A 57,671-nucleotide genomic window follows, 5' to 3' on the forward strand; every position below is an offset into this window, starting at 1 on the left:
TAGGCTGCGGATGCGTTGGCTGCGCTTACGCGCCCCGGTCACATAGTGGGCTATGCTCCCGGGGACTTGTGCGCTTGCCGCCTTCCTGCAACCCAAATTATTTTGCAGAATCTGCTTCATTCTTTAGGCTGCGGATGCGTTGGCTGCGCTTACGCGCCCCGGTCACATAGTGGGCTATGCTCCCGGGGACTTGTGCGCTTGTTGCCTTCCTGCAACCCAAATTATTTTGCAGAATCTGCTTCATACTTCAGGGCGGGTCACAGGTAATAAAAAAGGCGACATGTTGTCGCCTTTTTGGTGTCTGACGGGGGTCAGTCATCGGCCTCTTTTTTCAGCGACAATAGCAGACCATCGCGGCGCATGGTCGCCGCCTCTTCCGGCATTTTCAGACGATCCAGGGTGTCGGCAAGCCAGGCGTAGTCGAAGGCGTCCGGACGCTGTTTCAGGGCTGCACGGAAGGCCAGGCTGGCCTCTTTCCACTCGCCGTGCTTCATCAGCATCTGCCCCAGGGTGCTCCACAGCAGCGGGCGATTGCCGTGGGTTTTTATCTGCTGGCGCAGCACTTTTTCCACTTCTTCCGGCGTTGCGGTTTTCAGGCGCGGCATTAACATCACCAGGCGCTCGTCATACTGGCGCTTAAGGCCGTCCAGGATAATTTTCTGTGCGGCTTCATGGTCGTCGCACTCAATCAGGTGTTCGGCCATCGCGACCTGCAGCGTTGGCTGATGGCGGGTTTTACGGTTCTGGTTCTGCCACCAGCGCTTCAGGCCATCGCTGCCTTGTTCCGCCATGGCCTGATCCATCAGTCCGATCCAGGCTCGCTCTTCCAGTGCGGCACGGTGTGCATCATCGCCCACGCCCGCTTTTTCCATCGGGTAGAGGATGTCCAGCAGTGAACTCCAGGCGCCGGTACGAATGTAGGCCTGCTCCGCCAGACGTAATACTTCCGGGTGGCGGGGGGTGATTTCCAGCAGCTTATCGATACCGTGCCGGGCTGCGTGGTCCTCATTGCGCGCCAGTTGCAGACGAACCCGGGTAATCTCTACCGGAATAGGAGAATCTTCCGCCATGCTGGCCGCGTTATCGAGATACTGGCTGGCGCGAGCGTCATCGCCGCGCTGTTGTGCCGCTTCGGCGGCCAGCAAATAGTTAACCACGGGCTGCTCGGCGTGATCGGCATGTTTAGACAGCAGCCTTTCTACCTGCTGATAGTCGCCTTCCGCCAGCTTGAGCAGCGCCTGACTTGTTTGCTTACGGGCGCGCTTGCTTTTACGCCCAAGGAACCAGCCGTGGGTGCGGGCACCGGTACGGAAAATGCGGCGCAGTATCCATTCCAGAATAAACAGCGCAGCGATAAGCACCAGCAGCATAATGGTCAGGGCAGTGATACTGGTTTCAATGTTCCAGCTTTCCGTCTGGATTAGCACGTATCCCTGATTACCGGCAAAGATGGGGCCGATAACGATCCCGGCGATCAGCAGCAGGAACAGCAGCAGAACTTTTAACATGGATTACTCTCCCTGCTGCACAGCCGGGGACGCACTGTTCCCGTCTGTGGTCGGTTGGCCGTTATCCGACGGCACCGTCTGATTACGAACCCGTTGACGCATCAGTTTTTCCAGCACTGGCTGACTGGCGAGCGAATCAGGTAAGTCCATCGCAATGCTCTGTTGGCTTAACGCATCCAGCTCGGCCAGGAAGCCTTTGGTCGTCGCATCGTTGGTATCGTAGTATGCGCGTATCCAGGTGGCGACGGTTTCCAGCGACTGCTTGTAGACCTCCTCCTGGTGGCGTGGCACAGCCTGAGCGGCCACCAGCAGACGGGAACGGATGTTCTCGCGCAGATAAACGTCCTGGTTCGGGGCCAGTAGCGGGACTTCGGTGGCGTCGCGGCGACGAATAGTGATGAAGTTGTCCATAAAATTATGCCAGCTTCGGGTTAGATTCTGGCGCCATTCGCTCAGCGAGCCGGAAAGCTCCTGACTGTCGGCATCCATTGGCGCATCATCGTTGTCGTTATCGGCAAGGCGCAGGTTATCCACCTGATTGGATAGCTGATTAACGCGCAGAATGATACCGTCAAAATCGATTTGCGACACTCCGGCAAGGTCGGCGATATCACTGTTCAGCGCGCGCCGTGCGGCGATCAGGCTGGGATCGTTCATCTGTCCCAGACTGGCGTCGGCGCTTTTTAGCAGCGCGGTGGCGGTAGCGACATCCTGTTCGCTCCATAACTTACGCCCGGCCAGTTTGACCAGGTAATCCGCTTCGGCCAGCAGCCAGTTATTGGTATCGCCACCGGTGATAGAGGCGATTTTCTCGCGGGTTTCTTCCAGCGATTTCGCCATGGCTTGTTCCCGCTGTTGCGCGGCGTCCAGACTACTTTGCTGTTGCTGAAGTCGCGACTCCAGCTCGGTTTTCTGCTGGCTCATCTGCTGCTGGAGAGCGGTGACCTGGGCTGCCAGGGTTTGCGTGCTGGCATTCTGGCTGTCGGCCTGGCGCTTATTCCAGGTATAAAGCCCGGCGCCAGCGGCCAGTGCGATGGCGATAGCAATCACACTGAGCGTAATGCCAACGCCCGCACCGCGTTTTTGTTTCTCCTGTGGCTGAGTTTGCACCGGCGTTTCCACGTCTGGCGTGGTCTCTTCAACTCTGGCGGAGGATTCTTTTGGTTCCGTCATTATTAGTCCCATTCTTCTCAGTGTTGTTGTCTACCCGTTTCCTGCGGGCACATTCTTCCGGAAAGCTCCCGGCATGGCCCATCAAGTTGGGCATAACGCGCGCAGCAGCGCATCGTTGTCGGCGTTATCTGCAATACTGACATCCCGCCAGCCTGATTCCCTGGCATGCGTGGCCAGACGTTCACTGACAACAATAAGCCTGCAGTTCAGTAACCAGTTATTACGATACCATTCAGGCACCAATGTATAGAGTTGGCGCAACATTTCGCCGCTGGTGACTACCAGAGTATCAACCCCCTGATTTTGCCAGCGCCAGGCAATTTCTGCGCCGTCATACTGTCTGGGACAGCGCTGATAGCATTCGCACAGGGTGACCTGAGCGCCGCGCTGGCGCAGGGTGTCACCTAACAGCTCGCGGCCGCCATTACCGCGCAGAATTAGCGCCTGCTTGCCTTTTATATCTTGTAATTCAGGTAATTGTAGCAAGACTTCGCTGATTTCCCGATCGCGCGGGTAGTTGACTGGCAGACCACTGACTTTGTGCAGAGCCAGCGCGCTGGATCGGCCGATGGAAAACCATGATAGCCCCGCGGGCCAGGAGACGCCCTGGCGGGAGAGAGTGGCATGGGCATATTCCACTGCGTGGCGGGAAAGAACAAAGGCAAGATCGCCCGGACGCAGCGTATTAAGATAGCCCGGGAGCCTGGAAAGCTCACGACCCGGCGAAAACTCGATCAGAGGAAAGCTCCAGGCCACCAGCCCCATCGCGCGCAGTCGGCTGACTAAGACCTCTCCGTCTGGGGAGGGGCGGGTGACCAGAATTCTCATGCCGGGGCGTCTCCGTTATAAACGTCGGACAGGATCTCCCGGGCACCGTTATCCAGCAGTTCCTCGGCAAGTGAGATCCCCATCGCTTCGGCATCTTCCGGGCGACCGCGACGCTCGCCGCGCACCATTCGGATACCGTCCGGTGAGCCGACCAGCGCCCGCAACCAGAGTTCGCCGTCACGCAATTCAGCATAGCTGCCGATCGGCACCTGGCAACCTCCTTCCAGGCGGGTATTCATCGCGCGCTCCGCAGTGACCCGAATCGCGGTCTCTTGATGATTGAGCGGTGCCAGGAGTCCCAGGGTCCAGTTATCGTCCAGACGGCATTCAATGCCGACGGCGCCCTGGCCTACTGCCGGAAGCGATTCTTCAGGCGTCAGAGGACAGCGGATACGTTCTTCCATCTTCAGGCGTTGCAGGCCCGCGACGGCGAGAATGATGGCGTCATAATCGCCAGCATCAAGCTTACCGAGCCGGGTGCCGAGGTTGCCGCGCAGGGAGCGCACGTTCAGATCCGGACGGCGGGCCATTAGCTGGCACTGGCGGCGCAGGCTGGAGGTGCCCACGCAACTGCCTGGGGGGAGTGCATCCAGGCTGTCATAGCGTCCGGAAACAAAGGCATCGCGGGGATCGCCGCGTTCGCAGATCGTGGCCAGCCCCAGACCCGCCGGGAACTCTACCGGCACGTCCTTCATGGAATGCACGGCGATATCGGCGCGATTCTCCAGCAGAGCCAGTTCCAGCTCCTTGACAAACAGCCCTTTGCCCCCCACTTTAGCCAGCGGCGTGTCGAGAATAATGTCGCCGCGAGTGACCATCGGCACCAGCTCCACGCGGAGTCCCGGATGGCATGCCTCAAGGCGATCCTTGACGTAATGTGCCTGCCACAGCGCCAGCGGGCTTTGTCGGGTGGCAATTCTTAATACTTTGTCTACCATTGCTTGTTACCGTAATGATCGTCTGTTGACCATCCTATCATTGTTAGTGGAATGCTGTCAGTTTACGGTCAGACCGGGGGAGAGGAGCGCAATACTGATAACGGAAAATAAGCCGGGCTTTTGATGCTACACTTGGTGTAGTGCATCTTTCTTTACGGTCAACCGGCAAGGTGTTAAATTGATCACGTTTCCAGCAATTGCCCGTCTAACTAACCATAAACATAACGATGGCAGGCTGGATCGATCTTTTCGAAATACTGAACAATCAGGCGATACGTCTTGTACCTCTATATTGAGACTCTGAAACAGAGGCTGGATGCCATCAATCAGCTGCGCGTGGACCGCGCACTGGCAGCTCAGGGACCCGCTTTCCAGCAGGTCTATAGTTTGCTGCCTGGGCTGTTGCACTACCATCATCCGCTGATGCCGGGTTACCTTGACGGTAACGTTCCCTGTGGCATCTGTCTCTACACGCCTGATGAAACCCAACAACACTATCTACAGCAGTTGGAAGCGCGTCGCGGTCTGCCGAAATTGCAGACGCCGGATGGTGAGTTGCCGATAACCGGTATCTACTCGATGGGCAGTACCTCATCGGTTGGCCAGAGCTGTTCGTCGGATCTTGATATCTGGGTCTGTCATCAGGCCTGGCTGGATAACGACGAACGTCAGTTGTTACAGCGTAAGTGTAGCCTGCTTGAGAGCTGGGCCGCCTCTATGGGGGTGGAAGTCAGCTTCTTCCTGATCGATGAGAATCGTTTTCGCCATAATGAAAGCGGCAGTCTGGGGGGGGAGGACTGCGGTTCGACTCAGCACATCCTGCTGCTTGATGAATTCTACCGTACCGCGGTTCGGATGGCCGGCAAGCGTATCCTGTGGAATATGGTGCCGGTCGACCAGGAAGAGCACTACGACGATTATGTGATGACACTGTACGCCCAGGGGGTACTGACGCCTAACGAGTGGCTCGATCTGGGCGGGTTGAGTTCGCTGTCCGCCGAAGAGTACTTTGGCGCCAGTCTGTGGCAGCTTTATAAGAGCATTGACTCACCCTATAAAGCGGTGCTGAAGACGCTGCTGCTGGAGGCCTACTCCTGGGAATACCCCAATACCCGCCTGCTGGCGGAAGATATGAAGCAGCGCCTGCATGACGGTGAGATCGTCTGCTTTGGTCTGGATCCCTACTGCATGATGCTGGAGCGGGTTACGCACTACCTGACCCAGATAAACGATGAGGCGCGGTTGGATCTGGTACGCCGCTGCTTTTACCTGAAAGTGTGTGAAAAGCTGTCACGCGAGCGGGCCTGCGTGGGCTGGCGTCGTGAGGTGCTGAGCCAGATGGTGAAAGCCTGGGGATGGGACGAGAACCGGCTGACGATTCTGGATAACCGCGCTAACTGGAAGATCGATCGGGTGCGTGAGGCGCATAACGAATTGCTCGACGCCATGATGCAGAGCTACCGTAACCTGATCCGCTTTGCGCGCCGTAATAATCTGAGCGTCAGCGCCAGTCCGCAGGACATTGGCGTACTAACCCGTAAGCTTTATGCCGCTTTTGAAGCGCTACCGGGAAAGGTTACCCTGGTGAACCCGCAGATTTCGCCGGATCTTTCCGAACCAAATCTGACCTTTATTTATGTGCCTCCCGGTCGCGCCAACCGTACTGGCTGGTATCTGTACAACCGTGCGCCGCACATGGATTCAATTATCAGCCATCAGCCGCTGGAGTATAATCGCTACCTGAACAAACTGGTGGCCTGGGCCTGGTTCAATGGGCTGCTGACTTCCCGAACCCGGTTATTTATTAAAGGCAATGAGGTCTGTGACCTGCCGAAGCTGCAGGAGATGGTGGCGGATGTTTCCAGCCATTTCCCACTGCGTTTGCCTGCACCAACGCCCAAAGCGCTGTACAGCCCCTGCGAAATTCGCCACCTGGCGATTATCGTCAACCTGGAATACGATCCAACGGCAGCATTTCGCGATCGGGTAGTGCATTTTGACTTCCGTAAGCTGGATGTCTTTAGCTTCGGTCAGCAACAGCAGTGCCTGGTCGGCAGTATCGATCTGCTGTACCGCAATTCCTGGAACGAGGTGCGAACCCTGCACTTCAACGGCGAGCAGGCGATGATTGAGGCACTGAAAACCATTCTTGGTAAGATGCACCAGGATGCCGCGCCGCCGGATAGTGTAGAGGTTCTCTGTTACAGCCAGCATCTTCGTGGTCTGATTCGCACCCGGGTTCAGCAACTGGTATCGGAATGTATTGAACTGCGGTTGACCAGCACCCGTCAGGAAGCCGGGCGCTTTAAGGCGCTACGAGTGGCGGGCCAGACCTGGGGCCTGTTCTTTGAACGCCTGAATGTATCGGTACAGAAGCTGGAAAATGCCGTGGAATTTTACGGCGCCATCTCCAATAACAAACTGCACGGGCTGTCGATGCAGGTTGAAACACACCATGTACAGCTGCCTTCGGTGGTGGATGGTTTCGCCAGTGAAGGGATTATTCAGTTCTTCTTCGAGGAGAGTTATGACCGGGAAGGCTTTAACATCTATATTCTGGATGAGAGCAACCGGGCGGAAGCCTATCATCATTGCGAAGGCAGTAAAGAAGAGCTGGTGCGCGACGTCAGCCGCTTCTATTCATCTTCCCACGATCGCTTTACTTATGGTTCAAGCTTTATCAACTTCAACCTACCGCAGTTCTACCAGATCGTGAAGGTGGACGGGCGTCAGCAGGTCATTCCTTTCCGTTCGCAGCCCGTCCGTACGGCGACGGCATCGCTCCCTCCTGAGGATGATTCCCGTACGCCGCCTGCGCCGCCGCTGGTGCAGCAATATCAGTCCTGATTAAAGCGTACTGTTTCGCCTGCCTGGGCTGTGCAGGCCTGTTCCAGCAGCTCCCAGAAAGGCTCGCCGCTGCGATCGCAAATCCATTTATTGTCCTGTAGCGAGAAGTGGTAGCCGCCTGCTTTGGTGGCCAGCCACACCTGATGCAGCGGCTCCTGACGGTTAATAATGATTTTGCTGCCGTTTTCAAAACTCAGCGTCAGTACGCTGCCGTTGATCTCGCAGTCGATGTCGCTATCGCCATCCCAGTCGTCCAGATGCTCTTCAATTGTTCTCCAGAGACCGTCGGCCAGGCGGTGAAATTCGCTGTCATTCATGGTTACTTCCCGTTTTATCATGTGAATGAAGACGCGATGTTGTCGACTTCACTGGTGAATCGGCAACGCAGGCGCCTTCGGTTCCTATTCTATCTATATTTAGTGGCTTTTCACGGAAAAGATGCTGCAAGGGATAGAAGGAAAGCCGCGCACCATAAAACAAACTGATGCGGGCATAAATACTCAGAAGCGATTAATAACACAGGTAAACATTGGGGAGTATCCGGAGCCGATAAGTAAAGTGTCTTCGTTGATGTGCTTTATGACATACAGCGTTCCCTTCTTCTGATAAGTCTGGAACAGAAAGTTGTTCCCCAACCGATCTGGCGCCGAGTCTGTCCAGAATTTATCGCTGCCGATCAGGCGCATATTGATCATCTCAGCCTGAGGCGTGTGGCGCTGTTCTATCTGATAAGTCAGTTTACGATTCACCACGTACTCTTCGCTGTCGGTTCGTAATGTGCTTTGAACCGACAGCGAGAGACGGTCTGCGGTATCTTCAAGCAGAATAAAAATCCCCTGGGCGTTAACGGCGTTATTCCCCATATGACGCGTAACCTGAAATTCTGCGACACAGGGCAACTGTGTCTCTTTGCGATGCGATGCGATAACGGCGCCGGTGGCTAAAATTGCTAATGTCAGCGTCGACAGTAACGTGAATAAAATAGTTTTATTTTTATTAATGAACAACATGTCATACCTCATCACCATAATAGAAGCTATTGCAGTGATAGTATCCAGATGATTTCTCGCAGATGGAGTAGAACCGCCACTTCAGTGCAGCTCCATCGTTTTCATGGATGTAAAAGTAGATATCTTTGGGAGAAGCGCAGTCCAGCTTGCGCTTTATGTCATCAAACATCCTGCGTTCTTTTGGCACATTACCGGCGATCGAATTCTGGTAATCAATGAAGTACGCCCGGCATTGTTGATAGGTAAAGGTCACCTCCAGTGAGCGATTGCTGGTTTCCGTTGCCCTGGTAGCGAAGAAGAAAATACTCGCCAGTAGTGCGGCGCTGACGGCAATAACAAGAAACGTTTTTTTATACAGATAGTTGTTTTTTATACGGATAACTGGTTTGGGTTCTGTTATCTCCTTATTTTGTAGCGACACCTGTCCGGGAGGCGGTAATGAACGGCACTCCTTAACCCGGAACCCCATTCTGGGCACGGTAATAATGATATCGTCTTCATAACCTGTCTGATGTATCGCTTTACGTAAGAAAGAGATGTACTGGTTCAGGTTTGCATGAGTAGGTCTGGCACCATTTTTAATGAAAACCTGCTCCAGGATACTTTCGCGTGATACCAGAGTATTTCTATGTTGTAGCAAGTAAAGCAGCAGATTAGCAGCAGTGCCATTTATCTCAGTATATAAATCGGTGGTAATGTTTTTTATATATCCTTTGGCTGTATCTAAGAACAGCGTCTCATCTATATATATGATGGTTCGCTCTGCCTGTGGGCTATCACATAACGACGTCACACGTCCTCCTGAATACAGGGTGAGCGGGAATAACGATTGGATTTATTATACATGAAAAGTCTTATGTTTATAGTGGTAAAGTTAAAATATTGCTGGCAATGTTTTATAAATGAAAGATTAAAAAGAAAGGGACTTGATAAGCCGTTTCTAGAGAGGTAGTGAAAATAGTCTGAGACACCTCGTAAATGTAGATGTTGTGGATAAATCCTGGTCGATCTTGAGTGATGTCTTTGGCGTTATGAACCACTTAAGTGATGAATTTGCTTTATTTTATTCTGATATTTTTTGTGAATTTAGTGTTTTTATCTGGTTTTTGTTTTTTTTATCACTGGGGTGGAGTTTTTTTATTAATGTTAATTAATCTGATGGAGAAGTAACTGAAATTGTTCTGGATGGTATTTTCTTGTTTATTTATTGCTGTCTCTGGCTATTATTAATGACGCCAACACAGGGATGCCTGAATGATGTTGCTTACAGGGAATGACTACGCATTTACCAGTACGCGATGACGTAATGAGGAAAACCTCTATTGCGGGCGACGTATTGTTTATAGGTAGTCATCAGGCAAATAAACAGGACGCCATATAAATAGAACTTTCTCAGGTAATTATCTGAAAGATGATGGTTTGTGATTCAGCTATCAATTATTTATTGGCAACTCAATCAAGAAACTACAATAGGTTCGAAAAAAATGAAATTTAATAAAATCGCTCTGGCTATGGCCTGTGCGGCTGGGATGGTATCGGCGTCTGCAATGGCGGCGAAGGACAATGTGCAACCGACTGAAGGAAAAATTGAATTCAGCGGCGAGTTAGTAAACTCTGCATGTGGTCTGGCTCCGTCTTCCAGCCCGGTGAAAGTGGACTTTGGGCAGATTCCGACCTCTCAGCTGAAAGATGGTCAGCGTGCCGGTGAAAAGCAGGCGAAGATTGAGCTGCAGTACTGCGATACCACAGTCGCGAAAACTGCGACCGTCACTTATAACCCGACCACCGTGGATGTTCAGGATAACACGCTGGCAGCCATTACCTCTGGCTCTGCGAAAGGCGCAGGTATTGGTCTGGTAGATAGTGGAAACCAGGATGTAGTTTGGGGTAAGGCGAGCGCGCAGGTTACGCTGACCGATGATACGACTGAAATTCCGTTCATTGCTTATCTGAAAGCAGACAATGCCTCTGGCAGCGTTACTCCGGGTGACTTCCAGTCCACGATCAACTTCAAGATCGATTATCAGTAATTCCCGGTGCCGGGTGGGGCGGTAATGCTGCGCCCGGCATGATTCTACCTGGGGTATTCCACAATGTCGGCACTGCGATTTTCATTATCCTGCCTGATGCTATTGACGGTGTCGGCAACGGCTGAAGAGCTCGTTAATACGCACGGCAATGTAAAAATGCAGGGTGAAATTGTTGAAGCGGCCTGTTATGTCGATCCTCAAGACCGGGATCTGCTGGTTGAGTTTGGCGATATGTCTGCCAGAGAAATATCGGATATTCCGGAAGGGTTAACCAGCCATAATTTCAGTATTCACCTCCGAGGCTGTTCGCTGGCCAGCACCAAGAAACCTGGCAGCGTCTATCACAGCGCCACCATTACGTTTACCGGAAATACCGATAGACATAATAAAAATTTATTTGTTGCGTACTCTCCGGGCGACACCTTTGGCATCGAATTATTTGATTATAAAGGGCGAAGCATTAAGCCAGGCGTGCCATCCCCTGATTATGAACTTAGTTCGGGAAGTAATGTTCTGCGCTTTCGTGCCGCGCTGGTTTCCCACGATCGGCATGTGACTGCCGGAGAATTTAGCGCTGTGGCGCATTTTGTTATCGATTATCAGTAAGGCAGGGATCCTGTTCGCATAAAGAACAGGCAAAAAATCATGGCAAGAAAACTTAAAACAAAAAAGACTTTCTTTGCTGTCTTTATTGCGTTGTTCTGTTATTCGCAGGTGGCAAAGTCTGATGATGTCGTTGAATTCAATACCGATGTGCTGGATGCCAGCGATCGCCAGAATGTCGACCTGAAGCGTTTCGCATCGGGAAACTATATTGCGCCGGGTACTTACCTGCTGGATGTGCGTATTAATGGTCAGCAGATCCCGGAGCAGCAAATTCGCTATGTTGCTGACCCTAAATTACCGGAAAAATCCAGAGTATGCCTGACGCCAGACCAGCTGGCGCTGCTCGCACTGAAGGAAGAGGCGCAGGACAAAGTTGCCATGCTGTCGTCGGAGTGCGCGGATATCAGCACGCTGCCCGGCGTGATGGTTAATAACAGCGCAGGCGTGCTCAGTATTACGGTTCCCCAGGCATGGATGAAATATTCGGATCCGGACTGGGTGCCGCCGGAACGCTGGGATAATGGGGTGGCTGGTCTGTTGTTTGACTACAACCTGACCGGACAGTTGAGCCACTACCAGGACAGCGGCAGCGATTATCGTTCTCTTTCCGGATACGGACAGGCAGGAATGAACCTGGGGGGATGGCGGCTGCGAGCCCAGTACCAGGCTGAACTGACTTCCAACAATGGTGGAAACAGTGTGAGCTGGGATCAGATATACGCCTATCGCCCGCTACCGATGATGGCAGCGAAGCTAGCCGTGGGTGAAATCTACCTCGACTCTCAGCTTTTTGACTCGGTACGCTTCACCGGGATCAACCTGGCGAGCGATGAGCGGATGCTGCCGCCAAACCTGCAGGGGTATGCGCCGGAGATCCACGGGATCGCGAAAAGTAACGCCAGGGTGACGGTCAGCCAGAATGATCATGTGGTATACCAGACCACGGTGCCCGCCGGTCCTTTTAACATTCAGGATCTGCGTAGCGCGGTGCGTGGCACCCTGGACGTCAAAGTCGAAGAGCAGGACGGATCGGTTCAGACATTCCAGGTCAATACCGCCAACATTCCTTATCTTACGCGACCTGGTTACGTCCGTTACAACACCGCGGTCGGGAAGCCTTCTCGCTACAACCACAAACTGCAGGGGCCTGCTTTTTATACCGGTGATTTTTCGTGGGGTATCAGTAATGCCTGGTCTCTGTACGGCGGGAGGTGAACGCTATAACGCGTGGTCGCTGGGGATCGGGCGCGATCTCGACGTTCTGGGGGCGATGTCTATGGATGTCACCCAGTCCAGCAGCCGGGTTCACGACACCCAGCGCGGAAACTCGGTGAAGTTTAGCTACGCCAAAACCTTTGATGAATTCCAGAGCTCCATTACCTTCGCCGGTTATCGCTTCTCGCAGAAGTCCTACCGTACGCTGTCGCAGTTTCTGGACGAAATGTACCAGCACTACGACAGCATCGGCCATGAGCGGGAGATGTATACCATCACCGGGAATAAAACCTTCTGGGCGGACGATCCGGCCCGGGCGACCACGCTGTTCCTGACTTACACCCACCAGAATTACTGGGATCGCGCTTCGCAGGATCGCTACGGTCTTTCGGTGGCGCACTCCTTCAATATTGCCGGGCTGAGTGGAATTACCGCCAACCTGTCCGCCTGGCGTTCGGATTATCAGGGGCAGCGGGACGATAGCCTGTCTCTGTCGCTTTCTGTCCCATGGGGGGATGGCAACTGGGCGGGTTATGACCTGCAGAGTACCGGCGGCGATGTCAGTCAGATGGTTTCCTGGAACGATAACCGCCAGGTGAACGATTCGTGGCGCGTTCGCGCGGGACATAGCAGTGATGGCCGGGTGGCCGTGGACGGTTATTACCAGCATCGGGCCACGATGGCGGAAATGGAGTCCAGTGTGAGCTATCAGCAGGGGCGTTATGCCTCGGTAGGCGGCACACTGCGTGGCGGCATTACGGCAACCCGCCACGGCGCCGCGCTGCATAACAGCGACGCCAGCCTTAATAGCGCCCGGGTGATGGTGGATACCGACGGTGTGGCAAACGTGCCGCTGAATGGTCAACGGGTGCACTCCAACCGCTTTGGGATTGCCGTAGTACCTGATGTGGTCAGTTACCACAGTTTCGATACCCGTATCGACGTTGACAACATGGATCAGGACATCGAAGCCAACAAAGCCATTGCCACCAGCACGCTGACAGAAGGCGCCATTGGTTATCAGCACTTTGCTGTGGCGCAGGGCGAAAGAATGATGGCCCATATTCGCAGGCCGGACGGTTCGGCACCGCCTTTTGGCGCCGATGTCTTCAGCCACGCAGGTGTCAGCGTGGGCATGGTGATGGAGAGAGGCGAAGTGTGGCTCGCAGGCGTCCAGCCGGATGAAACGCTCTCTGTGGTCTGGAGTGGTCAGGCGCGTTGCCAGCTGCGCGTACCGCAGGTCATTCGCCACGATAGCGCCGTATTACTGCCGTGCCGCTAATGCGACCGGTCAATTAGTCAGATAAGTGAGAGATTAGGGAATGCATGTGAAACCGTTATGTCGTTTGACGTTAGGCTGCCTGCTGGCGCTTTCCGTTTACAGTTCGGGCGCGCTGGCGGGCATTGCGCCTGACCGGACACGACTCATTATTACCGGCAGCGATCGCTCCGCCAGCGTCAACATGGTGAATACCAGTCCGGATGTGCCATTCCTGGCTCAGTCGTGGGTGGAAGACGCCAGCGGTAAGAAAATCACTGCGCCGCTGGTGGTGGTGCCGCCGCTGCAGCGCATTAATGGCGGCCAGAAGGGGGTCGCTCGGGTGACGAAAACCGATGGTATTAACAATCTGCCGCAGGATCGCGAATCTCTGTTCTATCTGAATATTCGGGAAATTCCTCCTCGTCCGGACAAGCCCAACGTGCTGCAACTGGCGATGCAGTCGCGTATCAAGCTGTTCTATCGGCCGACGGCTATTATTCCCGCCCATCGCGGCGATGTCTGGCAGAACAAAGTGGTGTTCCACAAAAACGGTAATCAGTTTGTCGCCGATAACCCCACGCCTTATTACATCACCATACTGGGGCTCAGCAAAAAGACCGAACGTGAAGGGGGCGGCAAGCTCATGACTTTCCCGGGCGTCATGATCGCGCCGCGGTCATCGCTTGATATTAAGGTTACCGATCCGTCGGTCAGTAGCTTCGTCATCATGTATGTGAACGACTACGGTGGCCATCCGGAGCTGAAGTATCACTGCGCCGGACAAACCTGTACTGCGCTGCCGATGGAGCAGCAACCCCGCTAATAACCGGAGGGAAGCAATGAGATGGACCATTTTGGCACTGCTGGCGTCGACGGCATTGCTCAGTAGCGGTCAGGCTGCCGAAGGAACGCACGCCCGCGGCGAAGTTTCCGGCGAATACGGTAATGTACATTTTCACGGCAGGGTTTATACCTCGCCCTGCGTCCTGGATATGGCCTCCCGTGAACAGACGATCGATCTGGGGGATATCTCGGCCCGTCACTTCCGTCAGAAGGGGGATCGCAGCCAGCCGGTGCCGATCACGCTGCACCTGAATGACTGCCTGAAGGGGGCCGCCAGGATTATTTCGGATACGCCGGCGCTGGGCGGCGGTGGGGTGACCGTGACGCATTCAACGGCAGAAACCGGAATTGGGTTGACCTTTATGGCCGAAGCGGCGCCAGGCAACAGCGATCTGGTTCGGATTCGCGGTGATGTTCAGGGCGCGGGGCTGCGGTTGCTGACCAGCCGTGAGCGGCCGTTGAGTCTGCACCAGCCGCAGCAGCTCTATGTGCTGAAGCCGGGAGATAACGTGATTACTCTGATGGCGGCGCTGGAGTCGACGGAAAGCAGCGTGACCGCAGGTGAATTTTACGGACTGGTCCGCCTGAAGCTGGAGTATCTATGAGTATCCTGTTGAGCCGGACCCGGCGGTTAGCACTGGGCGTTACGTTGTTTATCGGCGCGGCTTCCGCATGGGGGTATACCAACGGAGAGGGGGCGCCAGAAGGGACACTGCACCAGTACAGTATCGATCTGAATCACCTGAGCATTGAGGATAATGTGCCCGGGGGGATGGTGGATGATAGCTGGAACCTGGGCGGAGAGTATTCGGTGCGTTTTTACTGCACCAGCAATATCCCCGTGTCGCCGATTTATTACACCGTGACATCAACCATGACCCCATCAAGTCAGGGAAACAAAGACTATCTGAAACTGAATGACTATATGGACGTTAAGGTCGAAGTCTATATTGCCGGGCAGCGTAAGCAATATGTGGTCGCGCCTTTTACCAACGAGTCGAATCAATATAACTACGTCGGCTGCCGGCCTCCTTCTCAACTGGTCAGCAACGTAGAGAGCGGTTCACGAGGCAAAGTGACCTTTATGGTCACCAAACCCATTGTTAACGGCCTGAACCTGACCTCGCAGGATCTGGTGAAAGTGATGGGACGTCTTGGAAATATGGGCGGCGTGCCTGCCACGCCGATCTCTCAGGTGGTGATCACCTCCGGCATTATTACCGTTCCGGATAAATGCATCATTAATCAGGGAAAGACCATTGAAGTGGAGTTTGGCGATATTCCCGGCTCGGCGGAAAAATTAACCGGTAATAACTACGTCAAAAGTGTTCCTGTGCATGTGGAGTGTAAAGGGGGCAGTTTCGAAACCGGGGCGCTAAATATTCGTATGGGTATTCAGCCTGCTGGCGCTGGCGTAGCCGGTTTTAATACGGACTATCTGGGCACCAGTGGTTCAGTCGATCGCAGCAATCTGGGCATTGTTCTGAAAGATGAGTCGGGGGCGATAGTCCAGCCGAATAAATTTTATGAGATACCTGACTTTAACAATAACAAAGGCGACTGGAATCTGACGGCGGCGCCGGTAGCGAAGCCGGGTACCACCGTGACCGAAGGCGAGTTTGAATCTTCGGCGACGATCGTTGCGGAATTTCAGTAGGTGGGCGGACGATGAAATTTATTTCTATTCGGCGAGCGGTAGCGGGAAGTCTGCTGCTGATGCCGCTGATGGCCTCTGCGGGGGTAACGCTGCTCGGCGGTGATATGAAATTTCACGGCACCGTCATAGCCTTGCCCTGCGAGGTAGTGAGCGGCGATGAGGTGATTGATATCGATTTCGGCAAAGTGAATGTCAAAGATATCTATCTGAATAAAAAGGTGGCGATTAAGCCATTGAATATTCATCTGGAGCACTGCCGTACCGATGTGTTTAACAGCGTCTCCGTTACATTTAACGGCACGGAAGACGATGCGCTGGAGGATCATATCGCCATTACGCCGGATGGGCAGGATGGCGCTTCCGGTGTGGCGATTGGCTTTCAGGAACTGAATGGCACGCCGATAAAGCTGGGAGAACCCACCGCTGCGCATACGATAACGAAAGACAGTATGGTGCTGAGCTGGCAGGTTTATCTTGAAGGTTCGCAGGATGCTATTGAGCATCAGACCATCCGCTACGGCGCCTTTGGCGCCACCGCGACCTGGACTCTGAACTACCAGTGATGGAAAGAACACCGCCGGCGTCGTCGCGCGCTTACCGTCTTTTTATTCTGCTCAGCATTCTGTTCTGGTGCGGCACGCTGCATGTTTATGGTGTAAATAACGGCGGTAGCGGCCTGGAACTTCCCGTAAATATCGGCGCTTGGCTGTATGCCTGTGGTGTGCTGTTCATTATTGGCATCGGCGCCGGACGCAACTGGGCGCTTACCCGTCCGGCACAGCTGTTTTGCGCCGGAGCGGTACTGTTGATACTGCTTTGTCTGCTGACGCCTGCGGTATGGCGCAGTACCGCGATGATACGCGCCGCTGGTATTGCGGGCGGGCTGCTGTTCTATCTGCTGTTGTTTCGGCTGCCGCTGGAAGGGCGCGGCAGACGCACGATACTGACTATTTTGTGGTTTGCCGTGAATATCGAATGCCTGGCGTTTCTGGCCCAGTATTTACGGCTGGCGACATCGCTGTGGGAATTTCCCTGGTGGCGCTATGCCCGCCCCTACGGGATCTTTCAGCAGGTGAACGTGATGGCGGATTTCGCGGCCTGCGGCGTGCTGCTGTCGATGCTGTTATTTTTTTGCTGCGGGACGTGGCCGCGCCGGGGAATCATGGCGGCGCTTTTGCTGCAGGGCTTTGTTATCGGCGAATGTCAGTCCCAGACCGGTTATCTGGGCGTTGCCGTAGGGTGGGGATTGCTGATCCTGCTCTTTCCCGGGCGGCGGCGGCAGCTTACGGGTCTGTTGCTGCTGTTGATTGGTGGCGTTCTGGCAGGAGTCCTGGTTCGCCATCTGTTTATGCTGCCGTTTGTCGATCATAACGAAAGTGTTTACACGCGCTGGGTGGTACTGGCTAACGCCTGGCACATGTTTCTGCTCAACCCCTGGCGCGGCTGGGGCGTTGGTAGCTTTGGCTGGCATTACCTACGGCTGTTTGGCGGTGAATTCGTGACCAATATGTCCCATCCCCACAATGAAATTTTACTGTGGATGGTGGAAGGGGGCATTGCCGGGCTGGCGGCGGCGGTTATGATGCTGAGCGGCGGATGGCTGTTGTGGCTGAAGGGAAACGTATGGCGGCGTGCCACGCTGGTGACGGCGCTGCCGGTAGTGATTCACCTGTTGACGGAGTATCCGCTCTACCTTTCCACACCGCACTGGCTTCTGCTGCTGACCGTGCTACGTTGCGCTGACAAGGGGGCGGGATATCGGCTGCCGGTAAACAGAATCACGAAACTGGTCAGTGGCGTGACCGTACTGCTGGCGCTGGCAGCGGTCCCGATGCTGGTGAGTACGCTGATGGTGCAGCATCGGCTGACCTGGCTGGAGCGCAACATGCAACAGCGGCGCCTGGCGCTGCCGGTTCCCCCTGTCGCCTGGCTGCTGTACGACCGCTATCGGTTTGATGCCAGCATGGGCTACCTTCAGCGTTATCAGGCTAGCGGTGATGCGCGCTGGCTCCGGCAGTTTCGCGACGAGTCCGGCGATGCCATGCGCGTTGATCCGGATCCGAATATCGCTTTCGTCCGTGTCCGGGTTGCGCTTGCCGAAAGAGATAGCGTAGCGGCACAGCGACTGCTACGGATCTTTGCCTGGTATTACCCTCATGACGAACGCCTTCCCTGGCTGCGTCAACGCCTGGCCCGCCTGAACCATCCATCCCTGGAAACACCATGACCGAAGAATCAGAAAGCCGTTGCGTCAGCATGCCGCCGCTGGCGGCCGTACAGGGGATGCGATTGCAGCCTGTTATTAGCCTGGAAAATGACCGATTGGTGGTCAGTGAAGCACTCAGCCTGCTCCGCCCACAGACTAATATTGAGCATTTTTTCCAGCGACTGCCGGCTTCGCAGACATTCGCTCTTTTTTTATGGCAGGTTCGTGAGCTGATATCGATAGGTGGCACCTTTACGGTTAACTTGCCTCTGGCTATTTTCTACGATCCCACAAAGGTGGATCGCATTGTGGCGCTTGATGTCGGGCATTGCATCATTCTGGAGATTCAGGATGCGGAGCGGCTACCACAATTAAGCGTGACATTGCGGCGACAGTTGATAGAACAATTGAACCGCATTCAACAGGCAGGGTATCGAATCTGGCTGGACGATATGCCGCCGACGATGGTCGGGCAATGGAGCCTTTCCGGGGTTCGTTTTCACGGCGTTAAGGTTTCTGCCGCCGTCTGGCGGCGTTGCTGCCTGCGTGAAATGCCTTTCCGGCCTCTGGTAAAAAGCCTGCGACTGTTAGGCGACCTGGTCGTGGTGGAGGGGATTGAAACCGGAGCCGATCTGGCGCGTTGTCGCTGCGCCGGCGTTGATTATGTGCAGGGATTTCTGTTCCCGGAAACCGTGCTGGCAACGCCCTGACGGCCAGAACGCCGACGGGCGTCAAGCTTCCCGCCAGGCATTTTCGACAGATGCTTGCTTTTCAGTGGTCACCTGCGATGATAGACGGCAGTACGCATAAACGACAGGCACCCAGGAATGAAAAAGATTTTCTGTCCGCTGGCCGTAGGGCTGGCACTGTTTACCCTGACGGGCTGTGGTCTGAAGGGGCCGCTCTATTTTCCTCCGGAAGAGAAAAAACCGACTGAAAACCCGCAACAGGCCGCGCAGCCGCAGCCGGAAGAACCGACGATCCAGTCCACCGTTCCCGATCGCAACGATCGCGCAACGGGCGACGGCCCGACTCAGGTTATCTATTGATTGATGTCGTCACCGCGCTAAATGGAGCAAAGAATGCAGTTTTCCAAAATGCATGGCCTTGGCAACGATTTTATGGTCGTCGACGCGGTAACGCAGAATGTCTTTTTCTCCCCTGAGCTGATCCGCCGTCTGGCGGATCGCCATCTGGGAGTGGGGTTTGATCAGCTACTGGTGGTCGAGCCACCTTACGATCCCGATCTCGATTTCCACTATCGCATCTTTAATGCTGACGGCAGCGAAGTGTCCCAGTGCGGCAATGGCGCTCGCTGTTTTGCGCGTTTTGTGCGTCTGAAAGGGCTGACCAATAAGCGGGATATCCGGGTCAGCACCGCCAAAGGGCGCATGGTATTGAGCGTCACCGAGAATGAGCTGGTGCGGGTAAATATGGGCGAGCCGGACTTCGAACCTGCCCAGGTGCCGTTTCGCGCCAATAAAGCGGAGAAAACCTATATCCTGCGTGCTGCTGAACAGACGGTGCTGTGCGGGGTGGTTTCTATGGGCAACCCCCATGCGGTCATTACTGTGGATGATGTAGATAGCGCACCAGTCGAAACGCTGGGGCCAGCCATGGAAAGCCACGAACGGTTTCCCGAACGCGCCAATATCGGCTTTATGCAGGTGGTCAACCGCCAGCATATTCGCCTGCGGGTGTATGAGCGCGGTGCTGGCGAAACCCAGGCCTGCGGCAGCGGCGCCTGCGGCGCGGTGGCGGTTGGGATTCAGCAAGGTTTATTACACGAGCAGGTGCGTGTCGATTTGCCCGGCGGGCGGCTCGACATCGCCTGGAAAGGGCCCGGTAATGCGTTGTATATGACCGGGCCGGCGACCCATGTTTACGATGGATTCATACACCTATGAAGAACGCCGGTGAACAGCAGGAGAGCCTGACGGAACTGGATGACAGCGCGGTATGCGAATACCTGCTGCGCCATCCCGATTTCTTTATTCGCAATGCCCATAGTGTCGAACAGATGCGGGTGCCGCATCCGGTACGCGGCACCGTTTCGCTGGTGGAGTGGCATATGGCCCGGGCGCGTAACTATATCGACCAGCTGGAACAGAACATCGGTCTGCTGATGGAGCAGGCCAGCGTCAATGAGGGGCTGTTTTCCAGTTTGCTTAAATTGCAGGGGCGACTGTCTTCGGCCGGGAGCCTGGAGGAATTGCTGAATCGCCTGCATCGCTGGGCGCGGGAACTGGGGCTGGCCGGAGCCCACATTCGGCTCTTTCCAGAACGCTGGCGCATTGGCGCGCCGTCCAGTTTTACCCATCTTGCCCTGCCTCGTCAGGCGTTCGAGCCGCTGCGCATTCAGCGTTTTGGCGATGAGCGTCACTATCTGGGGCCGCTGAACGGCCCTGAACTGCTGGTAATGCTGCCGCAGTCGATGGCGGTGGGGTCGGTGGCGATGTCCCTGATGGGGCGCGACGGCGATCTGGGCGTAGTGATCTTTACCAGCCGCGATCCCCAGCATTATCAGGCAGGGCAGGGGACGCAGCTGTTGCAGGCGCTGGCGCAGATGTTACCGACGGTGCTTGAGCGCTGGATCGAACGGCTGTGAGTCTGCAAAATAGCGTCGAGCGTTTTTTGCGCTACCTGAAGGTGGAGCGTCAGCTTAGCCCGGTCACGCTGCTTAACTATGGTCGCCAGCTGGAGGCTATTGTCCGAATGCTGGAACAGCGCGGCATACATGAATGGTCGTGTTGCGACGTTGCCGTCGTGCGTTCGCTGGCGGTCAGTAGTCGACGCGATGGCCTACAGGCCGCAAGCCTTGCCCTGCGTCTGTCGGCGCTGCGCAGCCTGCTGGACTGGCTGGTCAGCCAGGGTGAGCTTTCCGCAAACCCCGCCCGGGGCGTTCAGGCGCCGAAGGCGCCACGTCATCTGCCGAAAAATATCGAAGTGGATGACGTTAACCGTCTGCTGGATATCGACATCAACGACCCGCTGGCGGTGCGCGATCGGGCGATGCTGGAGACGATGTATGGCGCCGGGCTGCGTCTTTCCGAACTGGTGGGGCTGAACCTGAAAGATCTGGATTTGGCCAGCGGCGAAGTCTGGGTGATGGGAAAGGGCAGCAAGGAGCGGCGCCTGCCTGTTGGCCGTAGCGCCGTCGCCTGGATTGAACACTGGCTCGATCTGCGCGAACTGTTCGGGCCGGAAGACGACGCGCTGTTTCTGGCGCGTCAGGGGAAACGCATCTCGACCCGTAATGTGCAGAAGCGTTTTGCTGAATGGGGCGTGAAGCAGGGATTGAACGCGCACGTACACCCTCATAAACTGCGCCACTCTTTCGCGACCCATATGCTGGAATCGAGTGGAGATCTGCGTGCGGTGCAGGAACTGCTGGGGCATGCCAATCTCTCCACAACTCAAATCTATACTCATCTTGATTTCCAGCATCTGGCTGCGGTTTACGATGCCGCCCATCCACGGGCCAAACGAGGGAAACACTGATGCATTTTTATCGTCCGCTGGGGCCCATTGCGGCATTAACCTTCGATTTGGATGACACACTTTACGATAACGGCCCGGTGATTCAGCGTACCGAGCAGGAGTCGCTGGACTTTATTCGTCGTTACCATCCCGAGCTGCGTGAATTGTCCGGCCCGGCGTTCCTGCAACTGCGTCAGCAACTGCGTCAGGAAGAGCCGGATATTTTTCATGATGTCACCCGCTGGCGCTGGCGAGCAGTCGAACGCGTAATGCGTCAGGCGGGCCTGGCGCCGCAGGCGGCTGCCAGGGGCGCCGACGACGCCATGGAGAATTTTGCCCAGTGGCGCAGCCGTATCGATGTGCCGCAGGAGACCTTTGATACCCTGGCGCGGCTGGCGGAAAAGTGGCCGCTGGTGGCCATCACCAACGGCAATGCCGATCCTGAACTGTTCGGACTGGGGGACTATTTCCGCTTTGTGCTGCGGGCCGGGCCGGACGGGCGTGCCAAGCCGTTCGCGGATATGTATCTGCGGGCGGCGGAAAAGCTGGCGCTGGCGCCGGAACAGATTCTGCACGTGGGCGATGATTTAACGACCGACGTGGCGGGAGCGATTCGCAGCGGCGTTCAGGCCTGCTGGATCAATCTTAATCAGCGTTCGCTGATGCGGGCTGGCGATGCCCGGCTGTTGCCGCATCTGGAAATTTCGCGGTTGGCATCCCTCAGCGCGCTGATATAATTCAGCCAGCTCTGTATAAAAACCCAGGGGTCTGCGGACTCCGTTTTCACTATTTCGGCGGTGCCAATGGACGTTTCTTACCTGCTCGACAGCCTCAACGATAAACAGCGTGATGCCGTGGCCGCGCCGCGCAGCAATATGCTGGTGCTGGCCGGGGCTGGTAGCGGTAAGACCCGCGTTCTGGTGCATCGCATCGCCTGGCTGCTGACGGTGGAAAACTGCTCACCCTATTCCATTATGGCGGTGACCTTTACCAACAAAGCGGCGGCGGAGATGCGTCACCGTATTGGCGAACTGGTCGGCACCAGCCAGGGCGGCATGTGGGTGGGCACCTTCCACGGGCTGGCGCACCGTCTGTTGCGCGCCCACCATATGGATGCCGGACTGCCCCAGGATTTTCAGATTCTGGACAGTGAGGATCAGCTCAGACTGCTTAAACGTCTGATCCGCGCCATGAATCTGGACGAAAAACAGTGGCCGCCGCGTCAGGCAATGTGGTACATCAACGGCAAAAAAGACGAGGGACTGCGTCCGCATCACATCGAAAGCTACGGCAATCCGGTGGAGCAGACCTGGCAAAAGGTGTATCAGGCCTACCAGGAAGCCTGCGATCGCGCCGGGCTGGTGGATTTTGCCGAACTGCTGCTGCGCGCCCACGAGCTATGGCTTAACAAACCGCATATCCTTAACCACTACCGCGAACGTTTCACCAATATTCTGGTGGATGAATTCCAGGACACCAACAGCATTCAGTACGCCTGGATCCGACTGCTGGCGGGGGATACCGGAAAGGTGATGATAGTCGGTGATGACGATCAGTCTATCTACGGCTGGCGCGGCGCCCAGGTGGAAAACATTCAGCGTTTTCTGAATGATTTCCCCGGCGCCGGGACTATCCGCCTGGAGCAGAACTACCGCTCCACCAACACGATTCTGAGCGCCGCGAACGCCCTGATTGCGCATAACGCCGGGCGACTGGGGAAAGAACTCTGGACCGACGGCAGCGACGGTGAGCCGATCTCGCTCTACTGCGCCTTTAACGAACTGGATGAAGCCCGCTTTGTGGTCAACCGGATCAAGGCCTGGCAGGAAGGGGGTGGCCCGCTCAGCCAGTGCGCCATTCTTTACCGCAGCAATGCCCAGTCGCGCGTGCTGGAAGAGGCACTGCTTCAGGCAAGCATGCCTTATCGCATCTATGGCGGCATGCGCTTCTTCGAACGTCAGGAGATCAAAGACGCGCTCTCTTACCTGCGGCTGATCGCTAACCGTAACGACGACGCGGCTTTCGAGCGTGTGGTTAACACCCCGACCCGTGGTATTGGCGATCGCACTCTGGAAGTGGTGCGCCAGACAGCCCGCGACAGCCAGTTGACGCTGTGGCAGGCCTGTCGTCAGCTGTTACAGGCACGCTCTCTGGCCGGGCGCGCCGCCTCTGCGCTGACGCGCTTTATGGAGCTTATTGACGCTCTCGCTCAGGAGACGGCGGATATGCCGCTGCACGTTCAAACCGACCGGGTTATCAAAGATTCCGGACTGTGGATCATGTACGAGCAGGAAAAGGGCGAGAAAGGCCAGACGCGCATCGAAAACCTGGAAGAACTGGTGACGGCGACACGCCAGTTCAGCTACCAGGATGAAGACGAAGATTTGCTGCCGCTTCAGGCTTTCCTTTCCCATGCCGCGCTGGAGGCCGGTGAAGGTCAGGCGGATACCTGGCAGGATGCCGTACAGCTAATGACGCTGCACTCCGCCAAGGGCCTGGAGTTCCCGCAGGTCTTTATTGTCGGAATGGAAGAAGGGATGTTCCCGAGCCAGATGTCGCTGGATGAAGGCGGGCGTCTGGAAGAGGAGCGTCGGCTGGCCTATGTGGGGGTGACCCGTGCGATGCAGAAGCTGACCATCACCTATGCCGAAACCCGTCGTCTGTACGGTAAAGAGGCGTATCACCGCCCGTCGCGCTTTATCGGCGAGCTGCCGCCGGAGTGCGTGGAAGAAGTCCGGCTGCGCGCCACTGTCAGCCGGCCGGTCACCAGTCAACGCACCACCACGCCGCTGACCAGCAACGACACCGGCTATACTCTGGGGCAACGCGTTCGCCATCCGAAATTTGGCGAAGGAACTATCGTTAATCTGGAAGGGAGCGGAGAACACAGCCGCATTCAGGTTGCCTTTCAGGGGCAGGGGATCAAATGGCTGGTTGCGGCCTATGCGCGCCTGGAGACAGTATAAATCCGTCTGTTGACGCTTTGTTGAGGCTGGCGTAACATGCGCGCACGATTACATTAAGAGGACAATCGCCTTGGACACACCCAGTAGATACTGGCTCAATTACCTGGTTCCCAGGTACAACTCCTAAGGCTTTCCTCTTATGCTGATGGCCTTAGCGGTTGTCGGCGACCCGTCATTTTTCCTGTCGCTCTGAGTCAGTCACGTTGAATGGTCATGCCGTGACCGTTTCTGTGTGCCCCGCGAACTTGTCCTGATTTTCTGCATTGGGAGTTCTGGTCATGCTGAGCGCATTTCAACTGGAAAAAAACCGTCTGTCCCGTCTGGAACTGGATGAGGATGCCCCTCTGAACAACTCCGTCTGGGTCGATCTTATCGAGCCAGAAGAGGAAGAGCGCCAGCGCGTACAGACCGAGCTGGGGCAGAGCCTGGCTACTCGCCCGGAGCTGGAGGATATCGAAGCATCAGCCCGTTTTTTTGAAGACGAAGACGGACTGCATATTCACTCCTTCTTCTTTTATGAAGATGCCGAAGACCACGCCGGTAACTCGACGGTGGCGTTCACTATTCGCAACGATCGTCTGTTTACCCTGCGCGAGCGTGAACTGCCTGCTTTTCGGCTTTATCGTATGCGCGCCCGTAACCAGCAGATGGTGGATGGCAACGCGTACGAACTGCTGCTGGATCTGTTTGAAACCAAAGTGGAACAGCTGGCGGACGAGATCGAAAACATCTACAGCGATCTGGAAAAGCTGAGTCGGGTCATTATGGAAAAGCAGCAGGGTGATGAGTACGACGAAGCGCTCTCCACCCTGGCAGAGCTGGAGGATATCGGCTGGAAGGTGCGGCTGTGCCTGATGGATTCTCAGCGAGCCCTGAATTTTCTGGTGCGCAAGACGCGGCTGCCGGGCAACCAGCTGGAGCAGGCGCGCGAGATCCTGCGTGATATCGAGTCCCTGCTGCCGCACAATGAATCGTTGTTCCAGAAGGTAAACTTCCTGATGCAGGCGGCTATGGGTTTTATCAATATCGATCAGAACCGCATCATCAAGATCTTCTCAGTGGTTTCGGTTGTGTTCCTGCCGCCAACGCTGGTGGCGTCCAGCTACGGGATGAACTTTGAATTTATGCCGGAGTTGCACTGGAGCTTTGGCTATCCAGGGGCTATCGTGCTGATGATTCTGGCGGGGCTGGCGCCGTATCTTTACTTCAAACGCAAAAACTGGCTGTAATCGTTTCAGGCATAAAAAACTGACGGGTGTGAACTGCACCCCAAAAGTTGGATAGTGCCCGATATGAAGCTGGTAACTCTGACCGGGCGAGGCAGTATTAGTCTGGCGAAGGCGTTTTACCCCGGAACATAATCTGTGTACAAAAATGTACAACCTTTGTCGTTTCTGCCAAATCGATGGGTATCATCGTTCGGATTAGTGATGGTTGTTCACTCTGGAATGGTGAATGTGGGTGATTAAGCCGTTAAGGGCAGGGAGCCACGGCTCCCTGCCCTATAACATGTCAGACAGCCGTGTTTTTACGCAGCCGTCCCTGGGTGTAGATGGCATCCATAATGAATAGCGCCAGTGCGGCCCAGATAAAGGCGAAGGTTACCATCTTATCGGCTCCCGGCGTTTCGCCGTAGAATATCACCGCCAGCAGGAACATCAGCGTCGGGCCAATGTACTGGAAGAAACCCAGCGTCGACAGCCGCAGGCGCGTCGCGGCGCCGGTAAAGCACAGCAGCGGCACGGTGGTTACAATACCCGCCGCTATCAGTAGCAGATTCAGCGACAGAGGATTATTACCCATATGGCTGGTGGGGCTGTCGGCAATACCAAACAGATAGATTGCCGCGACCGGCAGCAGCCACAGCGTTTCGATCAGCATGCCGGCGCTGGCGTCTACCGCGATTTTCTTACGTAGCAACCCATAGAAGGCAAAGCTGAACGCCAGCCCCAGGCCGATGATGGGCAGTGAGCCGAAACTCCAGAGCTGCACCAGTACGCCGCATATTGCCAGCGTTACTGCCAGCCATTGCATACGACGAAAGCGTTCGCCCAGAAACAGCATTCCCAGCAGTACGTTCACCAGCGGATTAATAAAATAACCGAGGCTGGCTTCCAGCATATGATGATTATTTACGGCCCAGATAAACAGCAGCCAGTTGCCGCCGATAAGGACAGCGGTTAGCGCCAGTCCCAGCGCTTTTTTCGGCGTTTGGGTGATAGCGCGGACCTTTTTCCACTGGTGTCCCAGTGAAACCAGGGCCACCATAAAGAAAAACGACCAGATAACGCGGTGCGTCAGAATCTCGTCGGCCGGAACATAATCAATAAATTTAAAGTAGGCAGGGGCTATTCCCCATATAAAATAAGCGGCAAGGGCCAGCATAACCCCAAGCCGCGTCTGTTTTGCATCCATAACCAACCCTGAAGGAAAAACGGCGCTGAAAAAGACGCCAGAAGGATCCACACCATATAAGCCGTTAGCCGTACTGGCAAGTGCGTCGTGTTTTACATTCAGGCAGTTTTTTGCTCTTGAGCAGGATAAATCCCGGTAGTATTGACATACCGACCCGGGAATCTTTGCAATTTATTAAGAATCTGCTGGTAATTTGCATGAGGTAAATCTGTAGAATGCAGTCAGGAAAAAACATTAACCTTTTAGTTGTTCAGGAGAACAGTGCCAATGCGCAAATTGTTGGGTGGTGTGGTAGTGGCAGGCTTACTGCCTTATGCGGCAATCGCAGAGGAAGCGACAATCTCAGAGGTACATGATAAACCCGCGGTACGTGGCAGCATTATCGCTAACCTGCTGCAGGAACATGAAAATCCCTTCACGCTTTATCCTTACGACAGTAACTATTTACTTTATACCTATACCGATCGGATTAATAAAAAGGCCATTGATTCCTATGACTGGGGTCATGATGCTAAAAAGGATGAAGTCAAATTCCAGCTGAGTCTGGCTTTCCCTATCTGGCGCGGTATCGCTGGCGATAACTCCGTACTGGCTGCCTCTTACACTCAGCGCTCCTGGTGGCAGCTTTCCAATAGCGATCACTCTTCGCCGTTTCGTGAAAATAACTATGAACCGCAGCTGTTCCTGGGCTTCGCTACCGACTATGAGTTTGCTGGCTGGACGTTACGTGACGTTGAATATGGTTTTAACCACCAGTCTAACGGCCATTCCGATCCGACATCACGTAGCTGGAACCGCCTGTATACCCGCCTGATGGCCGAAAATGGAAACTGGCTGGTAGAGGTGAAACCCTGGATTACCGTAGGCGATAAAGACGATAACCCCGATATTACGAAGTATATGGGTTATTATCAGCTGCGCGTCGGTTATTCCCTGGGCGACCTGGTGATGAGTGCCAAAGGGCAATATAACTGGAACACCGGTTACGGCGGTGCGGAACTGGGTCTGAGCTACCCCATAACCAAACACGTGCGTCTCTACGGTCAGGTTTATAGCGGCTACGGCGAGTCGCTTATCGATTACAACTATAACCAGACGCGCGTAGGTATCGGCGTTATGCTGAACGACATCCTGTGATGCGAGCCGTATAGAAGAAAATCATCACGACAGGATAAATCATTGCAGTTTGACTCACAGGCGCTGACAATAGCGCCTGTGTTTTTTTAGTTGATGGGGGGCGCGTGGCGCAGGCGGAAGTTATCAATCAGGAGCGGCTTGCGGCGCAGGTGCTTCAGGAAACCTTCGGCTATCAGCAGTTCCGCCCGGGCCAGGAGACCATCATCAACACGGTGCTGGAAGGGCGGGACTGCCTGGTGGTGATGCCCACCGGCGGCGGTAAGTCGCTCTGTTACCAGATCCCCGCGCTGGTATTGGGCGGCATAACGGTAGTGGTTTCGCCGCTTATCTCCCTGATGAAAGATCAGGTCGACCAGCTTCAGGCGAACGGCGTGGCCGCCGCCTGTCTGAACTCCACCCAGAGTCGCGAAGAGCAGCAGTCGGTACTGGCGGGATGCCACAGCGGTGAGGTGCGCCTGTTGTATATCGCGCCTGAGCGCTTGATGATGGATAACTTCATCGAGCGGCTCAGCCACTGGAATCTGTCGCTGCTGGCGGTGGACGAAGCGCACTGTATTTCCCAGTGGGGGCACGACTTCCGCCCCGAATATGCCGCTCTGGGCCAGCTACGCGCCCGTTTGCCGCAGGTGCCTTTCGTGGCGCTGACCGCCACCGCGGATGACACCACCCGGCGTGATATCGTCCGCCTGCTGGGACTGAACGATCCCCTGATTCAGGTCAGCAGCTTCGACCGTCCCAACATCCGCTATATGCTGATGGAGAAGTTCAAACCCCTCGAACAACTGATGCGCTACGTGCAGGAGCAGCGCGGTAAGTCCGGTATTATTTACTGCAACAGCCGTTCGAAGGTGGAAGATACCGCCGCTCGTCTGCAAAGCCGGGGAATTAGCGCCGCGGCCTACCATGCGGGGCTGGATAACGCCGTACGCGCCGACGTGCAGGAAAAATTCCAGCGTGACGATTTGCAGATCGTGGTGGCGACGGTGGCCTTCGGTATGGGCATCAATAAACCCAACGTGCGCTTCGTGGTGCATTTTGACATCCCCCGTAATATCGAATCCTACTATCAGGAGACTGGCCGTGCAGGGCGCGATGGCCTGCCTGCCGAAGCGATGCTGTTTTACGATCCGGCGGATATGGCCTGGCTACGTCGCTGCCTGGAAGAGAAGCCCGCCGGGCAGTTGCAGGACATAGAACGCCACAAACTCAACGCCATGGGGGCTTTTGCCGAAGCGCAGACCTGCCGCCGCCTGGTGCTGTTGAATTACTTCGGGGAAGGGCGCCAGGAGCCTTGCGGCAACTGCGATATTTGTCTCGATCCCCCACGCCGCTACGATGCGCTGGTGGATGCTCAGAAGGCGCTCTCTACCATTTATCGCGTCAACCAGCGCTTTGGGATGGGCTATGTGGTGGAGGTATTGCGCGGGGCCAATAATCAGCGCATCCGTGAACTGCAGCATGACAAACTGCCGGTCTATGGAATCGGTCGGGATCACAGTCATGAACACTGGGTGAGCGTGATCCGTCAGCTGATCCACCTGGGGGTCGTGACCCAAAATATCGCCAGCCATTCGGCGCTTCAGTTGACCGAAGCGGCGCGTCCGCTACTGCGCGGCGAATCGCCGCTGATGCTGGCAGTGCCCAGGGTGCAGGCTCTGAAACCCCGGGTGAGCCAACGAGCGACGGCCAGCAATTACGATCGTAAGCTGTTCGCCAAACTGCGTAAGTTGCGTAAAGCGATTGCCGATGAAGAGAATATTCCGCCGTACGTGGTGTTTAACGATGCGACGTTGATTGAGATGGCGGAACAGATGCCGTTAAGTCCTGGTGAGATGCTCGGTGTTAACGGTGTGGGCACCCGCAAGCTGGAACGCTTTGGTCGCCCGTTTATGACGCTGATTCGCGAACACGTCGACGGGGACGATGAGCAGGACGGCTATTCCCCTTTTGCCTGAGCCGGACTGGTCTGGGCCATAAGCGCGTGCTATGGTGAATTCTCTCTGATTTATTCCTGAGCGTTTCTATGTTGATGCTATTTTTGACGGTGGCGTTGGTGCACATTGTGGCGCTGATGAGCCCCGGGCCGGACTTCTTTTTTGTTTCCCAGACCGCATTAAGCCGCTCGCGCAAAGAGGCTATGCTTGGCGTGCTGGGTATTACCGGCGGCGTTATGGTCTGGTCGGCGCTGGCGCTGCTGGGGCTGAACCTGCTACTGGCGAAAATGGCCTGGCTGCACACCATCATTATGGTGGGCGGCGGCCTTTATCTGTGCTGGATGGGGTGGCAGATGCTGCGCGGCGCTCTGAAGCGGCGCGGCCAGGTGACGGAAGATGAGCCGCAGGTGGCGCTGGCGCATGGTGGAAAAAGCTTTATTAAGGGCCTGCTGACTAACCTGGCGAACCCTAAAGCGATTATCTATTTCGGCAGTATCTTTTCGCTGTTTGTCGGTGACAGCGTCGGTACTTCCGCGCGTTGGGGGATCTTTGCGCTGATTACCCTGGAAACCTTCGCCTGGTTTACTCTGGTAGCCAGCGTTTTCGCGCTGCCTAAAATGCGCTACGGCTATCAGAAACTGGCGCGCTGGATAGATGGTGTGGCCGGCGCCCTGTTTGCCGGATTTGGCGTTCATCTTATTATTTCCCGTTAGAGTCTCCCACATCAGGGAAGTGGCGACGGTGGCACCACTCATAAGGTTCTTTCGTCACCTCCCTTTTATGCCAGAATAGAAAAACGTTGGCGGCATGCGGAGGCGCAACAGGGTCTATGTCACAGCACAGAGAGCGCTGGTTAAAAAGGGAAAAAACGTTCGCGGCATTTGCTATGGGGCCTCTGGCGGCGTTCTGGCAGCAGCGGGAAGAGTGCGAACTGGCGGGGGTGGACGGCATTGCATTACGCTTTGTACGTTTTCGTTCCCCGCGTCACGATCGGGTGATCCTGGTCTCGCCGGGGCGCATCGAAAGCTATGTGAAGTATGCCGAGCTGGCCTACGACCTGTTTCATTGCGGCTTCGATGTATTGATCCTCGACCATCGTGGGCAGGGACGATCCGGGCGAATGCTCTCCGATACCCACCGGGGTCATGTGGTGCACTTCAGCGACTATGTAGACGATCTTGAACTGCTGTGGCAACGCGAAATTGCGCAAGGCCCGTGGCGTAAGCGCTATGCGCTGGCCCACTCAATGGGGGGCGCTATCACCACGCTGTTTTTGCAGCGTAATCCCCGCGCATTTGATGCCGTGGCGCTCTGCGCGCCGATGTTTGGTATCATCATCCGGCTCCCGGACTGGATGGTGCGTCATCTGCTGGACTGGGCGGAAGGGCATCAGCGGGTGCGGGAGGATTATGCGATCGGAACCGGTCGCTGGCGTCCGCTGCCGTTCGCGCTGAACGTGCTAACCCATAGCCGGATTCGCTATCGTCGCAATCTACGGTTTTACGCCGATGAACCCGGGCTGCGGGTGGGCGGCCCTACCTGGCACTGGGTGCGTGAAGGCATTCTGGCCGGGGAGCAGGTGCTGGCTGGGGCCGCTGAGACAACAACGCCCATGCTGCTGATACAGGCGGAAGACGATCGGGTGGTGGATAACCGCATGCACGATCGTTTCTGCGAACTGCGGGCCGATGCGGGAGCTCCCTGTGAGGGGGAAAAGCCGTTAATGATTAACGGCGCATGGCACGAGATCCTGTTTGAAAAGGACGCTATGCGAGCCGAGGCGCTGAATGCCATTGTCGATTTTTTCGACCGCCACAATGAATGATTTGATAAATAAGGTAGAGTTTTCTTTATGTACCCAATTATTGCGTCCGATCTGGACGGCACGCTGCTGTCCCCCGATCACCGCCTTTCTCCTTACGCTCGGGAGACGCTGCAACTGCTGACCGAACGCGGTCTGCACTTTGTTTTCGCGACCGGACGCCACTATATCGATGTCGGGCAGATCCGCGACGGCCTGGGGATTCGCGCCTGCATGATCACCTCTAACGGTGCCCGGGTGCATGATGCCGACGGTAAACTGATCTTCTCCCATAATCTGGATCAAGAGATCGCCAGCGACCTGTTCGCCATGAAGTATCAGGATCCTGCAATCGTCACTAATGTCTATCGTGACGACGAATGGTTTATCAGCCGGCATCGTCCGGAAGATATGAAATATTTTCAGGAGGCGGTGTTCCGCTATAACGTTTACCAACCAGGCCTGCTGGCGCCGGAAGGTGTGAGTAAAGTCTTTTTCACCTGTGAAGATCACGACAAGCTGCTGCCGCTGGAGCAGGCGATTAATGCGCGCTGGGGCGATCGGGTGAACGTCAGCTTTTCTACTATTACCTGTCTGGAAGTGATGGCCGGTGGCGTTTCGAAAGGTCACGCTCTGGAAGCGGTAGCGAACGGCATGGGCTATTCGCTTGCGGACTGTATCGCTTTTGGCGACGGCATGAACGATAAAGAAATGCTGACCATGGCCGGCAAGGGCTGCATTATGGGAAATGCTCACCAGCGTCTGAAGGATCTGTTGCCGGAGCTGGAAGTGATCGGCACCAATGGCGATAACGCCGTGCCACATTATCTGCGCCGACTCTGCCTGGGCAATGACTGACTTAGCAATGTGATTGGGTTATTTCTGGTCACTTGTCAACCAAATAGTCGCGCCTGCGCCAGTAGGCTTCGCTACAATGGCCTCTTTTCCCGGCGAAGAGGCCGTTAATTTTGGCATTACTCATCATTACCACAATTTTGTGGGCATTTTCCTTTAGCCTGATCGGCGAATACCTTGCCGGTCATGTAGACAGCTACTTTTCCGTGCTGATGCGGGTGGGGCTGGCAGCGCTGGTGTTTCTTCCGTTTCTGCGCGTCCGCGGCTATCGCCTGAAAACCCTGGGGCTGTATATGCTGGTAGGCGCGATGCAGTTGGGGATTATGTACCTGCTGAGCTTCCAGGCTTATCTGTATCTGACGGTATCGGAATTCCTGCTGTTTACCGTCCTGACACCGCTGTATATCACGCTGATTTATGATTTGATTAGCGGCCGAGGGCTGCGCTGGGGCTATGTGCTGAGCGCGTTACTGGCAGTGGTGGGGGCGGCAATTATCCGCTATGACCACGTCAGCGACCACTTCTGGACCGGACTGTTGCTGGTTCAGCTGTCCAACATTAGTTTCGCCATTGGCATGGTGGGTTATAAGCGAATGATGGAGGTCGACCCGATGCCGCAGCACTGCGCCTTTTCATGGTTCTATCTGGGGGCGTTTATCGTCGCATTACTGGTCTGGGGCGTTCTGGGTAATCCCCAGAAGCTTCCGGAAACGTCGTTACAGTGGGGCATTCTGGTATGGCTTGGCGTGGTGGCCTCGGGCCTTGGCTACTTTATGTGGAACTACGGTGCCACTCAGGTGGATGCGGGAACCCTGGGGATCATGAACAATATGCATGTTCCGGCGGGGCTACTGGTGAATCTGGCTATCTGGCAGCAGCAGCCCCACTGGCCGAGTTTTCTTACTGGAGGAACGGTGATAGTGCTTTCTCTGTGGGTACATCGCCGTTGGGTCGCTCCGCACTCCGCACAAACGGCAGGTGATCGCAGGCGTGATTGCGCGCCGAGCGAATAAAGGCCTGGGTTACCGGTTGACGCTGCTCGCCGTCGCGCACGGCGGCGTAGAGCCGGCTCCACAGCCCCTGGCCCAGGGTTTTTGTCACCACCAGTCCCTGGCGTTCAAAACTTTCCACCACCCAGTGCGGCAGGGCGGCGATGCCCATCCGCGCTGACACCATCTGAATCAACAACAACGTATTGTCCACGTGCTTAAGCCCCGGGCTGATACCCGCTGGCTGCAGGAAGTGGCGCCAGATATCCAGGCGGCTGCGCTGTACCGGATAAATCAGCAGGGTTTCGTCGCTGAGATCGGAAGGCTGAATTTGTGATTCGCCCGCCAGCGGATGGTTGGTAGCCAGCACCAGACGTACCTCGAAATCGAACATCGGCGAATAGTGAAGGCCGCTGCGTGGCAGAATATCAGAAGTGAGAACCAGATCCAGCTCTCCCTGCTGCAGGGCAGGTTGGGGATCGAAGGTTACGCCGGAACGAAAATCCATCTCTACTTCAGGCCACTGCTGGCGGAATACCTCCAGCGCTGGCGCCAGCCATTGAATACAGCTGTGGCATTCAATGGCGATCCGTAGCCGGGTCTGCTGCGGTTCATGGCAGGCCTGAAGCGCCTGGCCGATTTGCGGCAACACCTGCTCTGCCAGGCGCAACAGAATCTCGCCCTGGGGCGTAAAGCGCAGCGGCTGGCTTTTACGGACGAAAAGGCGAAAGCCGAGTCGCTGTTCCAGGGAGCCTAACTGATGCGAGAGCGCCGACTGCGTCTGATGCAGTGTGGCGGCCGCACCGGCCAGGGAGCCGTTGTTGCGCAGGGCCAGTAGCGTACGCAGGTGTTTTATCTCAATCATGAAAGTCCTTCACTTCGGCATGAACATTTTGCGCTTGAGGAATATACAGTATCGGGGAAATATGGATGTGTAAACATCTGGACGGCTAAAAATCCATTGTCTTTCGACCTACAGATGCGTTGGCTGCGTCTGCTTACTCCGGTTACTTACTTAATAAGCTCCTGGAGATACGCATCCTTACCGCCTTTCTGTAGTCCGAAATACCGTGGATTCCATCATAAGAGGCGATAAGACAATGACCATCCGCAACCATACCCTTGGCTTCCCCCGTGTAGGCCTGCATCGCGAACTGAAGAAAGCGCAAGAGAGCTACTGGGCCGGCAACAGCAGCCGTGAAGCGCTGCTGGAAACCGGTCGTGAACTGCGCGCCCGCCACTGGCAGCAGCAGAAAGACGCCGGTATCGATCTGCTGCCGGTGGGGGATTTCGCCTGGTACGATCAGGTGTTGACCACCAGCCTGATGCTGGGAAATGTACCGGCGCGTCACCAGAATGCCGATGGTCAGATTGATATCGATACCCTGTTTCGTATCGCCCGCGGTCGTGCGCCGAGCGGCGAACCTGCGGCGGCGTCGGAAATGACCAAGTGGTTTAACACCAACTACCACTACATCGTGCCGGAATTCACTCGTGGCCAGAATTTCCGCCTGGCCTGGACTCAGTTACTGGAGGAAGTGGACGAGGCGCTGGCTCTGGGCCACAGCGTGAAGCCAGTGCTGCTGGGGCCGGTGACGTATCTGTGGCTGGGCAAGGTTAAAGGCGAAGCCTTCGATCGCCTGTCGCTGCTACAGGAGCTTCTGCCCGTTTATCAGCAGGTACTGGCTGAGCTGGCGAAACGCGGTATCGACTGGGTACAGATTGATGAACCGGCACTGGTGCTGGAGCTGCCTCGCGAATGGCTGGATGCTTACCAGCCTGCCTATCAGGCGCTGGCGGGTCAGGTCAAACTACTGCTGACCACCTACTTTGAAGGTATTACACCGAATCTGGAAACCATTGCCACGCTGCCGGTGCAGGGGTTGCACGTCGATCTGGTTCATGGCCGCGATGATGTGAATATCCTGCACCAACGCCTGCCAGCCGACTGGCTGCTCTCTGCGGGGCTGGTGAACGGTCGTAACGTCTGGCGCGCCGATCTGACGGAAAAACAGGCGCAGATTAAAGGCCTCATCGGTAAACGTGAGCTGTGGGTGGGATCGTCCTGCTCACTGCTGCACAGCCCCATCGATCTCAGTGTGGAAACCCGCCTGGACGAGGAGGTGAAAAGCTGGTTTGCGTTCGCGCTACAGAAGTGCCACGAGCTTAGCCTGCTGCGCGATGCGCTGAACAGCGGTGACAGTGCCGCCATCAGTGAATGGAGCGCGCCGATTCAGGCTCGTCGCCACTCCAGCAGGGTACATAACGCTGCGGTAGCGAAGCGGCTGGCCGCTATCAGCGGACGCGACAGCCAGCGCACTAATCCTTATCCGGTTCGGGCGGAGGCCCAGCGTGCGCGCTTTAAGCTGCCCGCCTGGCCGACAACCACCATTGGCTCATTTCCACAGACCACTGAGATCCGCGGCCTGCGCCTGGACTTCAAAAAGGGGCGCCTGGATGCCGGCAACTACCGTACCGGTATCGCAGAGCACATCAAACAGGCCATTCAGGAACAGGAGCGTCTGGGGCTGGATGTCCTGGTGCATGGAGAAGCCGAGCGTAACGACATGGTCGAATACTTTGGCGAACATCTGGATGGTTTCGTCTTTACCCAGAATGGCTGGGTACAGAGCTACGGCTCCCGCTGCGTGAAGCCGCCGATTGTGATCGGAGACATCAGCCGCCCGGAACCTATTACCGTTGAGTGGGCGACTTATGCCCAGTCTCTGACCGACAAGCCGGTAAAAGGTATGCTGACCGGCCCGGTCACCATTCTCTGCTGGTCATTCCCGCGCGAGGATGTGAGCCGTGAAATCATCGCGAAGCAGATTGCCCTGGCCCTGCGCGACGAAGTGGCCGATCTGGAAGCGGCGGGCATCGGCATCATCCAGATTGATGAACCGGCACTGCGCGAAGGGCTGCCGCTTAAACGCAGCGACTGGCAGGCTTATCTGGAGTGGGCGGTGGACGCGTTCCGCCTTAATGCGGCGGTGGCGCGTGACGAAACCCAGATTCATACCCATATGTGTTACTGCGAATTTAACGACATCATGGACTCCATTGCCGCGCTGGATGCCGATGTGATTACCATTGAAACTTCCCGTTCGGATATGGAGCTGCTGGAATCTTTTGAGGAGTTCGAATACCCGAATGAGATCGGGCCTGGCGTTTACGATATTCATTCGCCTAACGTGCCGGATGTAGCCTGGATCGAAGCGTTACTGAAGAAAGCGGCGCAGCGTATTCCTGCCGAGCGTTTGTGGGTGAATCCGGACTGTGGTCTGAAGACGCGCGGCTGGCCAGAAACCCGCGCGGCGCTGGCGAATATGGTTCAGGCTGCGCAGAACCTGCGTAACGCCTGAGTTCGTTTTGACAGGAAAAGCTCGCCCCCGTTCAGGAAGAACGGGGGCTCTTTTTTATATGAAAAAGAGATAAGTAATCTGGTGCCGCTCTGTTTTCTTATTCCCATGACTATTTCTTGATGTCAGCTCGGCGATATGATAATCAAATATATGGACGGGTGCAGGGTATATATTTATGGAGCCTAAAGAAGGGCGCCTTACTTTCAGGGCAGAAGGTAATAATCAGCAAGGTAGTATGTATTTTTCACGAGTTATTCACGATCCTGGCATATCAGGAGTTGCTGTTGAAAAAGCAAAAAAGATAGCAAAAGGCGTGAAACTATCACATTGTCAGGCAGAGAAGTTTGTTAGGGATGAAAAGGATAATATAGGTTCTATTACTGAATCTCAGCAGCTAAGATTGTTTGAGATAACATATTTAAAATATCTAAATGATTCAATCAGGTTTTATAACAAATATAAATCCAGGGAGTCCGTCAGTTGGCAACAGCTTAACATTGTATTAAAAGATGTTTTTGTTGATATGAAATACCAGGGGAGACTCCGGGCTGATATGGTCCCGGTGTTTGGCCGGAATAAAGATAGAGATATTGTTAATATGATTCGTGCAGACGGTAGGTTACTATCAGATGAACCAGCGCGTAATAGAGTGAGATATATTATGGAGGGGAGGTGATGTGCCGGTTTGTTATCTATTTTTTATTATGTGTTCCGACTTTTATTGTCAGGGCGTCAGTTAATGAAGATTATTTCAAACAAGAAGCACTTGATAGTTGTTATCGGAAGCCCATGTCGGCTGCGGTACAGAATTGCATGATTTATCTTGCAGAAAAATATGAAAAATAATATGAGGGGAAATATGCAGCATTAATAAAAAAGCAACTGCATCCCAGGAGCTTTTTCATAATTACAGTGAGTTTATCATTTCGATGAAGAATATAAAAAAACACTGGCAGAGCTATATTCATGGTGAGTGTCGTACGGCAGCTCTGTTAGATGAGAAAGAGAGTTATGCCTATTATACAGACTATTATTCGTGCCTGGCTAAGGCTTATAAAGAACGGATTGCGTATTGTCGGGATTATCAATATTAATGACCAGGCTTTTTCTGAAACCCAAACACCAAAAAAACCGGTGTTTGGGATAAAGAAAACTACTTATCGGCGCCGTAACGCTCGAACCACATCAGCATACGCCGCCAGCCATCCTCGGCGGACTCTTTGTGGTAGCTGGGCCGGTAGTCGGCGTTAAAAGCGTGCCCTGCATCGGGATAAACCACAATTTCAGCGCTGGCGTTGGCTGCGCGCAACGCCTGGCGCATACTCTCTACGCTGTCCAGCGGAATACCGGTATCCTGGGCGCCATACAGACCCAGCACCGGCGCATTCAGATCGGTTGCGATATCGACAGGCTGCTTCGGCCAGTTCAGGGTTTTATCTCCCGCCAGACGGCCGTACCAGGCCACCGCTGCTTTCAACTGCGGATTATGAGCCGCATACAGCCAGGCGATACGTCCGCCCCAGCAGAAGCCGGTCATCAGCAGTCGGTTGGCGTTGCCACCGTGTCGCGCCGCCCAACTGGCGACATGGTCGAGATCGGCCATCACCTGGCTGTCCGGCACTTTACTGACCAGCTCGCTGAACAGCGTGGGAATATCATCCCAGTCGTTGGGATCGCCCTGACGGAAGTACAGCTCCGGCGCCACGGCCAGATAGCCTTCATGGGCCAGGCGGCGGCACAGGTCGCGGATGTGTTCGTGTACGCCAAAAATTTCCTGAACCACAATAACCACCGGCAGATTATCCGCGGGCTCTTTGGGGCGGGCGAAGTATGCGGGCATCTCCTGGCCCTGGCTGGGAATAGAGGTTTCGCCAGCATGGAGTCCATCCGTAGAAGTATGGATCGCGGTGGTCGCGACGGGGGGCGCCGCCGGTGCGAATCCGGCGCCGGGCTTGTTCTGTGTCGTGCTGTCGGTCATGGCATTCTCCGTACCTGTTTTTTGAGCTATTTTTTAGTCTAATCAATTCACTATAGTCTGAGACAATAAGGCACGCGCGTGGCAAAAGTCGGCATTCAGCAGACAGGCGGGGGGCGAGGGATTTATGTTTGTGAGCTGCGTCACTTTATGATTCTATGGCAATGAAAGATGTTTCATTTGAAGTGAGTAACGTCACGAAAATAACCCACCTGGTTAGTTAGAGTAGCTATGATTTAATCGCAACCCAACTATGACCCAGGAGTCTGCCATGTCAAAGTCTGATGTTTTCCATCTTGGCCTCACCAAAAGCGACCTGCAGGGAGCGACGCTTGCCATTGTGCCTGGCGATCCGGAGCGGGTGGAGAAAATCGCCGTACTGATGGAAAATCCGGTAAAGCTGGCCGCGCACCGTGAGTTCGCTACCTGGCGAGCGGAACTGGGCGGTAAAGCGGTGATTGTTTGTTCTACCGGCATCGGCGGCCCGTCCACCTCTATTGCGGTGGAAGAGCTGGCGCAGTTGGGCATTCGCACTTTCCTGCGGGTGGGCACCACCGGCGCCATTCAGCCTCATATCAATGTCGGTGATGTGCTGGTGACGACCGCGTCCGTAAGGCTGGATGGTGCCAGCCTGCACTTCGCGCCGCTGGAGTATCCGGCAGTGGCCGATTTCGTCTGCACCACGGCGCTGGTCGATGCGGCGAAGGCGTTGGGTGTGGAAACCCATGTCGGCGTGACCGCATCATCCGATACCTTCTATCCGGGGCAGGAGCGTTATGACACGTTCTCGGGGCGGGTGACTCGCCGTTTCCAGGGCTCGATGGAAGAGTGGCAGCAGATGGGTGTGATGAACTACGAGATGGAATCGGCTACGCTACTGACCATGTGCGCCAGCCAGGGGCTGCGTGCCGGGATGGTGGCAGGAGTGATCGTCAACCGTACCCAGCAGGAGATTCCTGACGCCGAAACCATGAAGCAGACCGAAAGCCACGCCATTAACATAGTGGTGGAGGCCGCTCGTCGTTTACTGTGAGGCTATTGTTACCCGCAAAGCCGGCGGTGGCCGGCTTGTTTGCCCTTTCCTCTTTTCATCTGGACATCTGTACAGCACAATTGAGCCTCGACCCGATAAGTTCGGCAGGAGGCGACTTTGGATCTCTCTCTTTTACTGATGGCGGCGCTGGTACTGGCCGGCGCCGCCGTGGGCTGGCTGGCTGCCAGCCTGCGTACGGCTCAACGCCTGGCGCGAAGCCAGGAGGAACAGCGCGAAATCTATGGCGAGCTGATGGCCGCGCGCCAGCAACTGAGCCAGGGAGAGTACTGGCGTGAAGAGTGCGAACGGCTGAATGGCGAGCTGCGTCATCAGATGGAAATTAACCGCGAGCAGGAGGCCGACCTGCGTGAGCTGAGCACTCGCCTGGAAGAGACGCGCCTCAACGCCGAAGAAAAAGTGCGCCAGATGGCCAACAGCGAACATCGCCTTAGCGAGCAATTCGAAAATCTGGCCAACCGCATCTTTGAGCAGAGCAATCGTCGGGTCGATGAGCAGAATCGCCAGAGTCTGCATGGCCTGCTGGCGCCGCTGCGCGAGCAACTGGACGGCTTCCGTCGTCAGGTGCAGGACAGCTTCGGCCAGGAGGCGCGCGAGCGCCATACGCTGACCCATGAGATCCGTAATCTGCAACAGCTGAATGCACAGATGGCTCAGGAGGCGATAAATCTGACCCGGGCGCTAAAAGGGGATAATAAAATTCAGGGCAACTGGGGCGAGGTGGTGTTAACCCGGGTGCTGGAAGCTTCCGGACTGCGTGAAGGGTACGAATATCAGACCCAGGTGAACATTCAGCTTGATAACCGTAGCCGGATGCAGCCGGATGTGATTGTGCGCCTGCCTCAGGGCAAAGATGTGGTGATCGACGCCAAAATGACTCTGGTTGCCTGGGAGCGTTGCTTCAATGCCGGAGACGAGGTGACTCGCGAGGCGGCCCTGAGTGAACATATTGCGTCTGTTCGCAGCCATATTCGCCAGCTAGGGCGTAAGGATTACCAGCAACTGCCCGGGCTGCGTTCTCTGGACTATGTGCTGATGTTTATTCCGATAGAGCCTGCCTTTCTGGCCGCTATCGAGAAGCAACCAGAGTTGATCGGCGAGGCGCTGCAGCACAATATCATGCTGGTTAGCCCCACCACGCTGCTGGTGGCCCTGCGCACCATTGCCAATCTGTGGCGTTATGAGCACCAGAGTCGAAATGCGCAACAAATTGCCGAACGCGCCGCGCGGCTTTATGACAAGATGCGTCTGTTCGTCGACGACATGTCTGCCATCGGCCAGAGTCTGGATAAAGCCCAGGATAACTATCGCCAGGCGATGAAAAAGTTAGCCAGCGGTCGTGGCAACCTGCTGGTGCAGGCTGAAGCATTTCGCGGGCTGGGTGTGGAAGTCAAACGCGAGATTAATCCGGAGCTGGTGGCTAACGCGCTTCAGGATGATGAGGATGCCGCCGCCAGGCTGGCTCAGCAAGATGAAGAAAATGCCCCGGAAACGGACGCGGATCTCCTGCGGCGCGGGGGCGGGCAAGGGTAATGAACCTTTACATCCTGGCGGTTGAATCGTAGGGCAAAGGCGACCAATCTGTTACACTCCACAAATATTTTATGACTAAGCGGACTCTGAGATGGCTGAAGATTCACAAGAAACGACACACTTTGGCTACCGCACGGTAGCAAGAGCGCAGAAGGCCGATATGGTGGCGCAGGTGTTCCACTCCGTGGCGGCGAAATATGACATCATGAACGATCTGATGTCCTTCGGAATCCATCGCTTGTGGAAACGTTTCACCATCGACTGCAGCGGTGTTCGTCGTGGCCAGCGCGTGCTGGATCTGGCCGGCGGCACCGGCGATCTGACGGCGAAATTCTCGCGCCTTGTGGGCGAAACCGGCGAAGTGGTGCTGGCAGATATTAACGAGTCCATGCTCAAAATGGGTCGTGAAAAACTGCGTAACCTTGGCGTGGTGGGCAACGTGGAATATGTGCAGGCTAATGCTGAAGCGCTGCCGTTCCCGGATAACACCTTTGACTGCATCACCATCTCCTTCGGCCTGCGTAACGTTACCGATAAAGAAAAAGCGCTGCGCTCCATGTACCGGGTGCTGAAACCGGGCGGACGCCTGCTGGTGCTGGAATTTTCCAAACCGATTATCGATCCGCTTAGCAAAGCCTACGACGCTTATTCGTTCCATGTTCTGCCGCGCATCGGTGAAATGGTGGCCCAGGATGCCGACAGCTACCGCTATCTGGCGGAATCCATTCGTATGCATCCGGATCAGGAAACCCTGAAGTCGATGATGGAAGAGGCTGGCTTCGAGAAGACGTCTTACTACAACCTGACCGCGGGAATCGTCGCCCTGCATCGTGGCTACAAGTTCTGAACGGGAGGGGAGCGTGCCGCTGACACCCATTATCACCGCTACGGTGGAAAATGTACTGAATACCTTTCTGTGGCGGAGCGATGCGTTAAAGTCGCCGCGTCAGCGCCTGAAGGGGCGGACGCTGCGTATTGAGCTTTCTGGTTTTACCACGCCGCTGGTGCTCTCTTTCAGCGAACAGCAGATCGATGTGCTGGGCGCCTGGGAAGGGGAGGCCGATTGTACGGTGATTACCCGCCCTGGTACGTTGTCTGAATTACGCGATCGTCAGCAGCTTACTGCGCTGATTAAGAGCGGCGCGCTGGAGGTTCAGGGTGATATTCAGGTGGTTCAGAATTTTGTGGCGCTGGTGGATCTGGCGGAGTTCGATCCTGCAGAATTGCTGGCTCCCTGGATCGGCGATATCGCTGCTGAAGGCGTTGGACGCGTTGTGCGCGGCGGTGCGAAATTCCTGAAAAAACGTCTTGAGCGCGACCGCCGCTATCTGGCCGACGCGTTGACCGAAGAGTGGCGCCTGGCGCCCGGCCCGCTGGAAGTGGCCTGGTTTGCCGAAGAAACAGATGCCCTGGCGCGCGCGGTGGATGCGTTGAGTAAACGGATGGATCAACTGGAGGGCAAATGACGCCTGGAGAAATACGGCGCCTCTACTTTATTATCCGAACCTTTTTGAGTTACGGGCTTGATGAGCTCATTCCCAAAATGCGTATCACGTTGCCGCTGCGCCTGTGGCGTCGGTTGGTATTCTGGATCCCTAATCGCCATAAAGATAAGCCGCTTGGCGAACGTTTGAGGCTGGCGCTTCAGGAACTTGGGCCGGTTTGGATTAAGTTTGGTCAGATGTTGTCGACCCGCCGCGATCTGTTTGCGCCGCATATCGCCGATCAACTGGCGCTGTTGCAGGACAGGGTCGCTCCTTTTGACGGCCATGAGGCAAAACAGCTGATTGAAAAAGCGATGGGTGGTCAACCGGTGGAAACCTGGTTTGATGAGTTTGATATTACGCCACTGGCTTCAGCCTCTATCGCCCAGGTGCATACCGCGCGACTGAAAGAGACCGGAAAAGCGGTCATTATCAAGGTGATTCGTCCGGATATCCGACCAGTGATCAAGGCGGATATGAAGCTTATTTATCGCCTGGCGCGCTGGGTGCCGCGCCTGTTGCCGGATGGTCGACGCCTGCGTCCTATGGAAGTGGTGCGGGAATATGAAAAGACGCTGCTCGACGAATTAAACCTGCTGCGCGAGGCGGCAAACGGCATTCAGCTACGACGCAACTTCGAAAACAGCCCAATGCTCTACGTACCGGAGATTTATTCCGATTACTGCAGCCAGGAGCTGCTGGTGATGGAGCGCATTTATGGGATGTCGGTGTCTGACGTACCATCGCTGGAAAAAAATGGTACCAACATGCAGCTTCTGGCGGAGCGCGGGGTTCAGGTCTTTTTCACCCAGGTCTTTCGCGACAGCTTTTTCCATGCCGATATGCACCCGGGAAATATTTTTGTCAGCTACGAGAGTCCAGAGGATCCGCAATATATCGGTATCGACTTTGGCATTGTCGGGTCGCTGAATAAAGACGATAAGCGTTATCTGGCGGAAAATTTCATCGCCTTCTTTAATCGCGATTACCGCAAGGTTGCGGAACTGCATGTGGATTCCGGCTGGGTGCCGGCCGATACTAATGTTGAAGAGTTTGAGTTCGCTATCCGCACCGTTTGCGAACCCATTTTTGAGAAGCCGCTGGCTGAGATCTCGTTCGGCCACGTGCTGCTTAATCTCTTCAACACCGCGCGTCGATTTAATATGGAAGTGCAGCCGCAGCTGGTATTGTTGCAGAAGACGCTGCTCTACGTGGAAGGGGTCGGGCGCCAGCTCTATCCACAGCTCGATCTCTGGAAAACGGCCAAACCTTTCCTGGAATCCTGGTTGAAAGATCAGGTGGGACTGCCGGCGCTGGTGCGGGCATTTAAAGAAAACGCGCCGTTCTGGGTGGAAAAAATGCCGCAATTACCGGAACTGGTGTACGACAGTTTGCGCCAGGGCAAGCAATTGCAGCACAGTGTTGATAAAATCGCCCAGGATATTCAAAGCCACCGGGCTCGTCAGGGGCAGTCACGCTATCTGCTGGGCATTGGGGCTACGTTGATATTAAGCGGCACATTATTGCTGATAAACAAACCGGAGTGGGAATGGCTTCCCGCAGGGTTAATGGCAGGGGGCGTCGTCGCATGGCTTACGGGCTGGAGACGTACCACCTGATTTACATCGTCATCGAGCGTACAGGTGTCGTATAATTCGGCGCATTACGCGTAAGTCATTGAGGAATATTATGGGTGGTATCAGTATCTGGCAATTAATCATCATTGCCGTTATCGTCGTGCTGCTGTTCGGTACCAAAAAGCTGAGTTCGCTGGGTTCCGATCTCGGTGCGTCCATCAAAGGTTTTAAAAAGGCTATGAGCGACGACGACGATAAAGCGAAAAATGCGCAGCAGGATCAGCAGGATGCTGACTTCACCGCAAAATCGATCTCTGACAAGGCTGAAGAGGCCAGCAAGGATACCGAGAAAAGCCAGCATAAAGATCAGGTATAAGCCGTGTTCGATATTGGTTTTAGCGAGCTTCTGCTGGTTTTTATCATCGGTCTGGTGGTGCTGGGGCCGCAGCGTTTGCCGATAGCGGTAAAAACCGTTGTCGGCTGGATTCGTGCGCTGCGTTCTCTGGCGACCACCGTACAGAATGAGCTTACCCAGGAGTTTAAGTTACAGGAACTCCAGGACAGCCTGAAGAAGGTTGAGAAGGCGAGCATGAACAACCTGACGCCGGAACTAAAGGAGTCGATGGACGAGCTGCGCCAGGCTGCGGAGGCGATGAAGCGTTCTTATACGGCTAACGATCCGGAAAAGGCGAGCGACGAGGCCCATACCATCCATAATCCGGTGGTCGAAGGGTCGTCAGCGGACGCGACGCCCGGCGAGGCCGTAAGTCATGTCGACACCCCAGAGCAGAAGTCGCCAACCGCGGAGCAAGAAGCGGATAACGCCGGGACGGCGACTGCCGCAGAGCCCGAGGCGACAGCGGTGCGCCGCGACTCTTCTCAATCCACCAATGACAAATCCTGAACATGGCCGTTGAAGATACCCAACCGTTAATCACTCACCTGATTGAGCTGCGTAAGCGGATAATGAACTGTCTGATCGCCATTCTGGCGATCTTTCTGGCGCTGGTCTATTTCGCCAATGATATCTACCAGCTGGTTTCCGATCCGCTGATTAAGCAACTGCCTCAGGGCGCCAGCATGATCGCGACCGATGTGGCATCGCCGTTTTTCACTCCGATCAAGCTGACGATCATGGTGTCGGTGATCCTCTCCGCGCCGATTATTCTTTATCAGGTCTGGGCCTTTGTGGCACCGGCGCTCTATAAGCACGAGCGTCGCCTGGTGGTGCCGCTGCTGGTTTCCAGCTCGCTGCTGTTTTATCTTGGCATGGCGTTCGCCTATTTCGTGGTCTTTCCACTGGCGTTCGGTTTCTTAACCAAAACCGCACCGGCCGGTGTGGTGATTTCAACCGATATCACCAGCTACCTGGACTTCGTTATGGCGCTGTTTATGGCCTTTGGCGTCTCCTTCGAGGTGCCGGTGGCTATTGTGCTGCTGTGCTGGATGGGTGTGACCACGCCAGAAGACCTTAAGAAGAAACGTCCTTACGTTCTGGTGGGGGCCTTCGTCATCGGGATGCTGCTGACACCGCCGGATGTTTTCTCGCAGACGCTGCTGGCGATACCGATGTACTTCCTGTTTGAAATAGGGGTCTTTTTCTCCCGTTTCTATGTTGGTAAACGGCGCCCTTCCGCCAGCGATGAAGAGAGTGACGAGGCAGCGGACGGCGACGATGAAACGGACGCGCCGAAACAGTAATTATTCATATAAATGAACCGCCCTATACGGGCGGTTTTTTTACGGAGAAAAACCATGTTTGATATCGGTGTTAACCTGACCAGCAGCCGGTTTGCCGACGATCGTGAAGCCGTGGTAGAGCGTGCGCGCGAAGCTGGCGTGCGCGGTATGCTTATCACCGGTACCAGCGTGGATGAAAGCGAAGCGGCCTGGCGGTTAACCCAGGAATATCATCGCTGCTGGTCAACGGCGGGAGTGCATCCCCATGATGCCAGCAGCTGGAATGAAGAGAGCGCTGCGCGATTACGCGCCCTGGCTATCCGGGATGAAGTGGTTGCCATTGGCGAGTGTGGGCTGGACTTCAATCGTAATTTTTCCACGCCCCAGGAGCAGGAACGGGCTTTTAGCGCGCAGCTGCAGCTGGCGGTGGAGCTGGAAATGCCGGTCTTTATGCACTGTCGGGACGCCCACGAGCGTTTCCTGGCGCTGCTCGATCCCTGGCTGGATTCGCTGCCGGGGGCGGTATTGCACTGCTTTACCGGTACACGCGAAGAAGCGATGGAATGCCTGAACCGCGGTCTGTATCTGGGGATTACCGGCTGGGTTTGTGATGAACGGCGTGGTCTGGCATTGCGGGAGCTGCTGCCGGCGATACCGGCGCAGCGCCTGTTGCTGGAAACCGATGCCCCCTGGCTGTTGCCCAGGGAGCTCAGACTAACGCCAGCTTCGCGCCGTAACGAGCCAGCCTTCCTGGCCCATATTCTCAGCCAGGTCGCCCACTGGCGCGGCGAAGATCGCGCCTGGCTTGAGCAGGCTACCGACCAGAATGTGCGTAATCTGTTTGGCGTGGTGTTCTGAGGAGACTAAACCTTTCGGAAATCGGTATTCTTAACGCTTTGCAGTACCTGTTTATTCAGCAGGTTGAGCAGCAGGATAGAGCGGGTTTCACCTTCCGGCTCAGTGAAGATGGCTTCCAGACCTTCAAATGCGCCTTCGGTAATCACAACGGCGTCGCCTGGCCATGGCGTATCCGGGTCGGTGATATTTTCCGCCTGGTAGTTCAGCAACTGGTGGATGACCTTTTCCGGGACGGTGGCGGGTTGCGCACCAAAACGCACGAAATGGCTGACGCCGCGGGTAGAGTTAACCGTTGTGGTATGGATATCCTCAGGGTCAAACTCTACAAACAGATAGTTTGGAAACAAGGGTTCACTGACCGCGGTTCGTTTACCACGCACGATTTTTTCCAGCGTGATCATCGGGGTCAGGCAGTTAACAGCCTGTCGCTCCAGGTGCTCCCTGGCACGCGAAAGCTGCCCCCGTTTGCAGTACAGTAAATACCAGGATCGCATAATGACTCTTTTCAGGTTAACAGGCGCAAAAGCATAACAAAACAGCCCCTGGAGTGATAGTTAAGCCCATTCTTAGGGCGAGGACAATACCGGGACCAGGATTTCACGAAGGATTAACAAAATTACAGCATCACGGTGATGAACACCGTATAATGCAGCACTTAACCGGGCATAATAAATAACGATGAAATACCACGATCTACGCGAATTTCTTGCGCTGCTGGAACAGCAGGGCGAACTTAAACGTATAACGTTACCCGTCGATCCGCACCTGGAAATGACGGAAATTGCCGATCGTACCCTCAGGGCTGGTGGTCCGGCGCTTCTGTTTGAAAATCCGAAGGGCTATACCATGCCGGTTCTCTGCAATCTGTTCGGTACGCCGAAGCGCGTGGCAATGGGGATGGGACAGGATGATGTCTCTTCGCTGCGCGAAGTCGGGAAGCTACTGGCTTTTCTGAAAGAGCCGGAGCCGCCGAAGGGCTTTCGCGATCTGTTCGATAAATTGCCGCAGTTTAAGCAGGTGCTGAATATGCCCACCAGGCGTCTGCGCGGCGCCCCCTGCCAGCAGCGGATTCAGGAAGGCGATGAGGTCGATCTGACCCAAATTCCCATTATGCAATGCTGGCCGGAAGACGCAGCGCCGCTAATCACCTGGGGGTTAGTGGTGACTCGCGGCCCCCATAAGACGCGCCAGAATCTGGGGATCTATCGTCAGCAACTGCTGGGCAAAAACAAGCTGATTATGCGCTGGCTTTCCCACCGTGGCGGTGCGCTCGATTTCCAGGAGTGGTGTGCGGCGCATCCCGGAGAGCGCTTCCCGATATCGGTGGCATTGGGCGCCGATCCCGCCACTATTTTGGGCGCCGTTACGCCGGTGCCGGATACGCTTTCCGAATATGCATTCGCCGGGCTGCTGCGCGGTACCAAAAGCGAAGTGGTGAAGTGCGTCTCTAACGATCTGGAAGTGCCCGCCAGCGCTGAAATTGTTCTGGAAGGCTATATCGAGCCGGGAGAGATGGCGCCGGAAGGCCCGTATGGCGATCACACCGGTTACTATAACGAAGTGGATAACTTCCCGGTCTTTACCGTGACGCATGTTACTCGTCGCGAAGATGCTATCTATCATTCCACATACACCGGACGCCCGCCGGATGAACCTGCGGTGCTGGGCGTGGCGCTGAATGAGGTTTTCGTTCCCATTTTGCAAAAGCAGTTTCCGGAGATTGTGGACTTTTATCTGCCGCCGGAAGGTTGCTCATATCGCCTGGCGGTGGTCACGATGAAGAAGCAGTATGCCGGTCATGCCAAGCGGGTGATGATGGGGGTCTGGTCCTTCCTGCGCCAGTTCATGTACACCAAATTTGTTATTGTGTGCGATGACGACGTGAACGCCCGTGACTGGAACGACGTTATCTGGGCGATAACAACGCGAATGGATCCTGCACGTGATACGGTGTTGGTGGAAAACACCCCCATTGACTACCTGGACTTTGCTTCGCCAGTATCCGGTCTGGGCTCCAAAATGGGCATGGATGCTACCAATAAATGGCCAGGCGAGACGGATCGCGAATGGGGACGTCCGATCGTAAAGGATCCTGACGTTACCGCCAGAGTCGACGCTATCTGGGAAGAGCTGGCTATTTTCAAGTAAAGGCGGGGGCAATAAGTGCCTGCCGCACAGGTTTTGCATTAATGACCCGACAGAGGGAGCGCATGACAATTTTAAGCTGTAAAGTGACCTCCGTAGACGCCATTACGGATACCGTTTACCGGGTGCGACTGCTGCCCGAGGGCGACTTCTCCTTTCGTGCCGGCCAGTATCTGATGGTGGTGATGGATGAGCGGGACAAGCGCCCTTTTTCCATGGCTTCCACGCCGGATGAGCAAGAATTTATTGAACTGCATATTGGCGCTTCGGAGCTTAATCTCTATGCCATGGCAGTGATGGAACGTATCCTGGAAAAGAAAGAAGTAGAGGTGGATATTCCCCACGGAGAAGCCTGGCTGCGTGACGATGAAAGCCGTCCTCTGATTTTGATCGCTGGCGGTACCGGTTTCTCTTATGTGCGTTCCATACTGCTGACTGCGCTGGCCCGCAATCCGGATCGGGATATCACCATCTACTGGGGCGGCCGCGAGGCGAAACATCTCTACGATCTTCCGGAACTGCACGACCTTGAAGCCAGACACCCCAAACTGCGGGTGGAAGCGGTGGTGGAACAGCCCGAGGATGGCTGGAACGGCCGTAGCGGTACGGTGCTGACGGCGGTGTTGCAGGATTACGGATCGTTAACCGATTACGATATCTATATTGCGGGGCGTTTTGAAATGGCGAAAATCGCCAGGGATCTGTTCTGTAACGAGCGTGCTGCCCGGGAAGACAGACTCTTTGGCGATGCCTTCGCCTTTATTTAAAACAACAAAAAACCCGCCCCTGACAGGCGGGAAGGACTACAGTTTAACCCCTTGCGCTTTATGCGCGTTCGAAAAGGGTGGCGATCCCCTGGCCCAGCCCGATGCACATCGTGGCAAGACCCGTCCGGGCGCCCCGCTGCGCCATCAGGTTAACCAGCGTAGCGGTGATCCTGGCGCCGGAGCAGCCCAGCGGGTGCCCCAGCGCAATCGCGCCGCCGTTCAGGTTGACCCGTTCGTCGATCTTCTCCATTAGTCCCAGGTCCCTGATGCAGGGCAGGATCTGCGCGGCGAAGGCTTCGTTAATCTCAACTAGGTCGACATCATCCATCGTCATTCCGGCTTTACTCAGTGCCTTGCGAGTGGCGGGAACCGGACCATAGCCCATAATGGAGGGATCGCAGCCGGCAACGGCCATCGCCCGAATACGCACCTTCGGCGTCATTCCCAGCGATTTGGCGTAAGATTCGCCCATCACCAGCAGAGCGGCGGCGCCGTCCGACAGGGCCGATGAAGTTCCCGCGGTGACGGTGCCGTTTATCGGATCGAAAGCCGGGGACAGCTGGGACAGGGCTTCGACGCTGGTATCCGGGCGGATCACCTCGTCCTGAGTGATACAGACCAGCGCGCCGTTAGCATCATGACCCCAGGTGGGAATGATTTCATCGCTGAACAGCCCGGCTTCGGTCGCGGCCCAGGCTTGCTTGTGCGAGCGGGCCGCAAAGCTGTCCTGCATAGCGCGGCTGATGCCATGCATACGCGCCAGCATCTCTGCGGTCAGCCCCATCATTGCGGCGGCTTTTGCCGTGGTGCGGCTAAGCCCGGGGTGAAAGTCTACGCCGTGACTCATGGGAACGTGCCCCATATGCTCTACGCCGCCCACCAGACAAACCCGGGCATCGCCGGTCATAATGGCGCGGCTGGCGTCATGCAGAGCCTGCATGGATGAGCCGCATAGCCGGTTCACGGTGACGGCGGGCACGCTGGCAGGGATCTCCGCCAGTAGGGCTGCGTTACGGGCGATATTAAAACCCTGCTCCAGGGTTTGCTGGACGCAGCCCCAGTAAATATCGTCTATGGCTTCCTGATCCAGGGCCGGGTTGCGCGACAGCAGGCTGCGCATCAGATGCGCCGACAAATCTTCCGCTCGCGTATGGCGATAAGCTCCCCCTTTGGAGCGGCCCATCGGGGTGCGGATAGCGTCGACAATGACCACGTTTTCCATCTCTGACTCCTCAGGCTTGTGTCGTGACGCCTGCCGGACGAGCCGGGGCGACGGGGGGATACCAGGTTTCGTTGCTGCGTGCTTTTTTCTGCATGTCTGTACTGACCGTATAGAGTGGCCCCAGTTGCTGATACTGTTCGGCCATTTCCAGAAAGCGGGCGCTGCCCAGGGTATCCAGCCAGCGTATGGCGCCGCCGTGGAATGGCGGGAATCCCAGACCGTAGACCAGGGCAATATCGGCTTCCGCCGGGCTGGCGATAATCCCTTCTTCAAGGCAGCGAACGACCTCATTCACCATTGGAATCATCATGCGTTCGATAATTTCACTGTCGCTGAAGTCGCGCGTCGGCTGGCAGACTTCCCGCAGCAGGTGCCCGGTGGTTTCGTCCGGTGTTTTTCGTGGCTTTCCTTTACGGTCTGGTTGGTAGCGCCAGAACCCCTGGCCGGTCTTCTGGCCGTAGCGTCCTGCTTCGAACAACAGATCGATGGCGTCGCGGCCGGATTTCGCCATGCGATCGGGATAGCCTTCAGCCATCACTGCCTGTGCGTGATGGGCAGTATCGATACCGACCACATCCAGCAGCAGGGCAGGCCCCATCGGCCAGCCGAATTTTTTCTCCATCACCTTATCAACCTGCCGGAAATCGGCACCGTCGCGCAGTAACTGGCTGAAGGCGGCAAAGTAAGGGAACAGCACCCGGTTGACAAAAAAGCCGGGACAGTCGTTAACCACGACTGGCGTCTTATCCATTTTCCTGGCCCAGGACACCACCCGGGCGATGGTATCGTCCGAGGTTCGACGGCCGCGAATCACTTCAACCAGCGGCATGCGGTGTACCGGGTTAAAGAAGTGCATACCGCAGAATTTTTCAGGCCGCCGCAGGCTTTCCGCTAGCAGCGAGACAGGTATCGTAGAGGTATTGGAGGCCAGTACGGTATCGTCAGTGACCTGATTTTCCAGCTCGGCCAGCACGGCGCGTTTCACTTTGGGGTTTTCCACCACCGCTTCAACCACGGCGTCGACCCGTTCAAACCCGCTATAATCGAGCGTCGGATGAATGGTTGAAACCACCTCAGAAAGTCGCAGGCCGTCGATTTTTCCCTGCTCCAGCTTTTTATTCAGCAGTTTTCCGGCTTCATTCATCCCCAGTACCAGTGCGTTGTCGTTGATATCTTTCATCAATACCGGAATGCCTTTCCAGGCGCACTGGTAAGCGATACCGCCGCCCATAATTCCGGCGCCCAGCACCGCGGCCCGGCGGGGAGGCTCAACGTTGCGAGTCAGTTGCTTCGCCTTGCCTTTGATATATTGATCGTTAAGGAAAATGCCGACCAGCGCCCGGGCGGCGTCGGTGTGGGCCAGTGGGACGAAGTTGCGGGTTTCCTGCGCCAGCGCTTCGTTACGCGCCAGACCAGCCGCCGCTTCAATGGTTTCAATCGCTTTGAGCGGCGCCGGATAGTGGTTGCCGGTCTGTTGTTTCGCCATGGCTTTGGCGGTGGCGAAGCTCATGGCTGATTCGATAGGGCTGAGTTTAAGAGGTTGCAAACGGCGCGCGCGTTTAGCCTGCCAGTCCAGTTTGCCGTTAATGGCCTGGCGCAATGTAGTTAATGCCGACTCATACAGCGTTTCCTGTTCGACGATGGCGTCCAGTAGTCCGCGCTTCAGGGCTTCGCTGGCATTCAGTTCTTTACCCGCGGCGATAATCTCCATCGCGCTGTCGGCTCCCAGCAGACGGGGAAGCCTTACGGTGCCGCCAAAACCGGGCATGATGCCGAGGCGCGTTTCCGGCAGGCCAATACGGACATCTGGTGTGCCGATGCGAAAATCGGTCGCCAGTACGCACTCGCATCCGCCGCCGAGGGCATAGCCGTTGATAGCAGAGAGGGTGGGAACCAGAAGATCTTCCAGTCGATTAAAAATCGAATTCGCATAGCGTAGCCATTCGCTGAGCTGTTCAGCGGGCGCGCGGAACAGCCCCAGAAATTCGGTGATATCGGCGCCGACAATGAATGCCTGTTTGTCGGATCGCAGCAGGAGTCCGCGCAGTTCCGGCAACGCTTCAAGCACTTCAATCGCTTTGCCAAGGCTGGCTACGGTTGCCGTGTCGAGCTTATTCACTGAGCCTGGCGCGTTAAAGACCAGTTCGGCGATGCCATCATCCAGCCAGTCGAGGTACAGGGTGTCGCCTTGATAAAGCATATCAATCTCCTGAATCCAGCATTGGGATCTGGTCGTACCAGATGAAGCGGAGTGTGGAAGCTGTGTTAATAAAATGCAAATTTAAGTTTAAATAATTGCTGTGAAGATCACGGATGGCGGAAAGGGTTCGGTGCCACGTCGGCTGTGCTAAGATGCGCAGGTTATGGTCGAAAACAGAAGGGTAAATTATGGATTCGCTGGCCGCACAATATAAAGAGCACATGGCAACGCTGCAGGAGCGTGCCCGCAAAGTTCTGGCGCGCTTCAATCTTGATGCGCTGCTGATTCATTCGGGTGAACTGTTCAACGTCTTTCTCGACGATCACCCCTATCCCTTCAAAGTGAATCCCCTGTTTAAGGCGTGGGTGCCGGTTACTCAGGTGCCGAACTGTTGGCTGCTGGTGGACGGTGTAAACAAGCCGAAACTCTGGTTCTACCTGCCGGTGGATTACTGGCACAACGTAGAGCCGCTGCCGGATAGCTTCTGGACTGATGAGGTTGAACTGGTGGCGCTACCAAAAGCAGATGGCATTGGTAGCCAGTTGCCCGCGAACCGTAAAAAAATCGCTTACCTGGGCCCGGTGTCGGAACGTGCGCTGCAACTGGAGATTCCGGCCGAGAATATTAATCCGAAAGGGGTGATTGATTACCTGCATTACTATCGCGCCTATAAGAGCGACTATGAAATCAGCTGTATGCGTGAAGCCCAGAAAATGGCGGTGTCGGGACACCGGGCAGCCGAAGAAGCCTTCCTTTCTGGTATGAGTGAATTCGATATTAACCAGGCCTATCTGACCGCGACCGGTCACCGTGATATCGATGTGCCCTATAGCAATATTGTTGCGCTGAATGAGCATGCTGCTGTGCTGCACTACACCAGACTGGATTATAGCGCGCCGGCTGAAATGCGTAGCTTCCTGCTGGATGCTGGGGCAGAGTACAACGGTTATGCTGCGGATTTGACCCGAACCTGGACTACGCATCACGATAGCGACTTTGCCCAACTGATTAAAGACGTCAATGAAGAGCAGCAGGCGTTGATCGCCACCATGAAAGTTGGTGTCCGCTATACCGATTACCATCTTCAGTTTCATCAGCGCCTGGCGAAGATCTTGCGTCACCATCAGATAGTGACTGACATCAGCGAAGAAGCGATGGTCGAAGCCAATCTGACCGGCCCTTTTATGCCACACGGCATCGGTCATCCGCTGGGGCTTCAGGTTCACGATGTGGGGGCGTTTATGCAGGATGATACTGGTTCCCATTTGGCGCCGCCCGAGCAGTATCCCGCGCTGCGCTGTACTCGTATCCTGGAGCCGCGTATGGTGTTGACCATTGAACCGGGCATCTACTTTATTGACTCGTTGCTTGCTCCCTGGCGTGAAGGGCAGTACAGCAAGCACTTTAACTGGCAGAAAATCGAAGCGCTCAAGCCCTACGGTGGTATCCGCATTGAGGATAACGTGGTGATGTATGAAAACAGCCTCGAAAATATGACCCGGGATCTGAAGCTGGCTTGATGGAAAGCTGGTTGATTCCGGCCGCACCGGTCATTGTTAGCGAAGAGATTAAAAAAAGCCGCTTTATCACGCTGTTGGCTCACACCGATGGCGTGGCGGTGGCGAAAGCGTTCATTGAGACGGTACGTGCCGAACATCCTGACGCCCGTCATCACTGCTGGGCCTGGGTCGCCGGTGCGCCTGATGATTCTCAGCAGTTGGGCTTTTCCGACGATGGAGAACCGGCAGGTACGGCGGGTAAGCCAATCCTGGCGCAGCTCATGGGCAGCGGCGTTGGCGAGATTACCGCCGTGGTTGTGCGTTATTACGGTGGCGTTAAGCTTGGTACCGGTGGTCTGGTGAAGGCTTATGGTGGTGGCGTACAGCTGGCGCTGGGTCAGTTAACGACATCGCGCAGGGTGCCGTTGCAAACGTACCTTCTGAACTGTGATTACGGGCAACTGGCCGGAGTGGAAGCCCTGCTGAAGCAGTGTGAAGGCGTGGTGGCTTGCAGCGATTATCAGGCCGAAGTCAGGCTTCAGGTGGCGCTGCCTCAGGCAAAAGTGGCTGAGTTTTCAGCAAGACTGGCCGATCTGAGCCGTGGTACGTTGCATTTGCTACCGTTTGCACAATAATCCCTCCTGATATTTTTTGACTGCAAAGGAAACGGCTGAAATGCATTTTCGTGCCATAACCCGAATCGTTGGCCTGTTGGTTATCCTCTTTTCAGGAACGATGTTTCTTCCCGGCCTGGTGGCTTTGATTTATCGGGATGGTGCCGGTCGTGCCTTTACGCAGACCTTTTTTGTTGCGCTGGCTATTGGCGTGATGTTGTGGTGGCCTCATCGCCACCAGAAAAGCGAGCTGAAACCGCGCGAAGGCTTCCTGATTGTTGTGTTGTTCTGGACCGTGCTGGGTAGCGTTGGGGCACTGCCTTTTATCTTTTCCGAACGGCCGAATCTGACGGTGACTGATGCCTTCTTTGAGTCTTTCTCCGGACTGACCACTACGGGGGCGACCACGCTGGTGGGGCTGGACTCGTTGCCGCATGCGATACTTTTCTATCGCCAGATGCTTCAGTGGTTCGGTGGTATGGGGATCATTGTACTGGCGGTGGCGATTCTCCCTATTCTGGGGGTTGGGGGCATGCAGCTTTATCGTGCGGAGATGCCCGGGCCGCTGAAGGATAATAAAATGCGGCCGCGTATTGCCGAGACAGCCAAAACGCTGTGGCTGATCTACGTTTTGCTGACGGTTGCCTGCGCTTTGGCGCTGTGGTTTGCTGGAATGCCAGCTTTTGACGCTATTGGCCACAGTTTTGCGACCATCGCCATTGGTGGTTTTTCGACACATGACGCCAGCGTGGGCTATTTTGACAGTACGGCCATCAACTCCATTATCGCCATCTTTTTGCTGATCTCCGGTTGTAACTATGGTCTGCACTTCTCTCTACTGAGCGGTCGAAGCCTGAAGGTTTACTGGCGCGATCCGGAATTTCGGATGTTTATTGGCGTACAGCTGTCGCTGGTGGTGATCTGCACCCTGGTGCTGTGGTTCCACAATGTCTATGAATCGGCCTGGCAGACGCTGAATCAGTCGTTCTTCCAGGTCGTTTCAATGGCGACCACGGCGGGCTTCACCACCGACAGCATTGCCCGCTGGCCGCTGTTCTTGCCGGTACTACTACTCTGTTCAGCTTTTATCGGCGGTTGTGCTGGTTCCACCGGTGGTGGGCTTAAGGTTATTCGTATCCTTTTGCTGTTTAAACAGGGAAATCGTGAGCTTAAGCGCCTGGTGCATCCCAACGCGGTATACAGCATTAAACTGGGCAATCGCGCGCTGCCGGAGCGTATTCTGGAAGCCGTATGGGGGTTCTTTTCGGCCTATGCTCTGGTCTTTCTGATCAGTATGCTGGCAATTATCGCCACCGGTGTGGACGACTTCTCGGCATTTGCTTCCGTGGCAGCGACGCTGAATAACCTGGGGCCGGGTCTTGGCGTGGTGGCGGATAACTTCTCTACCATGAACCCGGCGGCTAAGTGGATACTGATTTGCAACATGCTTTTCGGACGACTGGAAGTCTTTACTTTACTGGTACTTTTTACGCCAACTTTCTGGCGCGAATAATCGGAGTGAAATGTGAAAACCCTGATTCTGTTTTCGACAAGGGATGGGCAAACCCGGGAGATTGCGGCAAGCATCGCTTCCGGTCTGAAAGAACATGGCATTGATGCCGAGCTGCAGAATCTGCATCGGGTAGAAACGCTGGCGTGGGAGCAGTACGATCGGGTTGTGATTGGCGCCTCTATTCGCTATGGCCATTTTCATCCGGCGCTGACAGATTTTGTGAAAAAGCATGCCGTACAGTTGAATGCGCTACCGGGCGCTTTTTTTTCCGTAAACCTTGTGGCGCGTAAGCCGGAAAAGCGAACTCCACAAACTAACTCCTATACTCGCAAGTTTCTGCTGGCGTCACCCTGGAGACCGGATCTCAGTGCCGTCTTCGCCGGTGCGTTACGCTATCCACACTATCGCTGGTTTGATCGCTTTATGATTCGCCTGATTATGAAAATGACGGGGGGAGAAACGGATACCAGTAAGGAAGTGGTCTATACCGAC

Annotated in this window: 53 protein-coding genes and 1 pseudogene (1 of these 54 running past the window's edge); 41 read left to right on the forward strand and 13 right to left on the reverse strand. The window is 55.5% G+C overall.

The genetic code is table 11. From position 1 onward, the window contains the following. Positions 1–311: 311 nt before the first annotated feature. From hemY to hemC, 4 genes are all read right to left on the reverse strand, one after another. On the reverse strand, positions 312–1,508 hold the full coding sequence (gene hemY / locus V3W49_RS16955) for a protoheme IX biogenesis protein HemY (RefSeq protein ID WP_500147055.1): 1,197 nt from the start codon (positions 1,506–1,508) through the stop codon (positions 312–314). Positions 1,509–1,511: 3 nt separating this feature from the next. Beyond that, complete coding sequence (hemX, locus tag V3W49_RS16960) at positions 1,512–2,681, reverse strand: uroporphyrinogen-III C-methyltransferase (protein WP_500147057.1); 1,170 nt, start codon at positions 2,679–2,681, stop codon at positions 1,512–1,514. Between the two features lie 81 nt (positions 2,682–2,762). After that, entirely contained in the window at positions 2,763–3,509 is a 747-nt protein-coding gene (hemD, locus tag V3W49_RS16965) for a uroporphyrinogen-III synthase (protein WP_500147058.1), read from the reverse strand. Then, positions 3,506–4,447 carry a hydroxymethylbilane synthase gene (hemC, locus tag V3W49_RS16970; RefSeq protein ID WP_500147060.1) on the reverse strand — a complete coding sequence of 314 codons (942 nt, stop codon included), beginning with the start codon at positions 4,445–4,447 and terminating at the stop codon, positions 3,506–3,508. The genes hemD and hemC overlap by 4 nt, the downstream gene beginning before the upstream one ends. 279 nt (positions 4,448–4,726) lie before the next feature. Here hemC and cyaA point away from each other — a divergent pair, with 279 nt between their 5' ends. After that, entirely contained in the window at positions 4,727–7,294 is a 2,568-nt protein-coding gene (cyaA, locus tag V3W49_RS16975) for a class I adenylate cyclase (protein ID WP_500147062.1), read from the forward strand. On the opposite strand, the gene cyaY is transcribed toward cyaA, so the two are convergent. The 3 genes from cyaY to V3W49_RS16990 form a co-directional block, all read right to left on the reverse strand. Beyond that, positions 7,285–7,611 carry an iron donor protein CyaY gene (gene cyaY, locus V3W49_RS16980; RefSeq protein ID WP_500147063.1) on the reverse strand — a complete coding sequence of 109 codons (327 nt, stop codon included), beginning with the start codon at positions 7,609–7,611 and terminating at the stop codon, positions 7,285–7,287. The two genes, cyaA and cyaY, sit on opposite strands and share 10 nt — an antisense overlap. Before the next feature lie 183 nt (positions 7,612–7,794). After that, positions 7,795–8,304 carry a FidL-like protein gene (locus V3W49_RS16985; RefSeq protein WP_500147065.1) on the reverse strand — a complete coding sequence of 170 codons (510 nt, stop codon included), beginning with the start codon at positions 8,302–8,304 and terminating at the stop codon, positions 7,795–7,797. A 1-nt stretch (position 8,305) separates the two neighbouring features. Beyond that, complete coding sequence (locus tag V3W49_RS16990; protein ID WP_500147067.1) at positions 8,306–9,097, reverse strand: winged helix-turn-helix domain-containing protein; 792 nt, start codon at positions 9,095–9,097, stop codon at positions 8,306–8,308. 691 nt (positions 9,098–9,788) lie between these two features. On the opposite strand from V3W49_RS16990, the gene V3W49_RS16995 reads away from it, so the two are divergent. From V3W49_RS16995 to corA, 17 genes and pseudogenes are all read left to right on the forward strand, one after another. Next, the gene (locus V3W49_RS16995) at positions 9,789–10,334 is read left to right on the forward strand and encodes a fimbrial protein (protein ID WP_500147129.1); all 546 of its coding nucleotides are present in this window, start codon (positions 9,789–9,791) and stop codon (positions 10,332–10,334) included. 63 nt (positions 10,335–10,397) lie between these two features. Further along, positions 10,398–10,940, forward strand: a complete 543-nt coding sequence (locus tag V3W49_RS17000) for a fimbrial protein (protein ID WP_500147069.1) — start codon at positions 10,398–10,400, stop codon at positions 10,938–10,940. Positions 10,941–10,979: 39 nt separating this feature from the next. Continuing rightward, a pseudogene (locus V3W49_RS17005) lies at positions 10,980–13,437 on the forward strand (fimbria/pilus outer membrane usher protein). 64 nt (positions 13,438–13,501) lie between these two features. Continuing rightward, the gene (locus V3W49_RS17010) at positions 13,502–14,239 is read left to right on the forward strand and encodes a fimbrial biogenesis chaperone (RefSeq protein ID WP_500147131.1); all 738 of its coding nucleotides are present in this window, start codon (positions 13,502–13,504) and stop codon (positions 14,237–14,239) included. 16 nt (positions 14,240–14,255) lie between these two features. After that, entirely contained in the window at positions 14,256–14,864 is a 609-nt protein-coding gene (locus tag V3W49_RS17015; RefSeq protein ID WP_500147071.1) for a fimbrial protein, read from the forward strand. After that, the gene (locus tag V3W49_RS17020; RefSeq protein WP_500147072.1) at positions 14,861–15,916 is read left to right on the forward strand and encodes a fimbrial protein; all 1,056 of its coding nucleotides are present in this window, start codon (positions 14,861–14,863) and stop codon (positions 15,914–15,916) included. Before V3W49_RS17015 ends, V3W49_RS17020 begins: the two co-directional genes overlap by 4 nt. 11 nt (positions 15,917–15,927) lie before the next feature. Next, positions 15,928–16,479, forward strand: a complete 552-nt coding sequence (locus tag V3W49_RS17025; protein ID WP_500147074.1) for a fimbrial protein — start codon at positions 15,928–15,930, stop codon at positions 16,477–16,479. Next, positions 16,479–18,143, forward strand: a complete 1,665-nt coding sequence (locus tag V3W49_RS17030; RefSeq protein WP_500147075.1) for a PglL family O-oligosaccharyltransferase — start codon at positions 16,479–16,481, stop codon at positions 18,141–18,143. Before V3W49_RS17025 ends, V3W49_RS17030 begins: the two co-directional genes overlap by 1 nt. Next, positions 18,140–18,832 (forward strand): EAL domain-containing protein, encoded by a 693-nt coding sequence (locus V3W49_RS17035; protein ID WP_500147076.1) that lies wholly within the window; start codon positions 18,140–18,142, stop codon positions 18,830–18,832. Before V3W49_RS17030 ends, V3W49_RS17035 begins: the two co-directional genes overlap by 4 nt. A 117-nt stretch (positions 18,833–18,949) precedes the next feature. After that, complete coding sequence (lptM, locus tag V3W49_RS17040) at positions 18,950–19,171, forward strand: LPS translocon maturation chaperone LptM (RefSeq protein WP_500147078.1); 222 nt, start codon at positions 18,950–18,952, stop codon at positions 19,169–19,171. Between the two features lie 33 nt (positions 19,172–19,204). Beyond that, positions 19,205–20,029 carry a diaminopimelate epimerase gene (gene dapF / locus V3W49_RS17045; protein ID WP_500147080.1) on the forward strand — a complete coding sequence of 275 codons (825 nt, stop codon included), beginning with the start codon at positions 19,205–19,207 and terminating at the stop codon, positions 20,027–20,029. Next, positions 20,026–20,730 carry a DUF484 domain-containing protein gene (locus V3W49_RS17050; RefSeq protein WP_500147081.1) on the forward strand — a complete coding sequence of 235 codons (705 nt, stop codon included), beginning with the start codon at positions 20,026–20,028 and terminating at the stop codon, positions 20,728–20,730. The genes dapF and V3W49_RS17050 overlap by 4 nt, the downstream gene beginning before the upstream one ends. Continuing rightward, positions 20,727–21,623: a tyrosine recombinase XerC gene (xerC, locus tag V3W49_RS17055; protein WP_500147082.1), complete on the forward strand. Its 897-nt coding sequence runs from the start codon at positions 20,727–20,729 to the stop codon at positions 21,621–21,623. The genes V3W49_RS17050 and xerC overlap by 4 nt, the downstream gene beginning before the upstream one ends. Next, entirely contained in the window at positions 21,623–22,339 is a 717-nt protein-coding gene (gene yigB / locus V3W49_RS17060; protein WP_500147083.1) for a 5-amino-6-(5-phospho-D-ribitylamino)uracil phosphatase YigB, read from the forward strand. The genes xerC and yigB overlap by 1 nt, the downstream gene beginning before the upstream one ends. A 66-nt stretch (positions 22,340–22,405) precedes the next feature. Continuing rightward, positions 22,406–24,568: a DNA helicase II gene (gene uvrD, locus V3W49_RS17065; protein ID WP_500147084.1), complete on the forward strand. Its 2,163-nt coding sequence runs from the start codon at positions 22,406–22,408 to the stop codon at positions 24,566–24,568. Between the two features lie 70 nt (positions 24,569–24,638). Continuing rightward, complete coding sequence (ysgD, locus tag V3W49_RS17070; protein WP_500147133.1) at positions 24,639–24,695, forward strand: YsgD/CorL family protein; 57 nt, start codon at positions 24,639–24,641, stop codon at positions 24,693–24,695. Between the two features lie 151 nt (positions 24,696–24,846). Then, positions 24,847–25,797: a magnesium/cobalt transporter CorA gene (gene corA / locus V3W49_RS17075; protein ID WP_500147085.1), complete on the forward strand. Its 951-nt coding sequence runs from the start codon at positions 24,847–24,849 to the stop codon at positions 25,795–25,797. 283 nt (positions 25,798–26,080) lie between these two features. Here corA and rarD read toward each other — a convergent pair whose 3' ends face one another. Continuing rightward, positions 26,081–26,983, reverse strand: a complete 903-nt coding sequence (rarD, locus tag V3W49_RS17080; RefSeq protein ID WP_500147087.1) for an EamA family transporter RarD — start codon at positions 26,981–26,983, stop codon at positions 26,081–26,083. Positions 26,984–27,250: 267 nt separating this feature from the next. On the opposite strand from rarD, the gene pldA reads away from it, so the two are divergent. The 6 genes from pldA to V3W49_RS17110 all read left to right on the forward strand — a co-directional run bounded on the left by pldA (position 27,251) and on the right by V3W49_RS17110 (position 33,723). Further along, positions 27,251–28,120 carry a phospholipase A gene (gene pldA / locus V3W49_RS17085; protein WP_500147089.1) on the forward strand — a complete coding sequence of 290 codons (870 nt, stop codon included), beginning with the start codon at positions 27,251–27,253 and terminating at the stop codon, positions 28,118–28,120. 104 nt (positions 28,121–28,224) lie between these two features. Then, positions 28,225–30,075, forward strand: coding sequence for an ATP-dependent DNA helicase RecQ (gene recQ, locus V3W49_RS17090; protein WP_500147091.1), 1,851 nt, complete (start codon positions 28,225–28,227; stop codon positions 30,073–30,075). 68 nt (positions 30,076–30,143) lie between these two features. Further along, positions 30,144–30,767 carry a threonine export protein RhtC gene (rhtC, locus tag V3W49_RS17095; protein ID WP_500147092.1) on the forward strand — a complete coding sequence of 208 codons (624 nt, stop codon included), beginning with the start codon at positions 30,144–30,146 and terminating at the stop codon, positions 30,765–30,767. 116 nt (positions 30,768–30,883) lie between these two features. Further along, positions 30,884–31,879, forward strand: a complete 996-nt coding sequence (pldB, locus tag V3W49_RS17100) for a lysophospholipase L2 (RefSeq protein WP_500147093.1) — start codon at positions 30,884–30,886, stop codon at positions 31,877–31,879. Positions 31,880–31,906: 27 nt separating this feature from the next. Further along, positions 31,907–32,713, forward strand: a complete 807-nt coding sequence (gene yigL / locus V3W49_RS17105) for a sugar/pyridoxal phosphate phosphatase YigL (protein WP_500147094.1) — start codon at positions 31,907–31,909, stop codon at positions 32,711–32,713. Between the two features lie 110 nt (positions 32,714–32,823). Next, positions 32,824–33,723, forward strand: coding sequence for a carboxylate/amino acid/amine transporter (locus V3W49_RS17110; RefSeq protein ID WP_500147095.1), 900 nt, complete (start codon positions 32,824–32,826; stop codon positions 33,721–33,723). Here V3W49_RS17110 and metR read toward each other — a convergent pair. Continuing rightward, positions 33,611–34,564 carry an HTH-type transcriptional regulator MetR gene (metR, locus tag V3W49_RS17115; RefSeq protein WP_500147096.1) on the reverse strand — a complete coding sequence of 318 codons (954 nt, stop codon included), beginning with the start codon at positions 34,562–34,564 and terminating at the stop codon, positions 33,611–33,613. The two genes, V3W49_RS17110 and metR, sit on opposite strands and share 113 nt — an antisense overlap. A gap of 235 nt (positions 34,565–34,799) precedes the next feature. Between metR and metE the strand changes: the two genes are divergently transcribed. Beyond that, positions 34,800–37,061, forward strand: a complete 2,262-nt coding sequence (metE, locus tag V3W49_RS17120) for a 5-methyltetrahydropteroyltriglutamate--homocysteine S-methyltransferase (protein ID WP_500147097.1) — start codon at positions 34,800–34,802, stop codon at positions 37,059–37,061. Positions 37,062–37,236: 175 nt separating this feature from the next. Next, positions 37,237–37,737, forward strand: a complete 501-nt coding sequence (locus tag V3W49_RS17125) for a DUF8812 domain-containing protein (RefSeq protein ID WP_500147099.1) — start codon at positions 37,237–37,239, stop codon at positions 37,735–37,737. 477 nt (positions 37,738–38,214) lie between these two features. On the opposite strand, the gene V3W49_RS17130 is transcribed toward V3W49_RS17125, so the two are convergent. Then, complete coding sequence (locus V3W49_RS17130) at positions 38,215–39,039, reverse strand: dienelactone hydrolase family protein (RefSeq protein WP_500147100.1); 825 nt, start codon at positions 39,037–39,039, stop codon at positions 38,215–38,217. Between the two features lie 268 nt (positions 39,040–39,307). Between V3W49_RS17130 and udp the strand changes: the two genes are divergently transcribed. The 9 genes from udp to tatD all read left to right on the forward strand — a co-directional run bounded on the left by udp (position 39,308) and on the right by tatD (position 47,219). Beyond that, positions 39,308–40,069 (forward strand): uridine phosphorylase, encoded by a 762-nt coding sequence (gene udp, locus V3W49_RS17135; RefSeq protein WP_500147102.1) that lies wholly within the window; start codon positions 39,308–39,310, stop codon positions 40,067–40,069. A 138-nt stretch (positions 40,070–40,207) separates the two neighbouring features. Further along, entirely contained in the window at positions 40,208–41,620 is a 1,413-nt protein-coding gene (rmuC, locus tag V3W49_RS17140; RefSeq protein WP_500147135.1) for a DNA recombination protein RmuC, read from the forward strand. Positions 41,621–41,711: 91 nt separating this feature from the next. After that, the gene (ubiE, locus tag V3W49_RS17145; RefSeq protein WP_500147103.1) at positions 41,712–42,467 is read left to right on the forward strand and encodes a bifunctional demethylmenaquinone methyltransferase/2-methoxy-6-polyprenyl-1,4-benzoquinol methylase UbiE; all 756 of its coding nucleotides are present in this window, start codon (positions 41,712–41,714) and stop codon (positions 42,465–42,467) included. 13 nt (positions 42,468–42,480) lie between these two features. Beyond that, a complete protein-coding gene (gene ubiJ / locus V3W49_RS17150) occupies positions 42,481–43,086 on the forward strand; it encodes a ubiquinone biosynthesis protein UbiJ (protein WP_500147104.1) in 606 nt (201 codons plus the stop codon). Continuing rightward, positions 43,083–44,723, forward strand: coding sequence for a ubiquinone biosynthesis regulatory protein kinase UbiB (ubiB, locus tag V3W49_RS17155; protein WP_500147105.1), 1,641 nt, complete (start codon positions 43,083–43,085; stop codon positions 44,721–44,723). The genes ubiJ and ubiB overlap by 4 nt, the downstream gene beginning before the upstream one ends. Positions 44,724–44,793: 70 nt before the next feature. After that, entirely contained in the window at positions 44,794–45,057 is a 264-nt protein-coding gene (gene tatA, locus V3W49_RS17160; protein WP_500147106.1) for a Sec-independent protein translocase subunit TatA, read from the forward strand. Positions 45,058–45,060: 3 nt separating this feature from the next. Then, on the forward strand, positions 45,061–45,585 hold the full coding sequence (gene tatB / locus V3W49_RS17165; RefSeq protein ID WP_500147108.1) for a Sec-independent protein translocase protein TatB: 525 nt from the start codon (positions 45,061–45,063) through the stop codon (positions 45,583–45,585). 2 nt (positions 45,586–45,587) lie between these two features. Further along, positions 45,588–46,382, forward strand: coding sequence for a Sec-independent protein translocase subunit TatC (tatC, locus tag V3W49_RS17170; protein ID WP_500147110.1), 795 nt, complete (start codon positions 45,588–45,590; stop codon positions 46,380–46,382). Positions 46,383–46,436: 54 nt separating this feature from the next. Continuing rightward, positions 46,437–47,219 carry a 3'-5' ssDNA/RNA exonuclease TatD gene (tatD, locus tag V3W49_RS17175; RefSeq protein ID WP_500147112.1) on the forward strand — a complete coding sequence of 261 codons (783 nt, stop codon included), beginning with the start codon at positions 46,437–46,439 and terminating at the stop codon, positions 47,217–47,219. Between the two features lie 5 nt (positions 47,220–47,224). On the opposite strand, the gene rfaH is transcribed toward tatD, so the two are convergent. Then, positions 47,225–47,713 carry a transcription/translation regulatory transformer protein RfaH gene (gene rfaH / locus V3W49_RS17180; protein WP_500147114.1) on the reverse strand — a complete coding sequence of 163 codons (489 nt, stop codon included), beginning with the start codon at positions 47,711–47,713 and terminating at the stop codon, positions 47,225–47,227. A 184-nt stretch (positions 47,714–47,897) separates the two neighbouring features. Between rfaH and ubiD the strand changes: the two genes are divergently transcribed. Together ubiD and fre are read left to right on the forward strand one after the other, a co-directional pair. Beyond that, the gene (gene ubiD, locus V3W49_RS17185; RefSeq protein ID WP_500147116.1) at positions 47,898–49,367 is read left to right on the forward strand and encodes a 4-hydroxy-3-polyprenylbenzoate decarboxylase; all 1,470 of its coding nucleotides are present in this window, start codon (positions 47,898–47,900) and stop codon (positions 49,365–49,367) included. A gap of 62 nt (positions 49,368–49,429) precedes the next feature. Beyond that, positions 49,430–50,131 carry an NAD(P)H-flavin reductase gene (fre, locus tag V3W49_RS17190; RefSeq protein WP_500147118.1) on the forward strand — a complete coding sequence of 234 codons (702 nt, stop codon included), beginning with the start codon at positions 49,430–49,432 and terminating at the stop codon, positions 50,129–50,131. Between the two features lie 58 nt (positions 50,132–50,189). Here the strand turns inward: fre and fadA are convergent, their stop codons facing one another. After that, positions 50,190–51,353 (reverse strand): acetyl-CoA C-acyltransferase FadA, encoded by a 1,164-nt coding sequence (gene fadA, locus V3W49_RS17195; RefSeq protein ID WP_500147120.1) that lies wholly within the window; start codon positions 51,351–51,353, stop codon positions 50,190–50,192. Positions 51,354–51,363: 10 nt separating this feature from the next. After that, complete coding sequence (gene fadB, locus V3W49_RS17200; RefSeq protein WP_500147122.1) at positions 51,364–53,553, reverse strand: fatty acid oxidation complex subunit alpha FadB; 2,190 nt, start codon at positions 53,551–53,553, stop codon at positions 51,364–51,366. 188 nt (positions 53,554–53,741) lie between these two features. On the opposite strand from fadB, the gene pepQ reads away from it, so the two are divergent. The 4 genes in view from pepQ to hemG are tightly spaced (at most 40 nt apart) and all read left to right on the forward strand, a layout consistent with a single transcriptional unit that may run on beyond the window. Beyond that, positions 53,742–55,073: a Xaa-Pro dipeptidase gene (pepQ, locus tag V3W49_RS17205; protein WP_500147124.1), complete on the forward strand. Its 1,332-nt coding sequence runs from the start codon at positions 53,742–53,744 to the stop codon at positions 55,071–55,073. Then, positions 55,073–55,687: an IMPACT family protein gene (locus V3W49_RS17210; RefSeq protein ID WP_500147125.1), complete on the forward strand. Its 615-nt coding sequence runs from the start codon at positions 55,073–55,075 to the stop codon at positions 55,685–55,687. The genes pepQ and V3W49_RS17210 overlap by 1 nt, the downstream gene beginning before the upstream one ends. A 40-nt stretch (positions 55,688–55,727) precedes the next feature. Beyond that, positions 55,728–57,179, forward strand: a complete 1,452-nt coding sequence (trkH, locus tag V3W49_RS17215) for a Trk system potassium transporter TrkH (RefSeq protein WP_500147126.1) — start codon at positions 55,728–55,730, stop codon at positions 57,177–57,179. Positions 57,180–57,191: 12 nt separating this feature from the next. Further along, a protein-coding gene (gene hemG, locus V3W49_RS17220; protein ID WP_500147127.1) for a menaquinone-dependent protoporphyrinogen IX dehydrogenase crosses the window boundary here: on the forward strand, positions 57,192–57,671 show its 5' portion. Its footprint extends 66 nt past the window's final position; the window shows 480 of its 546 coding nt (coding positions 1–480); its start codon is at positions 57,192–57,194; its stop codon lies off the right edge, out of view.

The organism is Rosenbergiella sp. YN46 (genome assembly GCF_036620675.1).
In the GTDB taxonomy this organism is placed as follows: Bacteria; Pseudomonadota; Gammaproteobacteria; order Enterobacterales; family Enterobacteriaceae; genus Jejubacter.

Coding starts and splice junctions, on each gene's coding strand:
- hemX (WP_500147057.1), bottom strand. CDS start 2,681: ATGACGGAACCAAAAGAATCCTCCGCCAGAGTTGAAGAGACCACGCCA.
- yigB (WP_500147083.1), top strand. CDS start 21,623: ATGCATTTTTATCGTCCGCTGGGGCCCATTGCGGCATTAACCTTCGAT.
- tatA (WP_500147106.1), top strand. CDS start 44,794: ATGGGTGGTATCAGTATCTGGCAATTAATCATCATTGCCGTTATCGTC.
- rmuC (WP_500147135.1), top strand. CDS start 40,208: ATGGCGGCGCTGGTACTGGCCGGCGCCGCCGTGGGCTGGCTGGCTGCC.
- V3W49_RS17125 (WP_500147099.1), top strand. CDS start 37,237: ATGGAGCCTAAAGAAGGGCGCCTTACTTTCAGGGCAGAAGGTAATAAT.
- tatD (WP_500147112.1), top strand. CDS start 46,437: ATGTTTGATATCGGTGTTAACCTGACCAGCAGCCGGTTTGCCGACGAT.
- rarD (WP_500147087.1), bottom strand. CDS start 26,983: ATGGATGCAAAACAGACGCGGCTTGGGGTTATGCTGGCCCTTGCCGCT.
- V3W49_RS16995 (WP_500147129.1), top strand. CDS start 9,789: ATGAAATTTAATAAAATCGCTCTGGCTATGGCCTGTGCGGCTGGGATG.
- V3W49_RS17020 (WP_500147072.1), top strand. CDS start 14,861: ATGAGTATCCTGTTGAGCCGGACCCGGCGGTTAGCACTGGGCGTTACG.
- fadB (WP_500147122.1), bottom strand. CDS start 53,553: ATGCTTTATCAAGGCGACACCCTGTACCTCGACTGGCTGGATGATGGC.
- pepQ (WP_500147124.1), top strand. CDS start 53,742: ATGGATTCGCTGGCCGCACAATATAAAGAGCACATGGCAACGCTGCAG.
- uvrD (WP_500147084.1), top strand. CDS start 22,406: ATGGACGTTTCTTACCTGCTCGACAGCCTCAACGATAAACAGCGTGAT.
- hemC (WP_500147060.1), bottom strand. CDS start 4,447: ATGGTAGACAAAGTATTAAGAATTGCCACCCGACAAAGCCCGCTGGCG.
- V3W49_RS17015 (WP_500147071.1), top strand. CDS start 14,256: ATGAGATGGACCATTTTGGCACTGCTGGCGTCGACGGCATTGCTCAGT.
- rfaH (WP_500147114.1), bottom strand. CDS start 47,713: ATGCGATCCTGGTATTTACTGTACTGCAAACGGGGGCAGCTTTCGCGT.
- metE (WP_500147097.1), top strand. CDS start 34,800: ATGACCATCCGCAACCATACCCTTGGCTTCCCCCGTGTAGGCCTGCAT.
- ubiD (WP_500147116.1), top strand. CDS start 47,898: ATGAAATACCACGATCTACGCGAATTTCTTGCGCTGCTGGAACAGCAG.
- yigL (WP_500147094.1), top strand. CDS start 31,907: ATGTACCCAATTATTGCGTCCGATCTGGACGGCACGCTGCTGTCCCCC.
- fadA (WP_500147120.1), bottom strand. CDS start 51,353: ATGGAAAACGTGGTCATTGTCGACGCTATCCGCACCCCGATGGGCCGC.
- pldB (WP_500147093.1), top strand. CDS start 30,884: ATGTCACAGCACAGAGAGCGCTGGTTAAAAAGGGAAAAAACGTTCGCG.
- trkH (WP_500147126.1), top strand. CDS start 55,728: ATGCATTTTCGTGCCATAACCCGAATCGTTGGCCTGTTGGTTATCCTC.
- udp (WP_500147102.1), top strand. CDS start 39,308: ATGTCAAAGTCTGATGTTTTCCATCTTGGCCTCACCAAAAGCGACCTG.
- V3W49_RS17130 (WP_500147100.1), bottom strand. CDS start 39,039: ATGACCGACAGCACGACACAGAACAAGCCCGGCGCCGGATTCGCACCG.
- ubiB (WP_500147105.1), top strand. CDS start 43,083: ATGACGCCTGGAGAAATACGGCGCCTCTACTTTATTATCCGAACCTTT.
- V3W49_RS17035 (WP_500147076.1), top strand. CDS start 18,140: ATGACCGAAGAATCAGAAAGCCGTTGCGTCAGCATGCCGCCGCTGGCG.
- ubiE (WP_500147103.1), top strand. CDS start 41,712: ATGGCTGAAGATTCACAAGAAACGACACACTTTGGCTACCGCACGGTA.
- V3W49_RS17030 (WP_500147075.1), top strand. CDS start 16,479: ATGGAAAGAACACCGCCGGCGTCGTCGCGCGCTTACCGTCTTTTTATT.
- corA (WP_500147085.1), top strand. CDS start 24,847: ATGCTGAGCGCATTTCAACTGGAAAAAAACCGTCTGTCCCGTCTGGAA.
- pldA (WP_500147089.1), top strand. CDS start 27,251: ATGCGCAAATTGTTGGGTGGTGTGGTAGTGGCAGGCTTACTGCCTTAT.
- tatC (WP_500147110.1), top strand. CDS start 45,588: ATGGCCGTTGAAGATACCCAACCGTTAATCACTCACCTGATTGAGCTG.
- cyaY (WP_500147063.1), bottom strand. CDS start 7,611: ATGAATGACAGCGAATTTCACCGCCTGGCCGACGGTCTCTGGAGAACA.
- metR (WP_500147096.1), bottom strand. CDS start 34,564: ATGATTGAGATAAAACACCTGCGTACGCTACTGGCCCTGCGCAACAAC.
- V3W49_RS17050 (WP_500147081.1), top strand. CDS start 20,026: ATGAAGAACGCCGGTGAACAGCAGGAGAGCCTGACGGAACTGGATGAC.
- V3W49_RS17210 (WP_500147125.1), top strand. CDS start 55,073: ATGGAAAGCTGGTTGATTCCGGCCGCACCGGTCATTGTTAGCGAAGAG.
- V3W49_RS16985 (WP_500147065.1), bottom strand. CDS start 8,304: ATGTTGTTCATTAATAAAAATAAAACTATTTTATTCACGTTACTGTCG.
- dapF (WP_500147080.1), top strand. CDS start 19,205: ATGCAGTTTTCCAAAATGCATGGCCTTGGCAACGATTTTATGGTCGTC.
- rhtC (WP_500147092.1), top strand. CDS start 30,144: ATGTTGATGCTATTTTTGACGGTGGCGTTGGTGCACATTGTGGCGCTG.
- V3W49_RS17000 (WP_500147069.1), top strand. CDS start 10,398: ATGTCGGCACTGCGATTTTCATTATCCTGCCTGATGCTATTGACGGTG.
- V3W49_RS17025 (WP_500147074.1), top strand. CDS start 15,928: ATGAAATTTATTTCTATTCGGCGAGCGGTAGCGGGAAGTCTGCTGCTG.
- lptM (WP_500147078.1), top strand. CDS start 18,950: ATGAAAAAGATTTTCTGTCCGCTGGCCGTAGGGCTGGCACTGTTTACC.
- fre (WP_500147118.1), top strand. CDS start 49,430: ATGACAATTTTAAGCTGTAAAGTGACCTCCGTAGACGCCATTACGGAT.
- hemY (WP_500147055.1), bottom strand. CDS start 1,508: ATGTTAAAAGTTCTGCTGCTGTTCCTGCTGCTGATCGCCGGGATCGTT.
- hemD (WP_500147058.1), bottom strand. CDS start 3,509: ATGAGAATTCTGGTCACCCGCCCCTCCCCAGACGGAGAGGTCTTAGTC.